This window comes from Thalassolituus maritimus (assembly GCF_900156675.1).
In the GTDB taxonomy this organism is placed as follows: domain Bacteria; phylum Pseudomonadota; class Gammaproteobacteria; order Pseudomonadales; family Oceanobacteraceae; genus Thalassolituus; species Thalassolituus maritimus.
Genome location: NZ_FTOH01000006.1, coordinates 230,686 through 288,356 on the forward strand (window position 1 = coordinate 230,686; position 57,671 = coordinate 288,356).

At 52.1% G+C, this 57,671-nt stretch carries 54 protein-coding genes, 2 tRNA genes, 1 pseudogene and 1 riboswitch (2 of these 58 only partly in view); of the genes and pseudogenes, 35 read left to right on the top strand and 22 right to left on the bottom strand.

Features of this window, described 5'->3' with window-relative positions; genetic code table 11:
* A protein-coding gene (locus BW941_RS11235; RefSeq protein WP_076516122.1) for a hypothetical protein crosses the window boundary here: on the bottom strand, nt 1–511 show its 5' portion. 272 nt of this gene lie to the left of the window's left edge; the window shows 511 of its 783 coding nt (coding positions 1–511); it begins with the start codon at nt 509–511; the stop codon falls past the left edge of the window.
* The gene (locus BW941_RS11240) at nt 511–1,098 is read right to left on the bottom strand and encodes a Pvc16 family protein (protein ID WP_076516124.1); all 588 of its coding nucleotides are present in this window, start codon (nt 1,096–1,098) and stop codon (nt 511–513) included. The genes BW941_RS11235 and BW941_RS11240 overlap by 1 nt, the downstream gene beginning before the upstream one ends.
* 628 nt (nt 1,099–1,726) lie before the next feature.
* Between BW941_RS11240 and nadA the strand changes: the two genes are divergently transcribed.
* Complete coding sequence (gene nadA, locus BW941_RS11245) at nt 1,727–2,764, top strand: quinolinate synthase NadA (RefSeq protein WP_076516126.1); 1,038 nt, start codon at nt 1,727–1,729, stop codon at nt 2,762–2,764.
* Between the two features lie 5 nt (nt 2,765–2,769).
* Here the strand turns inward: nadA and BW941_RS11250 are convergent, their stop codons facing one another.
* Nucleotides 2,770–4,218 (bottom strand): M48 family metalloprotease, encoded by a 1,449-nt coding sequence (locus BW941_RS11250; RefSeq protein WP_175607896.1) that lies wholly within the window; start codon nt 4,216–4,218, stop codon nt 2,770–2,772.
* A gap of 162 nt (nt 4,219–4,380) precedes the next feature.
* Between BW941_RS11250 and BW941_RS11255 the strand changes: the two genes are divergently transcribed.
* The 7 genes from BW941_RS11255 (at nt 4,381) to BW941_RS11285 (ending at nt 9,757) form a co-directional block, all read left to right on the top strand.
* Complete coding sequence (locus BW941_RS11255) at nt 4,381–4,614, top strand: sulfurtransferase TusA family protein (RefSeq protein WP_068435582.1); 234 nt, start codon at nt 4,381–4,383, stop codon at nt 4,612–4,614.
* Between the two features lies 1 nt (nt 4,615).
* The gene (locus BW941_RS11260; RefSeq protein ID WP_076516130.1) at nt 4,616–5,689 is read left to right on the top strand and encodes an AI-2E family transporter; all 1,074 of its coding nucleotides are present in this window, start codon (nt 4,616–4,618) and stop codon (nt 5,687–5,689) included.
* A gap of 124 nt (nt 5,690–5,813) precedes the next feature.
* A complete protein-coding gene (dapA, locus tag BW941_RS11265; protein ID WP_068435579.1) occupies nt 5,814–6,689 on the top strand; it encodes a 4-hydroxy-tetrahydrodipicolinate synthase in 876 nt (291 codons plus the stop codon).
* A 9-nt stretch (nt 6,690–6,698) separates the two neighbouring features.
* A complete protein-coding gene (gene bamC / locus BW941_RS11270; RefSeq protein WP_076516132.1) occupies nt 6,699–7,340 on the top strand; it encodes an NlpB/DapX family lipoprotein in 642 nt (213 codons plus the stop codon).
* Entirely contained in the window at nt 7,337–8,104 is a 768-nt protein-coding gene (locus tag BW941_RS11275) for an MBL fold metallo-hydrolase (RefSeq protein ID WP_076516133.1), read from the top strand. The genes bamC and BW941_RS11275 overlap by 4 nt, the downstream gene beginning before the upstream one ends.
* A gap of 27 nt (nt 8,105–8,131) precedes the next feature.
* Nucleotides 8,132–8,842: a phosphoribosylaminoimidazolesuccinocarboxamide synthase gene (gene purC / locus BW941_RS11280; RefSeq protein WP_076516135.1), complete on the top strand. Its 711-nt coding sequence runs from the start codon at nt 8,132–8,134 to the stop codon at nt 8,840–8,842.
* A gap of 147 nt (nt 8,843–8,989) precedes the next feature.
* On the top strand, nt 8,990–9,757 hold the full coding sequence (locus BW941_RS11285) for a TIGR04219 family outer membrane beta-barrel protein (RefSeq protein WP_076516137.1): 768 nt from the start codon (nt 8,990–8,992) through the stop codon (nt 9,755–9,757).
* Between the two features lie 72 nt (nt 9,758–9,829).
* Here the strand turns inward: BW941_RS11285 and BW941_RS11290 are convergent, their stop codons facing one another.
* The 3 genes and pseudogenes from BW941_RS11290 to BW941_RS11305 form a co-directional block, all read right to left on the bottom strand.
* A complete protein-coding gene (locus BW941_RS11290; protein ID WP_076516139.1) occupies nt 9,830–10,798 on the bottom strand; it encodes a M48 family metallopeptidase in 969 nt (322 codons plus the stop codon).
* A gap of 26 nt (nt 10,799–10,824) precedes the next feature.
* Nucleotides 10,825–11,873: pseudogene (locus BW941_RS11295) on the bottom strand (YjgN family protein).
* Nucleotides 11,874–11,930: 57 nt separating this feature from the next.
* Entirely contained in the window at nt 11,931–12,758 is an 828-nt protein-coding gene (locus BW941_RS11305) for a hypothetical protein (RefSeq protein WP_076516145.1), read from the bottom strand.
* A 441-nt stretch (nt 12,759–13,199) separates the two neighbouring features.
* On the opposite strand from BW941_RS11305, the gene bamJ reads away from it, so the two are divergent.
* Nucleotides 13,200–13,889 carry a BamJ family beta-barrel-assembly machinery protein gene (gene bamJ / locus BW941_RS11310; protein WP_068440860.1) on the top strand — a complete coding sequence of 230 codons (690 nt, stop codon included), beginning with the start codon at nt 13,200–13,202 and terminating at the stop codon, nt 13,887–13,889.
* 439 nt (nt 13,890–14,328) lie between these two features.
* Here the strand turns inward: bamJ and BW941_RS11320 are convergent.
* From BW941_RS11320 to galU, 3 genes are all read right to left on the bottom strand, one after another.
* A tRNA-Pro gene (locus BW941_RS11320) sits at nt 14,329–14,405 on the bottom strand.
* A 10-nt stretch (nt 14,406–14,415) separates the two neighbouring features.
* Nucleotides 14,416–14,491 (bottom strand) — tRNA-Asn (locus tag BW941_RS11325).
* 140 nt (nt 14,492–14,631) lie between these two features.
* Nucleotides 14,632–15,468, bottom strand: coding sequence for a UTP--glucose-1-phosphate uridylyltransferase GalU (gene galU / locus BW941_RS11330; protein ID WP_068440867.1), 837 nt, complete (start codon nt 15,466–15,468; stop codon nt 14,632–14,634).
* A gap of 327 nt (nt 15,469–15,795) precedes the next feature.
* Here galU and zwf point away from each other — a divergent pair, with 327 nt between their 5' ends.
* The 5 genes from zwf to BW941_RS11355 are packed head-to-tail and all read left to right on the top strand — an operon-like array spanning nt 15,796 to nt 22,192.
* Nucleotides 15,796–17,253 carry a glucose-6-phosphate dehydrogenase gene (gene zwf / locus BW941_RS11335; RefSeq protein WP_076516147.1) on the top strand — a complete coding sequence of 486 codons (1,458 nt, stop codon included), beginning with the start codon at nt 15,796–15,798 and terminating at the stop codon, nt 17,251–17,253.
* A gap of 32 nt (nt 17,254–17,285) precedes the next feature.
* Nucleotides 17,286–17,987, top strand: coding sequence for a 6-phosphogluconolactonase (gene pgl / locus BW941_RS11340; RefSeq protein ID WP_068440872.1), 702 nt, complete (start codon nt 17,286–17,288; stop codon nt 17,985–17,987).
* Nucleotides 17,987–19,813: a phosphogluconate dehydratase gene (gene edd / locus BW941_RS11345; protein ID WP_076516149.1), complete on the top strand. Its 1,827-nt coding sequence runs from the start codon at nt 17,987–17,989 to the stop codon at nt 19,811–19,813. The genes pgl and edd overlap by 1 nt, the downstream gene beginning before the upstream one ends.
* Nucleotides 19,814–19,831: 18 nt before the next feature.
* Nucleotides 19,832–20,440 (top strand): bifunctional 4-hydroxy-2-oxoglutarate aldolase/2-dehydro-3-deoxy-phosphogluconate aldolase, encoded by a 609-nt coding sequence (gene eda / locus BW941_RS11350; RefSeq protein ID WP_076516151.1) that lies wholly within the window; start codon nt 19,832–19,834, stop codon nt 20,438–20,440.
* 9 nt (nt 20,441–20,449) lie between these two features.
* A complete protein-coding gene (locus BW941_RS11355; RefSeq protein WP_076516153.1) occupies nt 20,450–22,192 on the top strand; it encodes a sugar phosphorylase in 1,743 nt (580 codons plus the stop codon).
* An 80-nt stretch (nt 22,193–22,272) separates the two neighbouring features.
* Here the strand turns inward: BW941_RS11355 and BW941_RS11360 are convergent, their stop codons facing one another.
* The 3 genes from BW941_RS11360 to BW941_RS11370 are packed head-to-tail and all read right to left on the bottom strand — an operon-like array spanning nt 22,273 to nt 25,242.
* Entirely contained in the window at nt 22,273–23,499 is a 1,227-nt protein-coding gene (locus BW941_RS11360) for a glycosyltransferase family protein (RefSeq protein WP_076516155.1), read from the bottom strand.
* Entirely contained in the window at nt 23,492–24,307 is an 816-nt protein-coding gene (locus BW941_RS11365) for an HAD-IIB family hydrolase (protein WP_076516157.1), read from the bottom strand. Before BW941_RS11365 ends, BW941_RS11360 begins: the two co-directional genes overlap by 8 nt.
* Nucleotides 24,307–25,242, bottom strand: a complete 936-nt coding sequence (locus BW941_RS11370; protein WP_084188890.1) for a P-loop NTPase fold protein — start codon at nt 25,240–25,242, stop codon at nt 24,307–24,309. The genes BW941_RS11365 and BW941_RS11370 overlap by 1 nt, the downstream gene beginning before the upstream one ends.
* A 204-nt stretch (nt 25,243–25,446) precedes the next feature.
* Between BW941_RS11370 and BW941_RS11375 the strand changes: the two genes are divergently transcribed.
* Complete coding sequence (locus BW941_RS11375) at nt 25,447–26,295, top strand: prephenate dehydratase (protein ID WP_068440891.1); 849 nt, start codon at nt 25,447–25,449, stop codon at nt 26,293–26,295.
* Nucleotides 26,296–26,297: 2 nt separating this feature from the next.
* On the opposite strand, the gene BW941_RS11380 is transcribed toward BW941_RS11375, so the two are convergent.
* The 6 genes from BW941_RS11380 to BW941_RS11405 form a co-directional block, all read right to left on the bottom strand.
* A complete protein-coding gene (locus BW941_RS11380) occupies nt 26,298–28,979 on the bottom strand; it encodes a hybrid sensor histidine kinase/response regulator (RefSeq protein ID WP_076516159.1) in 2,682 nt (893 codons plus the stop codon).
* A gap of 73 nt (nt 28,980–29,052) precedes the next feature.
* Nucleotides 29,053–30,015, bottom strand: coding sequence for an AraC family transcriptional regulator (locus BW941_RS11385; RefSeq protein WP_175607897.1), 963 nt, complete (start codon nt 30,013–30,015; stop codon nt 29,053–29,055).
* A gap of 85 nt (nt 30,016–30,100) precedes the next feature.
* Nucleotides 30,101–31,042 carry a GGDEF domain-containing protein gene (locus tag BW941_RS11390; protein WP_076516163.1) on the bottom strand — a complete coding sequence of 314 codons (942 nt, stop codon included), beginning with the start codon at nt 31,040–31,042 and terminating at the stop codon, nt 30,101–30,103.
* A 33-nt stretch (nt 31,043–31,075) separates the two neighbouring features.
* Nucleotides 31,076–31,687 carry a hypothetical protein gene (locus BW941_RS17960; RefSeq protein ID WP_068440904.1) on the bottom strand — a complete coding sequence of 204 codons (612 nt, stop codon included), beginning with the start codon at nt 31,685–31,687 and terminating at the stop codon, nt 31,076–31,078.
* Nucleotide 31,688: 1 nt separating this feature from the next.
* Nucleotides 31,689–32,063, bottom strand: a complete 375-nt coding sequence (locus BW941_RS17965; RefSeq protein ID WP_068440908.1) for a response regulator — start codon at nt 32,061–32,063, stop codon at nt 31,689–31,691.
* 131 nt (nt 32,064–32,194) lie between these two features.
* Entirely contained in the window at nt 32,195–33,013 is an 819-nt protein-coding gene (locus BW941_RS11405; RefSeq protein ID WP_076516165.1) for an acyl-CoA thioesterase, read from the bottom strand.
* A 141-nt stretch (nt 33,014–33,154) separates the two neighbouring features.
* On the opposite strand from BW941_RS11405, the gene BW941_RS11410 reads away from it, so the two are divergent.
* The 12 genes from BW941_RS11410 (at nt 33,155) to BW941_RS11465 (ending at nt 43,921) form a co-directional block, all read left to right on the top strand.
* Nucleotides 33,155–33,592, top strand: a complete 438-nt coding sequence (locus BW941_RS11410; RefSeq protein ID WP_068440913.1) for a PaaI family thioesterase — start codon at nt 33,155–33,157, stop codon at nt 33,590–33,592.
* A 12-nt stretch (nt 33,593–33,604) separates the two neighbouring features.
* Nucleotides 33,605–34,048, top strand: coding sequence for a PaaI family thioesterase (locus BW941_RS11415; protein WP_076516166.1), 444 nt, complete (start codon nt 33,605–33,607; stop codon nt 34,046–34,048).
* 103 nt (nt 34,049–34,151) lie between these two features.
* A riboswitch (TPP riboswitch) is annotated at nt 34,152–34,273 on the top strand.
* 113 nt (nt 34,274–34,386) lie between these two features.
* Nucleotides 34,387–36,204 (top strand): phosphomethylpyrimidine synthase ThiC, encoded by a 1,818-nt coding sequence (gene thiC, locus BW941_RS11420; RefSeq protein ID WP_076516167.1) that lies wholly within the window; start codon nt 34,387–34,389, stop codon nt 36,202–36,204.
* Between the two features lie 3 nt (nt 36,205–36,207).
* Nucleotides 36,208–37,362, top strand: a complete 1,155-nt coding sequence (gene thiO, locus BW941_RS11425) for a glycine oxidase ThiO (protein ID WP_076516168.1) — start codon at nt 36,208–36,210, stop codon at nt 37,360–37,362.
* Entirely contained in the window at nt 37,359–37,571 is a 213-nt protein-coding gene (gene thiS / locus BW941_RS11430) for a sulfur carrier protein ThiS (RefSeq protein WP_076516169.1), read from the top strand. Before thiO ends, thiS begins: the two co-directional genes overlap by 4 nt.
* The gene (locus tag BW941_RS11435; RefSeq protein WP_245820091.1) at nt 37,564–38,394 is read left to right on the top strand and encodes a thiazole synthase; all 831 of its coding nucleotides are present in this window, start codon (nt 37,564–37,566) and stop codon (nt 38,392–38,394) included. Before thiS ends, BW941_RS11435 begins: the two co-directional genes overlap by 8 nt.
* On the top strand, nt 38,387–39,955 hold the full coding sequence (locus tag BW941_RS11440) for a PfkB family carbohydrate kinase (protein WP_076516171.1): 1,569 nt from the start codon (nt 38,387–38,389) through the stop codon (nt 39,953–39,955). The genes BW941_RS11435 and BW941_RS11440 overlap by 8 nt, the downstream gene beginning before the upstream one ends.
* Nucleotides 39,956–40,048: 93 nt before the next feature.
* Nucleotides 40,049–41,950 carry a molecular chaperone HtpG gene (gene htpG / locus BW941_RS11445; protein ID WP_076516172.1) on the top strand — a complete coding sequence of 634 codons (1,902 nt, stop codon included), beginning with the start codon at nt 40,049–40,051 and terminating at the stop codon, nt 41,948–41,950.
* Nucleotides 41,951–42,145: 195 nt separating this feature from the next.
* Nucleotides 42,146–42,724, top strand: a complete 579-nt coding sequence (locus BW941_RS11450) for a YfaZ family outer membrane protein (protein WP_068442861.1) — start codon at nt 42,146–42,148, stop codon at nt 42,722–42,724.
* Entirely contained in the window at nt 42,724–43,188 is a 465-nt protein-coding gene (locus BW941_RS11455; RefSeq protein ID WP_076516173.1) for a DUF6586 family protein, read from the top strand. The genes BW941_RS11450 and BW941_RS11455 overlap by 1 nt, the downstream gene beginning before the upstream one ends.
* 73 nt (nt 43,189–43,261) lie before the next feature.
* Nucleotides 43,262–43,513, top strand: coding sequence for a hypothetical protein (locus tag BW941_RS11460; protein WP_068436843.1), 252 nt, complete (start codon nt 43,262–43,264; stop codon nt 43,511–43,513).
* A gap of 135 nt (nt 43,514–43,648) precedes the next feature.
* Nucleotides 43,649–43,921 carry a hypothetical protein gene (locus tag BW941_RS11465; protein WP_068442867.1) on the top strand — a complete coding sequence of 91 codons (273 nt, stop codon included), beginning with the start codon at nt 43,649–43,651 and terminating at the stop codon, nt 43,919–43,921.
* Nucleotides 43,922–43,959: 38 nt separating this feature from the next.
* On the opposite strand, the gene BW941_RS11470 is transcribed toward BW941_RS11465, so the two are convergent.
* A complete protein-coding gene (locus tag BW941_RS11470; RefSeq protein WP_068436174.1) occupies nt 43,960–44,385 on the bottom strand; it encodes a cell division inhibitor SulA in 426 nt (141 codons plus the stop codon).
* 50 nt (nt 44,386–44,435) lie between these two features.
* Nucleotides 44,436–45,035, bottom strand: a complete 600-nt coding sequence (lexA, locus tag BW941_RS11475; RefSeq protein ID WP_068436172.1) for a transcriptional repressor LexA — start codon at nt 45,033–45,035, stop codon at nt 44,436–44,438.
* A gap of 182 nt (nt 45,036–45,217) precedes the next feature.
* Here lexA and BW941_RS17745 point away from each other — a divergent pair, with 182 nt between their 5' ends.
* From BW941_RS17745 to BW941_RS11495, 4 genes are read left to right on the top strand one after another with little or no spacing between them, the layout of a single operon-like run.
* Nucleotides 45,218–45,859: a TetR/AcrR family transcriptional regulator gene (locus BW941_RS17745; RefSeq protein ID WP_076516174.1), complete on the top strand. Its 642-nt coding sequence runs from the start codon at nt 45,218–45,220 to the stop codon at nt 45,857–45,859.
* Between the two features lie 15 nt (nt 45,860–45,874).
* A complete protein-coding gene (locus BW941_RS17750) occupies nt 45,875–46,393 on the top strand; it encodes a L,D-transpeptidase (RefSeq protein ID WP_076516175.1) in 519 nt (172 codons plus the stop codon).
* A 7-nt stretch (nt 46,394–46,400) separates the two neighbouring features.
* Nucleotides 46,401–47,489, top strand: coding sequence for a beta-N-acetylhexosaminidase (gene nagZ / locus BW941_RS11490; protein WP_175607898.1), 1,089 nt, complete (start codon nt 46,401–46,403; stop codon nt 47,487–47,489).
* Entirely contained in the window at nt 47,486–48,238 is a 753-nt protein-coding gene (locus BW941_RS11495; protein ID WP_084188892.1) for an S-methyl-5'-thioinosine phosphorylase, read from the top strand. Before nagZ ends, BW941_RS11495 begins: the two co-directional genes overlap by 4 nt.
* On the opposite strand, the gene BW941_RS11500 is transcribed toward BW941_RS11495, so the two are convergent.
* Together BW941_RS11500 and mfd are read right to left on the bottom strand one after the other, a co-directional pair.
* Nucleotides 48,224–49,207 (bottom strand): CsiV family protein, encoded by a 984-nt coding sequence (locus BW941_RS11500; RefSeq protein ID WP_076516178.1) that lies wholly within the window; start codon nt 49,205–49,207, stop codon nt 48,224–48,226. The two genes, BW941_RS11495 and BW941_RS11500, sit on opposite strands and share 15 nt — an antisense overlap.
* Nucleotides 49,204–52,665, bottom strand: coding sequence for a transcription-repair coupling factor (gene mfd, locus BW941_RS11505; protein ID WP_076516180.1), 3,462 nt, complete (start codon nt 52,663–52,665; stop codon nt 49,204–49,206). The genes BW941_RS11500 and mfd overlap by 4 nt, the downstream gene beginning before the upstream one ends.
* A gap of 186 nt (nt 52,666–52,851) precedes the next feature.
* Here mfd and BW941_RS11510 point away from each other — a divergent pair, with 186 nt between their 5' ends.
* The 4 genes from BW941_RS11510 to BW941_RS11525 form a co-directional block, all read left to right on the top strand.
* A complete protein-coding gene (locus tag BW941_RS11510; RefSeq protein WP_076516182.1) occupies nt 52,852–54,297 on the top strand; it encodes a glyceraldehyde-3-phosphate dehydrogenase in 1,446 nt (481 codons plus the stop codon).
* 289 nt (nt 54,298–54,586) lie between these two features.
* Entirely contained in the window at nt 54,587–55,921 is a 1,335-nt protein-coding gene (locus BW941_RS11515; protein WP_076516184.1) for a Na(+)-translocating NADH-quinone reductase subunit A, read from the top strand.
* Between the two features lie 2 nt (nt 55,922–55,923).
* On the top strand, nt 55,924–57,135 hold the full coding sequence (locus BW941_RS11520) for an NADH:ubiquinone reductase (Na(+)-transporting) subunit B (protein WP_076516186.1): 1,212 nt from the start codon (nt 55,924–55,926) through the stop codon (nt 57,133–57,135).
* Nucleotides 57,125–57,671, top strand: partial view of a Na(+)-translocating NADH-quinone reductase subunit C gene (locus BW941_RS11525; RefSeq protein ID WP_076516188.1) — the 5' portion only. Its footprint extends 251 nt past the window's final position; the window shows 547 of its 798 coding nt (coding positions 1–547); it begins with the start codon at nt 57,125–57,127; its stop codon lies beyond the right edge, outside the window. The genes BW941_RS11520 and BW941_RS11525 overlap by 11 nt, the downstream gene beginning before the upstream one ends.

A 57,671-nucleotide genomic window follows, 5' to 3' on the forward strand; every position in this document is an offset into this window, starting at 1 on the left:
GCCCCCGGTAGGTTTGTGATCCCAACCCGGGGATGGCGACGGTTACTGTCACAATTGCCCAAGGAAGCGCTGAATCGTCCGCGTCGCGTGCCAGCGTCATACGAAGTCCGCCCGCAGAGTTAAAACGTACGGAAACCGGCGATGGATAGAGCACAATCGCATGCCCGGTCGGAGGGGCATCGCCTACTGTCAGAGACAAGAAACGAGGCAGAAACTGGCCCTTGGGGTCGCGCACTACACCGGCAAATGTGTATGTGCCTGAGGTAGCAAAATCTTTCTCGCCTCCGGTTGGTTTACCTGCGACAAATGAATCAACTGAGTGTCGCCATAGGACAGTCTTTCCGGCGCCCTCACGAATATGAAGGTCGGAAGGCTTTTCAGTAATTTCGGTGCGGATCTGACCGTTGACTCTGCGCATGTCAGACAGGCTTTCAGCAGAGCTGCCATCGAGCCAGAATATCTGGTCACTTCCGTGCAGAATGGTGGATTCGAGTACATTCACCGAGCGCATCAGACCGTTCCCCCTGATATCACCCGCGTAATCAACGGGCTGCCTTCCGTGCGCTGCGGCTGCAATCTCAAGCGAACTGTTTTTGCAACGTACGCCATGGTGGAGGTGTAGGGGGATTCGAAAACATCCCAGATTCTCATCAGGTCTTCGGTCGACGTATCTTCGGGAATGATGGTCAGAATTTCTGACTCTCCCCATTCTGAATCCGCCGTTTGCAGGTGAGAGATATCAAGCTGAGTCTGGTTGGCAAGCTCCACCATCGCCCAGCTCATCAGGTCTGCTTCAATGGCGGCGCTGTTCGCATTGGCAATCAGTAGAAAGTGCAGATTCAAGGGCAGCTCGGCACTGGCATCGGATGTATCGGTGCCCTTCGGTGCAAAGTACCGGCTGCGACCGTGATCATCGATGGTCATTCTGTGGAGATAAATACCCAGCAGGTTGCCGGTCAGCCGGTTAGCAATATCAGCACTACCAAGTACTTCGACTGTGGCATTTGTAGGGCCATCGCTAAGCTCACTGGGCAGGCGGCTTTTAAAAAACGCCTCCAGTGCGGTCAGAACGCCTTGTACTCCCTTGTACGATGCCATGCAGTCTCCTTTGCTGCGTTACCGACCAGTTCAGAAGGTCTGCCTCTATGGTCGGGCAAAGATAGAAACACGGTAAAAAATAAGGGGTCAAGGGCTATTTGGACTATGGCGACATTGCCTTAAAGGCGCAATATGACTAGTTGTTTTAGTGTCTGAATAACCTGAGCAATTGTTTATCAAAACACACTCTTCAGGATTGATTGCTGGTCAGTGTTCTCGGTTAGGAACGTTTTCCCTAAAACAATCAGACGCTTGTCATTAAAGAAATATTCTTTTGGGGTGGCAGTCTTCTCAGACTCATGGAACCTGTGATTCATTCCTTATGCTTGATTCTTGTTTGTTTATTGATCAAAGAATGAGACGGTGTGCGTCATTCATTTGTCGTGAGGGGACGGGAATTTTTTCATTCTGGCGCTCCAGGTCTAGATGTTTTTTCATAATGGGCCAGAGGCCGAACGGCTCTTATCGCATGCGATGGTAGTTGCGTTATCTATCCATTCTTTATCAGAAGTGGTTGAAATTTCGCCAATTGCACCTATTCAAGAAGAGTGTGGTAAAATTTCGCGCTTATTTTTTCTCTGCGCTTTGTGATCCGAGCGCTTTACCGTGATGAACTGATTCGATAGCCATGACTCTGACCCCGGAAAATGTAGTTCGTGAATACTGGGCCCGCAGCCAGGAACCCCGCAGTGACGCAGAAAAGGCGGCGCTGATAGAAGAAATCCGTGCACTCCTTAAACAGGAAGATGCGGCGATCGTGGCTCATTACTACACCGACCCTGAAATTCAGGCATTAGCCGATGCTACAGGAGGCTGTGTTTCAGATTCTCTGGAAATGGCTCGTTTCGGTCATGATCACCCAGCCAGTACTCTATTGGTTGCCGGCGTTCGCTTTATGGGTGAGACAGCGAAAATTCTGAGCCCGGAAAAGCGGATCCTGATGCCGACACTGGAGGCAACCTGTTCACTTGACCTTGGTTGTCCGGCAGAAGAGTTTTCTGCTTTCTGCGATCAGCACCCTGATCGTACCGTCGTTGTTTATGCCAATACCTCGGCCGCTGTGAAGGCGCGTGCAGACTGGGTGATCACTTCAAGTATTGCTTTAGATGTCGTCCAGTACCTCCACGATCAGGGCGAAAAACTGATCTGGGCGCCTGATAAGCATCTGGGGTCCTATATTCAGAAGCAGACCGGCGCAGACATGATCCTCTGGGACAGTGCTTGTATCGTTCATGACGAATTCCGTTCTAAAGGTGTTCAGGACCTTAAGAATGTACACCCGGATGCTGCAGTGCTGGTGCATCCTGAGTCACCAGATGCGGTGGTTGCTCTTGCTGATGTTGTTGGCTCCACGAGTCAGTTGATTGCTGCAGCACGTGACTTGCCAAATGACACTCTTATTGTCGCTACCGACAAAGCCATCTTCTATAAGATGCAACAGGAAGCACCGGGTAAGTTGCTGATTGAGGCACCGACGGCGGGGAATGGTGCGACTTGCCGAAGCTGTGCTCATTGCCCGTGGATGGGAATGAACCAGCTGGAAAATATTCGGGACGTTCTCAAAAATGGTGATCAGGAAATTCTGGTCGACGAAGGCATCCGCCGTAAAGCGGTACGTAGCCTCGACCGTATGCTCAACTTCCGCAAGCCTGTCAGCGCCGCCTGACGGCTTCAGCCTCGTGGTGGACGCAACAGGGCGTCTACCGCTTTTAATCTCTCTTTTAACGCCAGTTCCCGCTGCAGGTCGTTAGCTTTTTCTGCCTGTCTGATGGCATTCCGGAGTTGCTGGGCGGCTTCCTGATTTCTTCCTGTTGTGAAGTAGTATTCGGCGAGCGCTCGGGAGGCGAGGATCAAATCGCCTTGCTTGCTCGCATTCTGACTGAGTGCCTCCCAGAAGGCAGGGACGTCAGGGTACGTCTCCGTCAGCTTCCGCAAGACTCGGGTTGCCTCGCTGTAGTTACCGCTTTCTGCAAGCAAGTCAGCGTAAGCACTTTCAAGAGGAAGGCTGTTGGGATGAAGCTTTCTGAGCGATTCCAGTGCCGCCCGGGCGCGCGCCGGCTCACCTGCGGAGGCCGTGATACGCTGATCTAACACCTTCACCAGAAGATGACTCTGATCTGCCAGAGCTAGTTGCTTTGCAGCTTCCGCGTACTGGCGCTGATCATGATGCAGGACGGCAATCATGTAGTTCAGTGCGTCTGCCTCCGCGCCATTGGCATTTTGGAGGCGCTCTTTCAGCTCGGTCATGGCGCCATCGCCAAGTTGATATCGGGTTTCTGCGTTGAGCTTCAGTATGCGGAAGCGGAAGCTTGCCGAAGGGCTGACATTGCGGAAGGCGCCAGCCCGGCCTGCGGCATCCGCGACCCGGGTTGCTGTCAGTGGGTGAGTCTGAAGAAATTCGGGGGCTTCACCCCGATATCTGGCAGCATCGAGCATATTCTGGAACATGGCGGGCATCGCTTCAGGAGAGAAGCCAGAGCTGACCAGCGTCGACATGCCAAGCCGGTCTGCCTCACGTTCAAACTCTCGGGTATAGGCCAGTTGATCCTGAACTGCGGCAGCCTGCGAGGTCATAATGCCAGCAATGCCTGCTTCGCCATTGCTGGTTGCGATCAGGATCAGACTGGCCAGCAGTGTCGCCAGTGTTACAGGGTCTCGCTTTCGGGCGGCTTCGACCTGGCGCGCGAAATGTCGTTGACTGAGGTGAGCAAGTTCGTGTGCGAGTACAGAAGCGATCTGATCTTCATTGTCAGCGTACAGGAGTAGGCCATAATTAATACCGACGATACCACCGGGTACCGCAAACGCATTGAGTTGAGGGCTGTCGACCGTGACAAGGTGCAGGTCACTGATCTGTAAGTCAGAGTCGGGAACAAGCTGATAAATAAGATCGTGGAACCACTCGAGAAGAACCGGGTCATCCAGTGTCGGTGCCTGGGATCTCAGGTTTCTGAGCCAGCTCTGACCCAGGGCCTTTTCTTCCTGCAGGGAGATCAGCCCAGAGGTAGCATCGCCGAGAGACGGCAGTTGCTGAGTATCCTGTGCTGATACATGTTGCACCGGGCTATAGGTGGCGCAGAGGGTTACGCCCAAAGCAGATAGCCAATTCCTGATGTTCAATGCCCATTCCTGTCTGTTGTCACTGGTTATGTCGCCTCTCAGCACTGCAGTGTTATCGTGAAATGATAAATTTTTCGACTGATTTCAGCGTCTTAGGTTCATTGTCGCGGTTGTTTCCGTATAATCTGAGCATGACAAACCCTGATACAAGTGTCTAACCCCATGACGCCTGACTCGACTCTCGACGCGAGCGGACTCCAGTGTCCTATGCCTCTTCTTAAAACTAAGCTAGCCCTGCGTGATCTGTCACCCGGACAAGTACTTGAGGTGATGGCAACAGATGCAGGTAGCCTGGTCGATATTCCGCGTTACCTTGAGAAGAGCCCTCACACTTTGCTGAGTCAGAGTGAAGCGGACGCCGATCGTTACATTTTTCTGATTTCCTGCGGAGTATGACATGTTAAAGGTCGTAAAAGGGTGGATAGATCGTTACTTTTCAGATGAAGAGGCATTAGGGCTTCTCTTTATTCTGATCGCCCTGATGCTCGTCATCATGTTGCTCGGCAACGTGTTGGCCCCCTTCCTGACAGCGCTTGTGATTGCCTACCTGCTGCAAGGTACGATGAATTATTGTAAGGCGCGTGGTCTCAGTCACCTTACCGCGACCATCGCCGTATTTCTGTTGTTCATGGCTGTGATGCTTACGCTGCTTTTGATTATTCTGCCCGCGACATGGAACCAGCTGATTCAGTTTATATCTGAAGTGCCGCGAATGGCCTCGAAAGGGCAGGAACTTCTTCTTTTGCTGCCTGAACGTTATCCAGAGCTGGTATCCGTTGAGCAGGTAAAAGAATGGACGAAACAAGTGGGAGATGAAGTCGCATCGCTAGGACAGCTGGCGGTTAGCTTCTCTCTGACAGGTATCACAGGTTTGATGGCGGTATTAATCTATTGCGTACTGGTGCCGATTCTCGTGTTCTTCCTGTTGAAAGACTCGACGCAGATTCTCACATGGATTACCGGCTTTCTGCCTGCGAAGCGCAGCCTGCTTAAAAATGTCTGGTCCGAAATGGACGAGCAGATAGCTAACTACATCCGTGGTAAAGCACTTGAGATCGTGATTGTCGGCGGCGTTACCTACATTGCGTTTGTTATTCTGGGCCTCAATTATGCCGCTCTGCTGGCGATAGCCGTTGGCTTCTCAGTGCTCGTGCCGTACATAGGTGCTGCGGTGGTGACCATACCCATTGCGCTTGTCGCTTATTTTCAATGGGGCTTAGGTGATGAGTTCACCTGGGTTCTGGTTGTGTATGCCATTATTCAGGCCCTGGACGGAAACGTTCTGGTTCCATTACTGTTCTCTGAGGTTGTGAACCTTCACCCAGTGGCAATCATTGTTGCGGTGCTGGTCTTTGGTGGATTATGGGGCTTCTGGGGCGTATTCTTCGCTATTCCGCTGGCGACACTGTTTAAGGCGGTATTACGTGCATGGCCGGTTGCTCTGTCAGCTGGTACAGAAGAGGCACAGTGAGCGTGATAAATTGGCTGGCTCTGACCCCCGGGCTGACTTGTCAGAGATACCGGGCACCTTTAGACTTGCGCCCCTTATCACCACGTAATGCCTCGTATAACAATAAATCAGGAGATAGGTAACTATGATTACCGGTAGTATCGTTGCTCTTGTTACTCCAATGAACGCTGATGGCTCAGTAGATTGGGAGAACCTTGATCGATTAGTTGATTTTCACGTCAAGGAAGGGACGGACGCCATCGTCGCGGTCGGTACGACTGGTGAGTCGGCGACTCTTGAAACGGACGAACACGTCGCGGTTATCGAGCGCGTAGTAAAAACAGCAGCAGGGCGTCGTCCGGTGATTGCAGGTACCGGTGCGAACAATACCTCAGAAGCGATTGAGTTGACTCAGGAAGCGAAGCGCGTTGGCGCAGACGCTTGCCTGCTGGTGACACCTTATTACAACAAGCCTCCACAGCGCGGTTTGATTAAGCATCATGAAGCAGTAGCGGCGGCGGTTGATATCCCGCAGTGGTTGTACAATGTGCCGGGCCGTACCGGTATTGATATGCTGCCAGAGACGATTGCTGAGCTTGCCAAAGTGCCGCAGATTACGGCGGTGAAAGAAGCCACCGGCGACATGGATCGTGCGCGCCAGCTGATCGATCTGGTGGGTGACCAGTTAGCCGTTTACTCGGGCGATGACGCAACCGCTTATGAGCTAATACTGCTCGGTGGTAAAGGCAACATCTCTGTGACCGCCAATGTTGCGCCCGCAATGATGCACGAACTCTGTATGCTGGCCCTGGATGGTAAAGCAGACGAAGCTCGTGAACTGAATGAGCGTATGATGCACCTGCATAACGCCATGTTCGTAGAAGCGAACCCAATCCCTGTTAAATGGGCTGTTGAGCGCATGGGGCTGAGTGGCTCAGGTATTCGCCTGCCACTGGTAACCCTTGATGAACGCCTGCAGCCAAAAGTAGAGCTGGCTCTGAAAGACGCTGGCATCATCTGACGGAAAACAATGCGACTAATTCTTCTCTCTGCTCTGGCTGTATTCTCAACAGGATGCAGCTGGATTCTCGGCGACAACCAGGCGCTTTCGTATCTCGATGCTCAGGAAGCTGCTGAAACGCAGGTCCCTGAAGGAATGACCCTGAACACATACGATCGCTTCCCGGTGCCTGACCTGGAAGGCAATCCGGGGCCGGGGGAAGAGTTTAAAATTCCTGTTCCAGCACCCCTGACCGTGGCTCGCGAGGATTCTGAGCCAACGTCGTTGAGTGATTTCAAACGCGAGTTGAACCCACGCTTTGTGCGTGATGGCGCGGGCACTCTGACGTTGCAGATTGATGCGCGCTTTGCTCTCTCCTGGTCGCGCGTCGCTGATGCTCTGGCGGCCACGGATGTTAAGCTGACGGACCTTAACCGCAGTATCGGTACTTACTTCCTTGAGTTGCCAAATCCTGCGGCCGAGGAAGATGACCGCAGCTGGTGGGGACGTCTGTGGGGTGAGAAAATTGAAGAGGTTCTGCCGTACCAGCTGAAGATGGTCGAAGCCGGCGATGGTGTTTATCTGACTCTGCAGGAAGATGCAGAAACGCTTGCGGAAGACAGTCTGACGCGGGACCTTCTGACACAGGTTAAACTCCAGCTCGAAAAGTGAGATTTCGTTCTTTAGGCAGTGGCAGTCGTGGTAATGCCACTCTGGTTGAGTTCAATGCGCAGGCGCTGTTGATTGACAGTGGCTTTGCCAGACGCACCATGCTCCAGCGCCTGACTGAAGCGGGTGTTGAACACGGCGCTCTGAAAGCTGCCTTTGTTACTCATGAGCACAGCGATCATGCCAAAGGCATTCAGTCGCTGTGTGAGCATCTGAATATCCCTTTCTACGCCTCGTTTGGAACTGCACGCCGCATGGAATGGACTGGCCATTCTCTGTGGCGTTGTCTGGTCAGCGATAAACCGGTAGATGTTGCCAGTATGCAGGTGACGCCTGTCGTCGTTCCTCACGATGCACATGAGCCTCTGCAATTTGTTATTCAGAGTGCAGAAGGGCGGCGCCTTGGTATATTATCCGACCTCGGATCACTGACATCGCACGTTGTGAACAGCTATCGTGATTGCCATGCGCTTCAGGTTGAAGCTAATCATGATCCTGTGATGTTGGCGAACGGCCCATACCCACCGAGCTTGCGAGCACGTGTCGCCGGTGCTTATGGTCATCTCAGCAATGAACAGTGCGCTGACTTTATTCGCCGGGTAAAATGGCCCGGATTGAAGCATGTGTCTGCTGGGCACATCAGCGAAAAGAACAATGACCGGAATCTGGTAGCCCAGGTTCTGGCTGAAGCAATTGGTTGCTCCCCTCAGGACGTTCCCCTGCTGTCGCAGGATGAAATGTCAGACTGGGTTGCACTGAACGATTAAAACCGACCCTCATTCCCGGAGAAACCCATGGAAAAACGCGAACTTCTTTATTCAGGCAAAGCCAAGTCTGTTTTCACAACAGATGATCCGGATTACATGGTGCTTGAATTCCGTAATGACACTTCCGCGTTTGATGGTAAAAAAGTAGAACAGCTCGATCGCAAAGGCATGGTAAACAACAAGTTCAATGCCTTCATTATGACCAAGCTGGCTGAAGCTGGTGTGCCGACGCATTTCGAGAAACTCCTGTCAGACAACGAGTCGCTGGTGAAGCGTCTCGATATGATTCCACTGGAGTGCGTAGTCCGTAACGTCGCTGCGGGCAGTCTGGTACGTCGTCTGGGTGTGGAAGAGGGGATGGACTTGAATCCGCCAACGTTTGAACTGTTCCTGAAGAACGATGAACTCGGCGACCCTATGGTGAACGAGTATCACGCTCAGTCGTTCGGTTGGTCAGACGAAGCGACGATCAACAAAATGAAAGAGCTGACGTTCAAGGTCAATGGCGTTCTGAAAGAGCTGTTCCTGAACGGCAACATGCTGCTGGTTGACTACAAGCTTGAGTTTGGTGTCTTCAATGGCGAGGTTGTGCTTGGGGATGAGTTCTCACCAGACGGTTGCCGCCTCTGGGATAAAGACACTCGTGAAAAACTCGATAAAGACCGTTTCCGTCAGGGGCTGGGTGGTGTTGTAGAGGCTTACGAAGAAGTCGGTCGTCGCCTGGGCATGGACTTCTGATCCTGCTTGTTACCTCCTTATGTATCCGACAAGGCTAACCTTGTCGGATATTGCCATAACTATTGGCTTTTCATGATTCTCTGTGCACACTAAGGACGCTGGCGATAAGCCGGTGCTCTGGAACACAATAAATTACGGGAATAATTCATGAAAAAGACAGCACTTGCGGCTTTTCTGGTCGCGATGACTCCGGTCGCCGCTCAGGCTGACCTGCTTTTCACAGTAGGTGCTAAGGCAAACTCCTGGACTGCTGAACCTAGTGGCCAAGTAGATGATGGCCTATCCGCTGACAGCGAAACCAATGGTCTTGGTCTCGACTCTGATTCTGGCACTAACCTTACTGTGTTCTTCGAGCACCCTGTACCGGTTGTTCCTAACCTGCGCATCCGCCAGACGAATCTTGAGCTGGATGGTAGCGGTACCATCGTCACTGAAGAATTCAATGGTATTCAGTATACCGGCGAAGTGGACAGCTCAATGGACCTGAGCCATACAGATGCAACCCTGTACTGGGGCCTGCCTCTGCCAGTGCCGTATGTTGATATTAATCTGGGTCTGACCGCACGTATGTTTGGTGGTGACGTCATCGTTGACGGTGCCACCGTTTCTGGAAATCGTCGCGAAGAAGTCGAACTCGATTTCACCCTGCCAATGGGCTTTGTTGAAGCGCAGGTCGGCACGCCTTTCGGTATCTACGCCGCGGCAGAAATTAACGCGATCGGTTATGACGGTAATTCACTGACCGATACTGTTCTGACGCTGGGCTATGATCTTCCTGTGCCAGTGGTTGATCTGGGTCTTGAAGTCGGTCACCGCGCATTGAGCATGAAGACCAACAAAGACACCACCGATATTGAAACTGACTTTGATGTTTCAGGTATCTTCTACGGTGCGTCATTTGCTGTAGGTTTCTGATCGCATTGTTAATGCCGATCTAAAAAAAGCCGGGCTGAGCCCGGCTTTTTTGTGCGGATGGCCCGTCGGCGATTAATCCGACGCACTTTCGATGCGCTCTGTGCGTGTTTTCCGTTCCGGGTGTGTGCTCAGGTATTCTCGCCAGCTATTGGTTTCGCGCTGGCTGCCGGGCAGTGAATTAAGTGCACTGGCCAGAAGGTCTGGTGACATGCCTGCTGCTTTCAGGTGCTCGACGGCGAAGTCATCTGCATCGGTTTCCATCGTCCGGCTGAAGGCATTTTCGCCGAGCGAAATTCCGGTACCCAGTACGACTTCTGATAAGCCTTCAAGGTCTCCAAGCAAGAGCCCATAAACAATGGCACCGGCACTGGCCTGAACCATCATTTGTGCGCCGTGCCGGCGGTCTACATGGCCTGCCTCATGAAATAGCACAGCTATCAGTTCGTCGCGACTGAGAATATTAACCAGCTCATCAAATACCACGATGGTGCCATCGGGCAGTGCGAAAGCATTGGGAGCGATGGCGCTGCGGAAAAGGATTCGATAGTCATTATCCAACCCCGCTTTTTCTGCGGCTTTATTCCAGTCTTTTATGATCGAAGCCTGCTCATACTGGGCCAGCCTCGAAGGTTCCAGAGAATAGTCGAGCGTCTTCATTGATGAGCGACCAACCCGATTCAGTACTTCTTGCGGCACTAAGGGCGCCGTAGCCTTTGCACCGGCAGGAATAACCTGAGTAAACACAAGCCAGAAGGAAAGAGGAACCATCAATGCGGCGGCCAGAACCATCACCATATGACTTTCGAGGTAAGCCAGAAAGCCACTGCGCGGTGTCCATCTGAGGTCTGGGTCCTCTGGAATAAAATAGTCACCACTGTCAAAGTGCAGCTCAACTGGAATACCGGGGAGGACATCCCCTTGTCTGCATTCTTTCAGTGTTGTCGAGGTCAGCTCGTAATCGAAATCGGTCGCAAGGACGCGGAGCGAGCCGTCGTCCCTGAGAAGAAGAATGGCAGGGCGTATGTCACTGCGGCCTGCCATACAGTATTTGCCAGTGATCCTTTGCATCAGACGATGGAAAGGTCAGTATCGAACATACCGGCAGCTTCTTCACCAAAGGCGCTTTCTTTGCCTTCAACCTGATTGGCCATATGATCGATACGCGGCGTCAGAAACACGGTCGTTTTGGACGCGATGTAGCGCATCTTGATGACTTTAGCAGCCGGGAAGGCAAGGCCGAGAGTAAAAAGAATCAGGACGGCGTTAAGCAGAGTAATACCCAGATAACCAGCAACCGTAATGCGTGACTCGAAGCGAACAAGTTCATCTGCTTTGAGACTTTCAGCAATGTGGTTGCGGATCATGGCATTGAAGACAGACTGGACGAGAAAGCTGAAGAAATACATGACCAGAATGATAGGTAAAAACGACAATGGGTTCGGGGCTTCACTACCCTGCATGGTCGTAAGTGTTCCGGCCATGGATGAGGCAATCAGGATGAACGCAACAATGGAAACCAGGAAAACGACCAGCGCCGCTTTGTAATACTGACCTGTGCTGGTATTCAGTTGCAGTTTTTCACCGCCGTATTCGCAGTTGCCGAACATGAATTGATGAATTTTTTTGATGACCCAAGGTAGAGCAAGATACAGGGTGACAGCAGCTACTAATGGCAAAACGATAAAGTGATACAGAGCCCCCATATAGTCGCCTTTAAAATCAAAGCGAACATTACGGTAAGCGGTATTGCGGTAGGTAAATTTAAGGCCCTGAACTATGAGCCACGGGCTCAATGGGATCAGAGCAAGATACATAATGCCTGCGGCCATGGGTTCGACCATGGAAACGCCCACAAAAATAAGAAATACGCCCAACGCTAACAAGCGACCCAGCAAAATCTGCTTAGGCGTTGCAGGTATTGCAGGCGATTATCCTCGATGCTGGTGTGGCCGTAGAGGTACTGGTTATTTCGTACTTTCGCCCATGCCCCATAAATACCCAGCGTGGCCAGGGTAAGAAGCATATTTACTAACCAGAGCTTAGTGTAACCCCATGGTGTGGCAGTAAATTCAATAGCAGCGCTACGCTCATTTGCGAAGCTTTCAGGCGTCGTCATAATTACGTCCTTGTAGTGATCTGCAGGCTGTTCATTCAGCCATGGTGCAGGTTTGGTTTATTTGTCCTCGCGGACGAATTCGGCCAGAACCCGGCCAGAAGCCCGGCTACCAACCAGAATGCTCATTACGTCGGTGCGGATCGCACTGATCGGGTGTTTGCGATATTCATGCTCCAGGCGGCAGCGCTGAAGCGGACAGAAACGGAATCCAATCTGCATCGTCAGTGCACGTTCACTGGTGTGCTCGTATGCTTTTTCCGGGCTGATGTACCAGCTCATATCTTCGAACATGCCTGGCTCCCAGCGCCAACTGCTTTGCATGGTGGCGAGCACATCGTAGTCTTTGAAATTCAGCGTCGCAGCAACCCAGCGCTGGCCATCTTCACGCTCAACCATCTGACCCAGACGATTTTCAATTTGCTGATTTTTGAGGGTGAATTCCAGAACCGATTTGGCTTTCTGGCCCGGTTGGTAAGCAGCGTTTTTATCTGGAAAGAGTGGGCTATATACAGTGCTGTTCGGGAGGTTCCGCATGCCTACAATAACAAAGCTTTGCTTGCGTTCGCCGTAGTTGTATTTAGCTGCCTGAAGTTCAAGTTCGATATAGTAAGTTTTACCGGCACGGAGATCAGAAGTAAGGTCGCCGCTGAATAAGGTATCGATGTCGGATTCAGAGAGGTACTCAGCGCCGGACCAGGCATCGCGGGCATCATTCAGACGCTCCTGAACCCGTGCGTCTCGCTCAGCGGCGAGTCTTTCGGCTTCAAGACGCGCTTCTTCCAGTCTCTGGGCTTCCAGCAGTTGCTGACGGCGTAGTTCTTCTTTGGATGGCCCACAGGCAGAAATGACAATAGCACAAAGCACCAATACAGCGAGACGGAGCATGTTAATTCCTTACTTATTATACTGACCCGAACTGAGTATTGCTGAGCCCAGCTGGGTAAAAAGCGATTACAGTATACCGTCGACGAATGAAAAAGGGGACTCGTTGAACTCATTCAGTGCCCTGTGGACAAAGAATGGTGACTATGACACTCTTCGGGCTGTTTTCAATGATTGGGGACGTCTGAATTGCGAGCTCTGCTGATATTAGTGATTACGTTTATAACCGGATGCAATCTGGTAGAAAGCCCTTTTGCGGACACGCCCGACAGAGAGCTGAGAGAACGTAATTACCGGTGTCAGATGGCGGGTTCGCTATCGGCAGCGGAAATCCAGGTATGCAAAAATATTCGAAGGGAATGTGATGCGCGTGCCGAGAGAGGGAATTTCGTGTGCTGACCCAAGCTTGGGTACTGAGATCTTAAACTGCCATCAGGAAATACTATGAAATTGAATAAACTGGTTCCAGCGATTGCGTTGGGAACACTGTTATTGGCTGGTTGCGGCCAGGAGGAAAAAGTGAAACTTGAGACCACCGCTCAGAAAGCGAGCTATGGTGCAGGCCTGAACATCGGTCGTCAGATCGAACGTGAAGGTGCAGACATTGATCTTGATGCATTGGTTGCGGGTATCCGTGATTCTGTTTCTAAAGCTGAACAGCAGGTCAGCGACGAAGATATTCAGGCGGCATTCATGTCACTGCGTGAAGATGCTGAGCGCAAGCAGAAAGCTCTGGATGATGAAGCAGCTCAGGCGAGCGAAGAATTCCTGGCGAAGAACGCAGAACGTGAAGAAGTAAAAGTTACTGATTCAGGCCTGCAATATGAAGTTCTGACTTCTGTAGAAGAAGGTGAGTCACCGGCAGCAACCGATACTGTTCGTGTTCACTACCACGGTACGCTGATCGACGGAGAAGTTTTTGACAGCTCTGTTCAGCGCGGTCAGCCTGCCGAATTCCCGGTAAACGGTGTGATCCGTGGTTGGGTCGAAGCACTCCAGATGATGAAGCCAGGTGAGAAGTGGAAGCTGTTCATCCCGGCAGACCTGGCTTACGGTGCTCGTAGCCCAAGCCCTAAAATTCCAGCGAACTCAGCGCTGGTGTTTGAGGTAGAACTGCTCGAGATTGTTAAGTAATAAATACAGCCTCGCAGAAAAGGCCCTCTTCGGAGGGCTTTTTTGTGCCTGCTCATCGAGTGTGCGTATAGAAAACAGAAAGCCCGAATGCGTCAGGTTATTGAGCGACGGCTTCTTCTAGCTCTTCAGATACTTCGTCTTGTTGACCGCCGCGGAGTCCGCAGCCAGACATGTGGGAGAGTGTTCTCTCAAGACTTTCAAGTTGTTGGTCGGTCAATCGAATCGTATTTCCACAGACGCGACATATGGATTTGCGATCTATCCGTAATTTCTCAGCAGGCTGTGATGTGTAATTTTTACACTCAGGACAAGGCAGCGGGTACTGAACAACAGAAGCAACAGAAGACATAAGCAATAATTAAACAAAAACCAGTGTTGAAGCTGATTTATACAGCATTAAAGGTATTGTTTGAAGGGCATTGCGGACGAAGTGTGAGAATGGTCGGGGTAGAGAGATTCGAACTCCCGACATCCTGGTCCCAAACCAGGCGCGCTACCAGACTGCGCTATACCCCGAATGCTGTGTTGGCTCCCCGAGCTGGACTTGAACCAGCGACCAATAGATTAACAGTCTACTGCTCTACCGACTGAGCTATCGGGGAACATCTCAACAGCGGGACGAATATTACGGATTTACCCGGATGTCGTCAACACCTTTGTTTCAAAAAATCATAGAAAACAAAAAGATAGAGGAAACATCAGGGCTGCGCGGCAGCCCTGATGCGTATCCTCAGACGAGGGCTTATTTGCCCTGTTTGAAGATATTCTCGTAGACATAGTTGGTCGCTTCAACGAAACCGTCGATGCTACCGCAGTCGAAGCGGGTACCGCGGAACTTATACGCCAGTACACAGCCTTCCTGAGCCTGCTTCAGCAGGGCATCAGTGATCTGAACCTCACCGTTTTTGCCCGGAGGTGTATCTTCGATCTTGTCGAAGATGTCCGGTGTCAGAATGTAGCGGCCAATAATCGCCAGATTGCTTGGTGCATCTTCTTTGGCTGGCTTCTCAACCATATCGGTTACGCGGAAGAGGCCGTCTTTCATCTCTTCGCCAGCAATCACGCCGTACTTATGCACTTCGTCTTCAGGCACTTCCTGTACTGCAACAATAGAGCAGCGGAACTGAGAGAAGACTTTAACCATCTGAGCCAGTACGCCTTCACCGTCGTCACCAGCAACACATAGGTCATCGGCCAGAACAACGGCAAATGGCTCGTCACCCATCAGGTATTTGCCGGACAGAATCGCGTGGCCCAGACCTTTCATATGGTTCTGGCGTTTGAAGGCAAATTCGTTTTCATCGATGAGGGTGCGGATAGAGGTCAGCAGGCTTTCCTTACCAGAACCTTCGATTTCTTTTTCGAGCTCGTAAGAGATATCGAAATGGTCAGCAATGGCACGTTTACCACGGCCTGTGATGAAACCTATGCGATCAATACCAGCCTCAGTTGCTTCTTCTACGCCATACTGTACTAGCGGCTTGTTAACGATCGGGAGCATCTCTTTAGGCATTGCTTTGGTTGCTGGGAGGAACCGGGTTCCGTATCCGGCGACCGGGAATAGGCATTTGCGAATCATTGACGTCTTTCCTTGTTCAGACATGTAGTTTGTAACCTCTGATTAGGGGGCAGATTATGGCAGATTTGTTACCGTTTTGCGTCACCCTGCAGTATCGCCCTGATTTTTTATCGAGCACGGAAACGCTCGTCCTGAATCAGAATGGTGCAAGTATGATGCCGACGGTATGGAACGTGCTTGTTATCAAGGAGGAGTTAGTCTGAACCTTTGAGGCAATCCGCATGGGGGCTCAGTGGGAACAGCTGGACTTCAACTATTGATTGGAAGGTAAGTGGAAGCCGTGAGAGGATGAAGCTACGCCCCAAAATGAATCACCGGAGGTAATGAATGCACATTGATGCACCGTTTGAACTGGTTCTGTTCGGTGGGCTGGGTGATCTGGCTTTGCGTAAGCTGATGCCAGCACTGTTTTTACTGGAGAGCGACGGACGCCTGCCCGATGGCGCCATCTATGCGGTAACGCGTCGCGACATGAATAGAGACGAGTTCGTGGCCAAAATCGAGAAATCGGTCAAGTCGCATGTGCCCTCTAATTATCTGGAAAAGGAACCTCTCGATCGCTTCCTGAGTAAGGTGCATTGCCTGACGCATGACGTGAACGATCACCAGGGATACAAGAACCTGAGTAAGACCCTGTCTTCCGATGACATCAACCGGTTGTATTACATGGCGACTGGTTCTGATCTTTACACGCCAGTATGTAAGGGACTGCATGACGCCGGCCTGATACAGAGTCAGAGTAAGATTGTTCTTGAGAAGCCGATTGGTCACGACCTTGGTACTGCACAGGCGATCAATGACACCGTAGCTGAGTACTTCAAAGAAAAGCAGATCTACCGTATCGACCACTACCTCGGAAAAGAAACGGTTCAGAACCTGATGGTACTGAGGTTTGCGAATTCGCTGTTCGAATCGCAGTGGAATCAGAATTACATCGACCATATCCAGATTACGATTTCTGAGCAACTTGGTGTTGAGCAGCGCGCAGGCTTCTACGAGCATGTCGGGGCAATGCGGGATATGTTTCAGAATCACTTGCTGCAACTATTATGTATCACCGCAATGGAGCCGCCGGCCAAGCTTGAGCCAGACGCCGTCCGTGACGAGAAAGTAAAAGTACTGAAGGCGCTCAAGCCGATTACAGGCACCGCGATTAATGAGAATGTGGTGAGAGGTCAGTACGATTCTGGTGTTGCGGAGGGGAAACCCGTTCCACGCTACCGTGATGAACCCGGTGTGCATCACAAGTCTCTGACTGAAACCTTTATTTCAGCGAAAGTAGAGATCGACAACTGGCGCTGGGCCGGGGTGCCTTTTTATCTTCGTACCGGTAAGCGCCTGGCTGAGCGTGCCTGCGAAATCGTTGTACAGTTTAAAGAAATTCCACACTCGATTTTTCCACTCCAGCATAAAAATACCATGGCCAACAAGCTGATATTCAGACTGCAGCCAGATGAGGGGGTGCGCCTGATGTTGTGTGAAAAGCGTGTTGGCCCAGGTATGAATGTTCGCCCTATGAATCTCAGCCTGAATCCATCGAATCAGCGGCAGACGCGCGTCCCGGAGGCTTATGAACGACTCCTTTTTGATGCGCTTAGCGGAAACGCTACCTTGTTTTTACGGGATGATGAATTGCTGGAAGCCTGGCGCTGGGTGGACCCGATTATTAAACACTGGGAAGAGCAGGAGCAACGTCCAGAACCTTATACCGCAGGTAGCTGGGGCCCAGCGGCCGCTACTCTGTTACTCGCACGCGATGGTCGCTTGTGGGATGAGAACAGTTGAGTTCGTCGATAATAATAATGGAGATACGATAAATGACAGACAACAGATTTAAATCAGCAGATGCACTGGCTCGCCAGCTGGCTGACGACCTCGCAGGAAAAATGCGTGAAGCGATTGAGGCGCGTGGCCGCGTGTGCATCGCAGTAAGCGGTGGGTCAACGCCGGTACGTTTTCTTGAAGAACTTTCAAAGCGAAAGCTGGACTGGAGTAAAGTACGTATCACTCTCGTTGATGAGCGCTGGGTACCTTTGGATGACGCTGCAAGTAACGCTGCGCTGGTGCGTCGCCACCTGCTGCAGAACGAAGCAGAACAAGCGTATTTTCTGCCATTAAAAAATGCTGCAACTAATCCTGTCGACGGTTTTATGGAGTGTGAAAACAGCCTTCACGAATTAATGGTCAGGCTCGATTTTGCCGTTCTCGGTATGGGCAATGATGGCCATACTGCGTCCTGGTTTCCAGGTTCTGCAGCGCTACCTAAGTGCCTTGATGAAGGAAATGCAGCCTGGTGTTGCCCAGTCACTGATGAACCCGTGGACCTGCCGCGCATGACGCTGACCTGGGGGCTTCTGTCTAATTGCCGTCATCTGTACCTTCATTTTGAGGGGGATGAAAAAAATCGTGTTTATGCCCAGGCTCAGAAAGAGGATGAGCGGCAGAACATCAGCGCGATGCCGATCCGTACCGTGCTGTACCAGTCTCAGGTTCCATTAAGTATTTTCCGGAGCGAGTAATGACGCATCGCATTATTGAAGACGTTACAGAAAAAATTCGTCAGCGAAGTCTCGATACGAGAGCCAGGTATCTGTCTCAGATGGAAGACGCTGCGCAGCAGGGGCCGGTGAGAACAGCTTTAAGCTGTACGAATCTGGCGCATGATTATGCTTCTGCCAGTGACGATGAAAAAATGATTCTGACGAGCAGCAGTCGCGGCGCTAACGTTGCCATCATTAATGCGTACAACGATGTGCTTTCGGCACACGCACCTTATCGCCACTATCCCGAAAAATTGAAAACTTATCTGGCAGAAAAGCATCACGTCGCGCAGGTTGCAGGCGGAGTTCCGGCAATGTGCGATGGTGTCACTCAAGGTCAGACCGGGATGGAAATGTCTTTGTTCAGCCGTGATGTGATCGCCATGAGCACTGCGGTTGCACTGTCACATCAAGTATTTGATGGCAGTCTGATGCTGGGCATCTGTGACAAAATTGTTCCGGGGCTGTTGATGGCGGCACTGCGTTTTGGCCATTTACCCGCGGTATTTGTTCCGTCTGGCCCGATGCACAGTGGTATCAGCAATTCGGATAAAGCCAAGACCCGCCAGGCATACGCCCGGGGGGATGTTGGCGAGGCCGAGCTACTCAAAAGCGAAATGGGGTCCTACCACAGCGAAGGCACCTGTACCTTTTACGGTACCGCGAATTCCAACCAGATGCTGATGGAGATCATGGGGTTGCAGTTACCCGGATCGTCTTTTGTCAGCCCGAACGGCCCATTAAGAGATGCCCTGACCCGGGCCGCAGCGCATCAGTTGGCTGAAATCACCGCCTTGGAACCCGGCTATATGCCGATCGCCAGAATCGTTGATGAGAAAGTCATGGTGAATGCCATGGTGGGTCTGCTGGCGACCGGTGGTTCTACGAATCACAGCATCCATCTCGTCGCCATTGCCCGAATGGCCGGCATTGTTATCGACTGGCAGGACATGGCGGAGCTGTCCGATGTTGTGCCATTACTGACCCGTATGTACCCCAATGGCAGCGCCGACGTGAATGCGTTCGAGGTGGCGGGTGGTATGCCTTTCCTGATCAGAGAACTGCTCGATGCGGGGCTCCTACATGAAGACGTGAATACTATCCTGGGTGAAGGTTTACGCCAGTGGTGCAGAAAGCCTGTGCTTGATGCGTCCGGTGAACTTGCCTGGACGAACGTGGCCGCTGAGTCTGCAGACCTGTCTGTGTTGGCACCTGCGCACGCGCCGTTTCTGCGAGAGGGGGGCATGAAGCTAGTGAGTGGAAACCTTGGGCGCGCCGTCATGAAGGTTTCTGCAGTGCCTGATGACCGCTGGGTCATTGAAGCCCCGGCGCGTGTCTTTCTGGACCAGCAAGAGGTACTGGCGGCGTATCAGGCTGGCGAGCTGAATCAGGACGTGATTGTCGTGGTGAAGGGGCAGGGGCCAAGGGCGAACGGGATGCCAGAACTGCATCAACTGACGCCAGCACTGACTAACCTGCAGGAAGCCGGATATCGGGTTGCACTGGTGACTGACGGTCGGCTTTCTGGTGCATCAGGAAAAGTGCCCGCGGCGATACATCTTAGCCCGGAGGCACTTGCGGATGGTCCCTTACACTATGTTGAAGACGGTGACATCATTCTCCTGGATGGACATGCCGGCACGCTCGAGGTTGCGACAGAAGGATTTGAAAATCGCCTGAAAGAAACAAGAGAGGCGCTTGATGTGAGTGCTTCGTCGCACGGTGTCGGGCGCGAACTATTTGCCGGATTCAGAACGTTGGCAGGGCCAGCGGATGAAGGTGCAATCAGTCTTGGAGGCGTGTGATTATGGAGGGTGATAAGTATGTGGGATGAGTGGCTTACAAAATCAAAGCCTGTAATGCCGGTGATTGTCATTGATGATATTGATACCGCTGTACCTATGGCACAGGCGCTTGTTGCCGGCGGTGTGAAATTGCTTGAAGTAACCTTGCGGACGCCGGCAGCTCTGGCTGCTATTAGTGAAATCAGCCGTAACGTGCCAGAGGCGATTATCGGTGTCGGCACCGTTACGTCGCCAGATCAGTTACACGCTGCACTGAATCGGGGCGCGCAATTCGCTGTAAGTCCGGGGTTTACGCCGAATCTGCTGGCCGCTGCATCGGAGTGGGGTGGGCCTTTCCTACCCGGTGTGGCGACCCCGAGTGAAGTTATGCAGGCACGCGAAGCCGGCTTCACAAAAATGAAATTCTTTCCTGCGGTTCCAAGTGGCGGTCGCTCTATGCTGAAAGCCATAGGAGCCCCCATGCCTGAGGTCAGCTTCTGTCCTACAGGTGGAATCAGCGCTGAGACGTACCACGACTTCCTTGCACTGGATAACGTGTTTGCCGTGGGAGGTAGCTGGTTAACCCCTCCTGATCTGATGTCGGCACGGAACTGGCAAGCGATAAAAGACCTGGCTTCAGATATTTAAGGGAAACGCATGACTCAGGCGGCACTGGATCAATTTACCCAACGTGTTACAGAGATTTATGGTGACGCGCAGAACAACCAACAGATCGCACGGGAAATTCTGACCATCTGTCAGTGTTTTGCAGATAAAACATCCCGGTGCGTGCTCGAAGTACCTACCGCGACCGGGCATAAACGTTGGTCAGAAGAAGACGTCATTCTCATTACCTATGGTAATAGCGTTCAGACCGCCGATGAAATGCCGTTGAAAACGCTCTCCGATTTTCTTAAAGAGCGACTTGCCGACGTTATAAATTCGGTCCACATTCTGCCGTTTTTTCCGTACAGCTCTGACGATGGTTTTTCTGTTATTGATTATCGTCAGGTACATCCAGATTGGGGAACATGGGAGGACGTTGCCTCGATCGCTGATAATTTTGATCTGATGATTGATCTGGTGATCAATCATTGCTCGCGGGAAAACCTGTGGTTTATTGATTACATCGGTAACCGGGAACCCTACACAGATTATTTTATTGAAGTCGACCCGGCCACGGATGTCTCACTGGTAACACGGCCTCGCAACACACCACTGTTGACGCCTGTGCACACGCACCGGGGTGTTCGCCATGTCTGGGCAACATTCTCTGAAGATCAGATTGACCTTAATTTTGCGAACCCCGAGGTCCTTTTCGAGTTTGTGAAAATCTACCTGTTTTATATCGAGCAGGGCGCGCGCTTTATCCGCCTCGATGCCGTGGCATTTTTATGGAAGCAGTTAGGCACGACCTGTCTGCACCTCAGTCAAACGCACGCTGCGGTAAAATTACTGCGTGATATCGTGAATTTCGTTGCACCGGAAGTCGTTGTTATTACAGAAACCAATGTGCCGGTAAAAGAAAACCTGAGCTACTTCGGTAATTCAGACGAAGCTCATATGGTCTACCAGTTTGGATTACCGCCACTGGTGCTGCACGCATTAAACCGCGGCAATGCCTCCTTTCTGAGTGACTGGGCTGATGCGATTCCTCCTCTCCCGGAGGGCTGTAGTTACCTGAATTTTACAGCGTCTCATGATGGTATTGGTGTCCGTCCTGTCGAAGGCTTGCTACCTGAGCGGGAAGTTCAGGATCTGATTGATTCTATGCACCGCTTTGGCGGTTTCGTCAGTATGAAAGCCAACAGTGACGGCTCTGAAAGCCCGTATGAAATTAATATCACCTTGTTCGATGCCTGTATGGGAACCCGTCGTGGCCCGGATCATCATCAAGTACAGCGGTTCCTGTGTTCTCAGGCAATAATGCTGGCCATGCAGGGGATTCCTGCGGTCTATATTCACAGTCTGACGGCGTCTCCGAATGATCTGGAGCATGTTGAACAGACGGGGCGTACACGCTCGATTAATCGCCGCATCTGGGAAGAGCATGAGCTGGAATACCTGCTCTCGAATCCAGTGACGCCTCAGGCCGAAGTCTTTACCGAGCTTACCCGTATGCTGAGAATTCGTCGGGCCCAGCCAGCCTTCAGCCCGGATGCCCGCCAGGACGTGGTCAAAATTAATACCGACCTCTTTATTCTGAAGCGCACCAGCGAAGATAACAGTCAGCGTATATTCGCAATTTCCAACGTGACCGAGCGTATTCTGAAACTACCTCTGGCTACGCTGGGCTTTCTTGAAAATGGCTTGTCTGATTTGCTTGCGCATGAGAAACGTATTGTTGAAGACGAGCTGGTACTGTATCCGTACCAGACGGTGTGGTTATCAAACACCTGAGTTTCAGAGCTTGATAATGACCTGATAAAAAAGCCCCGCAGTGCGCAGTGCGGGGCTTTTTTCTGAAGCTACCTGAGTTATCAGATATCCCCAAATTCGCTGTTGTCAGCTTCTACCGCTTCATAAAGACGGTCGAGAATATCAGGTACTGCAGAAATCACCCGGTTCCAGCTAGGAATAAATGGTGTCTCCATTGGGTTCGCCAGGAAGTGCTCACCGGCATTCATGATATTTTCAGCAAACAACTCAACAGCCTTTTCTTCTGAGTGGCGGTCAAGTTCGAGGCCGTTCATACGTGCATCATTGTGGTAGGTTTCGATAAAATCGAGTGCCACGCGGAAGTAGGTTGCTTTGATCGTACGGAAAGTTTCAGTCGTGAATACTTCTCCCTGTGTCGCCAGCTTACGGAAGATGGCCTTACAGATGTCGGTACTCATTTTCGACAGGCCTGCACTTGCATCCGCTTCTGACAGAGGCTGGTGTTTATGATCATAAACATCAGCAATATCGACCTGACAGATACGATTGGTTGCGTAATTACGCTTCATTTCTGACAAAACACCGATCTCTAGACCCCAGTCGCTCGGGATGCGGATATCGTTAAGCGCATCTGCGCGCATAGAAAATTCACCTGAAAGCGGGTAACGGAAGCTGTCCAGGTACTCAAGAAAATCGAGTGAACCATAGACTTTCTTAAGAGCGCGAAGCAGAGGCGTTACCAGCAACCGGCTGACACGACCATTCATTTTCTGCTCGGCAATACGGGTGTAGTAACCCTTACCAAAGACGTAATTAAAACCAGGGTGAGCAACTGGATAAATCAGGCGTGCCAGCAGGCTACGGTCGTAGGTAACAATATCGCAGTCATGAAGCGCAACAGACTCGGCGCGGCCACTGGCGAGAACGTAGCCGTAGCAGTACCAGACGTTACGACCTTTGCCCATTTCGGTGGGTGACAGGCCTTTTTCCGCCAACATTTCATCCAGCTTGCGCAGACGTGGGCCGTCGTTCCAGAGAATGCGATGGTGCTGCGGCAGCTTCGAAAAGAACTTCTGAGCAAATTCATATTGAGATTGATCTGCGCGGTCGAGGCCAATCACGATCTCATTCAGGTAAGGCACCTGGGCGACTTCATCAATAATGTTGGATAACGCAGGGCCTTCAAGTTCAGAGAACAGGGATGGCAGAACCAGTGACATAGGCCGCAGGCGTGAGAAGCTCATCAGTTCACGTTCAAGGTCTTCCACCGGACGGTCTGTCAGGTTGTGTAGCGTGGTTACAATGCCGTTCTGATAAAAATCAGCCACCGCAATTCTCCTTAAGCAGTTTTTCTAATAATGGTAGTAAGGTGTTATTCCAGCCCTTAGGGCCCTTAAATTCAGCGGTCTGAGCTTCAGGGTTATTCAGCTCAAGAGTACCGGATTCGCCCGGTATCACAACTGGATAGTCAGAGGCCTCCAGCATGGCCCGGTCGTTTTCGCCATCGCCCAGAGCGATCACTTGCGGTGCTTCGTTCAGCCCCCATTGCTGACGATAGTAATCTTTGAAGAAAGTGACGGCAGAGGCTTTATCGGCATCGCCCATCACATGATAGAAACGGCCGCCTTTGAGTAGCCTCAGACCGTGTGCCAGCAATGCTTCGCGGAATGCAGTAATTTCGGATTCTTCGCCGCGCCAGAGCAGAGGTTCGGTGGCTGCTCGCTGGCGTGCGTGGTGCGCATCATCGATCGACAACCCTGTAATGGCTGCGACTTCGGTGTCCGTCATATCGTTGAAACCACGGAAATTAAATCCGTCTTTGCGCAACTGATTGAGCACTTTCAGTATATCTGCGTAACTTGCGCCTGGGAGTTCACAATGCCATTCGTCATCGCTGTCTACGTGGTAAATAGCACCACCGTTCTCGCACACATAGGGAGATGTATTAGCTAGCTGACGGCGTAACTGAATCACTTCTGGCTGCGTTTTACTGGTATTGAATATCAGCGGAATATTATGCTGCTGAAGAAAACTCAAAGCATCACGTGCGGCTGATGTGCTGTAGTCGTGATGGTCGAGGAGAGTTCCGTCGAGATCGGTGAGGACAATCACAGGTAATGTTGGAATAGCGCTCATTACGATGGTTTTCCCGGTTGGACGTCAGCAACCTTGTGCGCGTCGTTAATTACAAGTACCAGATTGGCAACATCCGGGAGCCGGGTCAACGCTTGTTGGGTCAGTCGTTCATAATGTTGGATGAAGCGTCTTATTCCCGCATCGTCTAGGCTCCGGTCGGTTTCTCCTTTCGCCATTTTTTTATTGCCTACTTCCTGTTCAGTGCGCCACCGTTGGACAGCACTCATGTCAGGGACTTTGAGCATCAGCAGGAAATCAATCATGCTGAACCAGGTCTTATAGTCACCAGCGAGTTGCTGGTTTACCCAGCCACGCCAGGTGCCATCCGGATCTTCATTTGCTTCAAGATCATTAATGGGAGCAGTGAGCAGTGCGTCATCAACCGACTGGCAACCCACACACCAGCCTTCGAACAGAATGGCATCAACAGGGCCTTTGACTGTATGCCATTCTGACTCGGGCAGGCGGTCATCACTGGCTTTGTCGAATGCCGGTATCTGGCAGTGTGCTCCTGCATCCAGTGAGCGTAAGGTTTCAAACAAGCTTATGCCGCGCTCGACTTCATGGGTGCCAGGAACGCCACGCGTCTGCAGAAGTGGGTGAATCGTCTTGCTAAGGTTTTTACGGTCGGCATGGCTGAGATAAAGATCGTCAATGGAAACAACCACCACATTCCAGTTGAAGGCCTGTTCATAGATATCTTTCAGGGCGAGAGACAGTGTGCTTTTCCCCGACCCCTGGCCGCCATGAACTCCGATAACCGGTGGGACGCCAGAGGCTTTGATAGTCTTTGCAAGATACGCCGCCAGAGGGGCCCAGATATCTTCCCACTGACTGTGCCAGCCGGAAGGAATTCGTGCATCACGCGGCGGGTACTGCTGTATTGTTCGCAGCGTTTCCCCATCGGGTTGCAGTGAAGCGGGCCATCCGGGCATAGCGAGACTCCGAGGTTATTTTTTTCATTGTCTGAATTGTTTGCACGCACTATGCCACTTACGAGGGCGCTGAGATACACTGGCGCAATCAGGCGTCGTAAGCGGCTCCCGCAGCAAAGCGGGATGACGGTGCTTGGTTCCTGTGCATTGTTTTGGTGCATTCGATAGGTTTGATTTTGGAGTGCACAGTTTTGGGGCGTAGTTATGAGTAGAGTGGCATATCAGGGGACAGCAGGGGCTTATTCTCATCTTGCTTGCACTAAGGTCTTTCCGGATTGGGAGTACCTTGCCTGCGACGATTTTATCGGTGCTCTTGATCTCGTAAGTAATGGATTTGCCGAGCGGGCAATGATTCCGTTAGAAAATTCCACTGCGGGCCGTGTAGAAGAGATATACCGCCTGATTCCGAGAACTCAGCTGTTCGTGATTGCGGAGCATTTCGAACCAGTAAACCATTGTTTGCTGGCACTTCCTGGATCATCACTTGAACAACTCAAGCGCGTTCGCTCACATCCGCAGGCATTGGCTCAGTGTCATCAGCGAATGATCAATCTTGGTCTGAAACAGGAGGCGGCAGTAGATACCGCTATGTCTGCGAAAGGTCTGGCTGAACAAGGCGATCTCAGTGTTGGCGCTATTGCGTCTTCTCTCGCAGCGGAACTCTATGGATTGCACATCCTGCATGAAAATTTTCAGGACGTTATGGGGAATACCACACGCTTTCTTGTGTTTTCCAGGGAAGCCGAGCACCAGCACTACGATGCAGAAAAGAGATATATGACAAGTTTACTCTTTTCCGTGCGCAACATTCCTGCTGCTTTGTACAAGGCACTGGGCGGCTTTGCGACCAATGGCGTGAATATGGTGAAGTTGGAGAGTTATATGGATGGTGGCACGATGGAGGCCAGCCATTTCCACCTGGATATCTACGGGCATCCGGATCAGCTGCCTGTAGCGAATGCTCTTGAAGAGTTACGCTATTTTGCCCGGGATGTTCGCGTGCTGGGCAGTTACCCTATGCATACGTATCGCAAATCGGCAGCGTTTGTATAAGTTTATTCCGTTTCAGGTAGCCAGATACTGAACAGGTTACTGAGCGTACTCTTACGAATCGGTTTAGTGACCAGATCATCCATGCCAGCCTGGCGGGCCATCTGTTCGAACTCACCGCCAAGGTGTGCCGTCAGGGCAATAATTGGGGTGCGGCGGTTAATATTGTTTGCATCGCTGTCCTGCAGACGACGGATTTCGCGGCAGGCGTCATAACCGTCCATGACCGGCATTTCGCAATCCATCAGAATAAGATCCGCTTGCTCAGGACGTTTACCGTAAGCCGCAAGAATCTGGGCTCCGTTAGAGAATACCTCACATTCCATATTCAGATGGCGGAGCATTCCCGAGATTACTTTCTGATTGACGATATTATCTTCTGCCACCCAGATCGTGCCTCTGCGATACCCGGTGACAGCCTCTGTTGACTCTGTCTGGACCTGAATCAGGTTAGATATCTGATGCAGAAGAACATGAGAACGAAGAGGACGCTCGCTCTGGCGTTCAACACCAATACGTGGCCAGTAGTCGTCAACAACACAAATGAGGTTTTCAGGGATGGTTTTATCGGCTGGCAGTGCATCGACGATCATGCAGTCCAGAGGTGTGTGGAAACGACTGGTGACTTCCTCCAGACCAAGGCGGGCAGTGATCATTTTGACGAAGCGTCGCTCGACAGGGTTCGATAATTCGATAAAACATGTGCGGCCAGACAGATCTGGTATTGCTTGAGGTGACCCAGGAGCAACATCGGGCAGTCTGACAGTGAATGTAGAGCCAGCACCCGGGGAGCTGCTCACTGAGATCTCTCCCCCGAGTAAATGAGTCAGTTTCTGGCTGATGGTCAGCCCAAGACCTGTACCGCCATAATAATTGCTCGTGGTTGGTGTCGCTTGTGTGAAGCTGTGAAACAGGCGGCGCCGTTGCTCCTCTGAAATACCAATGCCGGTATCAATGACATGGATCTGAAGTTCGGGCTCCCGCCACTCCAGTCGGATTTCAACGTGTCCCTGCTCGGTAAATTTAACGGCATTATTGATCAGGTTATTGAGCACTTGCCTGAGTCGCATCTCATCCGTTCTGATTGTCGTGTACAGCGGTGTGCCTAAATCAGCGGTTAAGGTCAGTCGTTTATCCAGTGCCTTCTGGCTGTGTAGCATCAGACATTCATTGATTAAGGGGGCCAGCTCAACCTGTCGACGCTCAATGATCATTTTTCCGGATTCAATTTTAGAGAGATCCAACACATCATTGAGAAGCGAAAGAAGATTCTCACCTGAGCTGGCGATGGTACTGATATAGCGTTTTTGTTGGTTGTCGAGACGTGTGTGCTGCAGTAATTCAACCATGCCAAGCACGCCATTCAGCGGTGTCCGGATTTCGTGGCTCATCATGGCCAGAAACGCAGACTTGGCATTCGCTTCCGCATCTTTTTCTGCCAGAGAAGCCTCTGATTGACGCAGTTTTTCTTCACTTTGAAGTGAGCGTTTTCGTGCAGCAATAATGTCTTTGCGTGCACGAATTTGTTCAAGCCGCTGCTCATACAGGCGCAGAACAATCGCCAGGCTATGAATAGCAATCAGGCTTACGCCACCGATGTGTGCGGCATATGCAATGATGTCATTGGTAGGAATAATGCTCTGACGGGCCAGGCTGTGAACAACAATAGCGATTGCGAGCGAATATACTCCCAGGGTATAGACGGCTCTGGATGCCGACGACAGTGGTTGCGACAGGCTCGCAGAAATAATCAGGAATACAGGCGTCAAAAGGGTGACAACCCTCATAATGATTGCCGTGGTGTGGACCTCAGTAAACAGGGCAGAAACAGCCCCAGCGCCCGTGAGTAACACAGCGATTTTGTACACCAGCGTCAGCGCGCGTCGGTTAGGGCCAGCAACTTTCAGAAAACTCATGCTGAACAATATGATTAACAGCATGGCAAAGCAGGACGTCAGGAAACTCGACTGCTCCTCGAAACCTGCCCAGTCTGGCCACAAGTATCGGTAACCCAGCCCCGTATGTGCCCAGAAGAACAGTAGATACGTCGACACGAAGCCACAGAACAGGATCATGTAGCGTTCACGGATAACCAGATAAACCGCCAGGTTGTAAAGCAGCAGTGCGAACAGAAACCCGGTATAGAGCCCGAAATAGAGTTGTTTCTGCTGCTGGGCGTCGCGTAAGCCTGCATCTTTGAAGAGACGTAACGGGAAATTCAGCAGTACATTGTTTTCAACCCGGAGGTACAGTACATATTCGCCCGGCTGATCAAAGGGCAATTCAAAACTGAAAGACAGTTTTGCTCGCTGGGGTGCGTCTGAGTGAACCGGGTTGCCGTCTTCGGAGGAGGCGATAAGGGTTTTACCGCGGAACAGCCGCATATCAATACGTTCTATTCTCGGGTAATCCACGTCGGCGAACCAGCGCTCTCCGGTCTTGCTCACTTTGAGCGGCAGGCGATACCAGTGAGGTGGGCTTGAAACACCGGGGTTGGGCACCATCGCTCTGACCTGAGTCCAAGGCAATGAGTGTGAATGTATATCGTCCGGGCTAATCTGCTCTGATTCAGACCACTCCTGAAGAGAAGTACCCAGCAGACGTCCTTCCAGATCGTCCGTCAGCGTAATGGCGTGGGCGGCACATGGAGTCAGAATGAAAAGAAGCAGAAGTATCCTTACCGCCACAATGTGTCTCTCGTAAATTGTCTGAGTTTAAAGTTTAGTTTCGCTGCTGTCATTGTCACTCAGTGCTTTGGCCTCAACGGCTGCTGTTTCTGCGTCGGAAATTTGCAGGTGAATCTCCGGTCCAGCGGGAGAATGCTCGTGTGAAGGCACTTGTCTCCGAGAATCCTGACGCAACAGCGATATCTGCAATGCTTAACTCTGAGCCAGCCAGTAAACGCTTGGCTTCCATCAGTCGTACGTTGTCTTTAATGGTCTGATACGTTGTTCCTTCCTGACGGAGACGGCGCCTCAGGGTTGCGCCAGACACAGATAGAGCGTCGGCCATGCCGGTAAGGTCGGGCATCTGATCGCTGGCCAGGCTCATCAGTGCGTGTCGAACTTTCGCACTGGTGCTTTCGTGTGGGTTTGGCCGGGCAAGAATATCAGCCGGTGAGTGTCCGAGGAATTCCTCCAGGCTTGTCGCTGATTGCACAACTGGAGCATGAATCGCCTGCAGGGGAATGGTCAGAGACAAACTATCGCAATTGAAGGTGACCGGCGTTGCGAACAAATCATCGTATAAACTAACGTGACCTGGCGCTGCATAAGGACATTCTACTTTCAATAAAGGAATGCCGCGGCCGATCAGCCAGCTACAGAAGCGGTGCCAGATGACCAGCAAAGACTCACTGAGAAAATGATCCGTGTCGAAGCCGGTATCGTGGCTGATGATCAGTCGGGCTCTGTGTTCACTTTTCTCGAGGGTAATCTGTGGGGAGTGAGGTTGCAGCCTGTAAAACGAACTTGCTCTGCGAATCGCGTGTTCGAGTGTGGCACAGGTAATGATTGACCGACCCATCATAGCGAAGGTGCGGAACACAACGGGTTCTGGATTCAGCCCCATCGCCTCATCGTTGGTTTTCCGCCAGATAGTGAGCATCAGTCGGGCGTATGATTCAGGAGCCAGTGATCCATCCGGGTTGAAAGATCCTGCTTCAATACCGGCTTCACTCAGAATTATGTCGCGGGCGAAGCCGTGACGTTCTACACCTTTCAAAGGTGCATCTATGAATGCGGGTGGTATCGAAAAAGAGGCCATAACAGCAAGCAGGATCAGGAAGTCTGCTGCGTATGATAGCAGGTCACCGTTTAAACAGGGATGTGCGGTTGCGGCCGCTTTCCTTTGCGTGGTAAAGCGCTTTGTCTGCGTTACTTAACCATTCACTGGCACTCGGCGTATCGGCAAGGCGTTCTGCAACCCCGATGCTGGCGCTGATCGTATGCTGCGAGTTTTTGCCGAGACTAAAAACTGAGCGACGTAATTTTTCGGCGATCTGCATGGCTTCCTCGGCCTCTTTTTCAGCAAGAATGACCGAGAATATTTCGCCACCGAATCGAGCAGCGTGCTGTTCATCGCCCAGAGTTTTTAAGCCTGCGCCGATCCGCCGTAGAATCTCATCACACTGTTGGTGACTGAGGGCATGGTTCAGATCGCGGAAATGGTCCATATCGAGTAATAAGAGGCAGCCTTGTTTCTGACTGGCGTAATAACTTTCCAGAACAGTCAACCAGGCAGATTTGTTCATCAGGCCCGTCAGCGTGTCGCGAACCTGAATTTCACTCAGGGTCTGGTTTGCCCGGGAAATATCGAGCTTACCAACGGCCGTATCTGTAACGTCGTAAATAATAACGCATAGATGATCAGCCTGGCGGGTAACAGACTCCAGTGGGATGATACTGGTGTTCTGATACATAAACTTGCTGCGGCCAGTAATCGGGCGCGAATTCCTGAAGTGAAAAAGATACGGGCGCTGCTCCCAGATGGTGAAGGTCCGGGTTTTGAGTTGGAATACTGGTTCTGCTTTCTGTTTAAACCAGGCTTCATCAAGGTCTGGAAAAAGCGAAAACAGGTTCTTGCCTTTCGCCAGCTGCGGGCTGACGCCACTGTGCCCCTCCATAAAGGCATTCCAGAGCTGAACCTCGTAATTGCGATCAAGCACGACAAGGCCGACGTCGATATTCTGAAGAATATCCATCAACCAGTGGATGTCTTTAATCGTGTCTGCCTCGCTCTTGTCGCTCATCTGTCTGGTGTCTCTCTCGGTCGGGTGCCGGTGTTAATCAAGAAGGTAATCAATCTTCTTATTCAGTGCTCGTACAGACTCCTCGGTGAATAGCAAGAGGAGCTCACACTCTATATTTACGTGCTCAATCGTATAATGGATTTCTATCGCCAGCGCTTTATCCCAGCCATTGTTGCCATAGGCCACCAGATCAGCCATATCGCAGTGTTGACCGAGTACCACCGGATGCCCCTGATTAAATACGATCTCAAGCTGATCACCGATGCCATGAATACAGGCGCCGATTAATACTGATGCAGTATCCATCAGAAGCTCAAGCTCTGCCGCCTGAGTCAGCGGACCCGAATACTTCATCAGGGACGCGAGACTGGCAAAGGAAGCATCATTGAACATCAGCATAGCTTCGCCGGATATACCTGCGCCGATAAATCCCTGGCAGACAGCGGAGACACTGTTGTCGCTGGTGGCGCCTTGCAGAGCCATATTCAGGTCACTGTTCTCAATGACGCTGATTTTTGGGATAGGAAGCACGACGTATGCATTCAGCAAGCGAGCCAGACGATCAGCCGCCTGACCCATAGCTACGTTGGTAAGTTCCTGATAACAGTCGCGCTGGTCTTCATTAATAATCGCTGCTGCTGACATTTCAGGCCCCCGTCATAATGCCGTATTCGGTCAGCACGGAGCGCGCTTTGTCGGCATCAATCGGTTTTTTGATAAACGCCATCGCTCCCAGCTTTTTGACTCTCTCCTGGGCGTCGGGCTGGATATCGCCAGAGACAACAATAACCATGGCTGGAAGGTCGTCCCGACGGATAGTTTCGAGTACACCATAGCCGTCCATGTTCGGCATAGTCAGGTCGAGAAAAACGACATCACCTTTACCCTCACGGATCGCATCGACGCCTTCCACCCCATCACCAGCAAAGTGGACCTCCACCTGCCACTCTTCAGGCAGTGCTCGCGCCATCTGTTTGCGGGCAAAACTCGAGTCGTCACAAATCAGTACATTAAGGCTCATTCCGGTTCTTCACTTCATGTAAGTCTGGTGAGAGGCTGCTAGTCACATAGAACGACGTCGCTGAATACATCGCCCACGCCTTAAGTAATAGTTGCTCTCAGTGACTACAGCAAGGAAGAACCCTGTAAAGATCAGCTGCGTTTGTCGTAAACCACAACCAGCTGGCGCGACAGCGCAAGAAGGGAGCCATCAGCGCGGAAGATACGTGCGGTTGTGTGGGCGTAGCCACCGTGCGCTTCGGCGATGTCAACTTCGTAATAGAGCCAGTCATTCGCCTGTAAAGCCTCACCACCAGTAGAGGGCGCAGAAGGCGAATCGAGGAGTTCGAGGCTCCAGGTGATACTGGCACAGGGAGCGACTGACTTAAGCTTCTGAAGAGTGGCGGGAGGCCAGGAGTCGATCAATGCAACGAGATGGGCTTCGGTAAGAGGACCAGTACAGTCATTGAAGCGCATCCAACCATGGATGTGGTTGTCTTTGCTGTTGGAGAAGGGCAATCCACCGCTGACATAGCTGAAGTCAATATGACGAACGAACTCCGGAGTCACGCCCTGGATATATCCCAGGCGGGTGCCACTGCCGGGTTCACCCGGTTCGCGCTTGTCTGCATGGACAATTACATCAGATTCCCGAGCCTTGCCATAGCAGGCACTGACTACGGTGGCACAGTCCTCGTTCTGGATGACCTCTGCCTGTAAGTGTGAAACTGAGCGGCCGGCTCTGAGCTCCCGCGTAGCAATATCGTATGGTTGCTCAGTCGTCAGTGCTCCACAGAAATGAATACTCAGAGATCGAAGCGGCGCAGTTTGGGGGTAGTCCCGCTCAAGAGCAGCTAATGCAAGCGCTGCTGACATACCGCCAAAGGTGGTCTTTCCCTGACCCCAGGTGGCATCGACAGCAGGCATCTCGCCATTGAGAAGGGCTTGGTAGTAGTGATCGAAAGAGGTCATTACGAGTCCTGTTTTACTATAAAGATCACCTGCTTCTGCGTGTGATGATCATATATGTCAATTTAATAGCTCGGATACAGCATTGCTCATCGATTGAGTGACAAGTACCTTAACCATTCTGGTTTTTAGGAGCCCTTCATTATGTCAGATCAGCTGACGCAGAGAGCTACCCGGTTTGTATCGGTTCTGCCGCATTGTCGCGTACTCAACATGACGGTGGAATACGCCGACGGTGAAAAAGTGATTCTCAAGTTACCGTACAGTGAGGCCATTATAGGCAACCCTGACAATGGCATCGTTGCGGGTGGCAGTCTCACGACCTTGATGGACACAGCATGCGGCACAGCCGCGTTTAACTGCTTCGAAGACGGGGAAGTCTGTCCAACACTGGATTTACGGATGGACTATCACCGCGCCGCTAAGCCCGGTGAAAACCTGATTGGCGAGGCCAGAGTGGTAAAGCGGGCGAACAGCCTGGTGTTCACACAGGGCGAAGTACGGCAGGAAAGTGACAACGTCGTTGTTGCTACTTGTACCGCTAACTTTATGCGCATTGGTTTGCGTCTTGGTAGTAAGTAAGAGGACGAAAAAATGACTGAAGCCATGCGCAAAATTCTGCAGCAGTGCCGAGACAACGGTGATTTTGATGCTGTGATTGATGCTGTTCCGTATGCCGGGCTGCTGGGTATTAAGCTGCACGCGATGGATCTGCAACCAACATTTATTCTGCCTGCAAATAAAGACAATATCGGTAACCCGATGCTACCAGCCATTCATGGTGGTGTGATTGCGGGGTGCATGGAAACCTCAGCGGCGCTGCACCTGCTGATGACCATGGAAAGTATTGCTCTGCCTAAAATCATCGACTTCTCGATTGATTATCTTCGTGCGGGACGTTTGCAGGATACTTTCGTCAGCTGTCAGGTATGGCGACAGGGCAGCCGGGTTGCTAACGTGGCTATTAATGCCTGGCAAACGGATCCGAGTGAGCCCATTGCGACGGCGCGAGCACATTTCCTGTTGGTTCAGGAGTAAGATTTTACGGCCGCTATGAAAAATCGCACAGGGAAAAGAGTGCGGTTACTAATTGAGGAATGCGCCTTGTAAAGAAAGGGCGAATCACCATACACTGTCAGCGAATTATCTGTCGGGGTGCCTGATCGGTTATCAATGATAACCACACAGGCTGAGATCGCGAATGCGGGTCCCGTTGAACCTGATCTGGTTAGTGCCAGCGTAGGGAACAGAGATGAACTGCCGGGGCTCCCCGTGGTCTGCGTACGCCAATTCTTATGGTCACCTTCGTGTGATTCTGTGTGGTGTTCCCATCTATTCTCGTCGCTGCCTGCCTGATCCTTTCTAAGGAAAAGAGCATGGCTGACAATACAAACACCGAATTTAACCTTACCTACGCGTATCCTGCGTCTGAAAAAATATACCTGAGCGGCAGTCGCGATGACATGCACGTTGGTATGCGTCAGATTAATCTTTCGGATACGACTCAGGCGGACGGCAGCAAAACGCCGAATGCTCCACTGCGCGTTTACGATACGTCAGGCCCGTACACCGATCCTGCAATTTTGGTCGATGTCACAAAAGGGCTGGCACCGGTGCGTGAGCAATGGATTGAAGATCGTGGCGACACTGAGTTCAGCGCCATCACCTCACGAGAATCAAACCGCATAGCGATCAAAGAAGGCCAGCTTTCTCTGCGCCAGAAAGTACGAAAGGCCAAAAGCGGAAAGAACGTCTCCCAGCTCTGGTACGCACGTCAGGGCATAGTTACCCCCGAAATGGAGTACGTTGCCATTCGCGAGAACATCGGCCTGTCACAGGAAGGTATGTCTGCTGAAGTCGCTAAGCAGCATCCCGGCAAGCGTTTCGGTGCGAAGATTCCAGACTATATTACGCCTGAGTTTGTTCGTGATGAGATTGCCTCGGGCCGAGCGGTATTACCCTCCAATATTAACCATCCTGAAAGTGAGCCGATGATTATCGGGCGTAACTTCCGTGTGAAAGTAAATGCCAATATTGGTAATTCTGCGGTGACATCCAGCATCAGTGAAGAGGTCGAAAAAATGGCCTGGGCTACCCGCTGGGGTGCTGACACGATTATGGATCTTTCTACCGGCGATAATATTCACGAGACACGTGAATGGATTCTACGTAATTCACCGGTTCCGGTCGGCACGGTTCCTTTGTATCAGGCGCTTGAAAAAGTCGGTGGGGTTGCAGAAGACCTCACATGGGAGATCTATCGCGATACATTGATTGAGCAGGCAGAGCAGGGCGTCGATTACTTCACTATTCATGCGGGAGTGCGCCTGGAATTTATTCCGATGGCGGCAAACCGTTTAACAGGGATCGTCAGTCGTGGCGGGTCGATTATGGCGAAATGGTGCCTCGCACATCATAAAGAGAGTTTTCTCTATACCCACTTTGAAGATATCTGCGAAATTATGAAAGCGTACGATATCTGCTTTTCATTGGGGGACGGTTTGCGGCCGGGTTCCATTGCGGATGCGAACGACGAAGCACAATTTGCGGAATTACGTACATTGGGCGAGCTGACAAAAATCGCCTGGAAACACGATGTACAAACCTTTATCGAGGGGCCGGGTCATGTGCCAATGCACCTGATTGAAGAAAATATGACAGAACAATTAGAGCACTGTCATGAGGCCCCTTTTTATACGTTAGGCCCACTGACTACAGATATTGCACCGGGGTATGACCACATCACTTCTGGTATAGGAGCAGCTCTGATTGGTTGGTATGGCTGTGCGATGTTGTGTTATGTCACACCGAAAGAGCACCTCGGTCTGCCAGATAAAAAAGATGTTAAGCAGGGTCTGATTACCTACAAAATTGCAGCTCATGCTGCGGACCTTGCGAAAGGGCATCCGGCGGCGCAGATGCATGATAATGCGATGTCTGCGGCGCGATTTGAATTCCGTTGGGAAGATCAGTTCAACCTGGCACTCGACCCCGATACAGCTCGACAGTATCACGACGAAACCATGCCAAAAGACGGCCATAAAGTAGCGCACTTCTGTTCCATGTGTGGACCTAAGTTCTGCTCCATGAAACTGTCTCATGATATTCGCAACCAGCGACAGGGCATGGAGGAAATGTCTGAGAAATTCCGTGCAAACGGATCGGAACTTTACGTCGATGCAGTCGAGCCCTGAGCCATGTCTTCAATAGCCGTGATCGGCGCTGGTTTGATGGGAAAGCTACTCGCATGGCGACTGAGCCGGAGCGGGATGCAGGTCATTGTTTACGAACGCGCCAGTGAAGAAACACCTGAATGTGCGGCATGGACTGCCGCTGCAATGGTTGCCCCTGTTGCTGAAAAACCGTTGTGTCATCCCGAGGTTTTTGATCTCGGTATGAAGTCTCTGGCTCTATGGCCCGGGCTTCTGGAGGATTTATACAAAGACTCTGGTATCCGGGTGCCATACCGACGTCGCGGCACCCTGGTTGTTGCGCACCCGTCGGATCAGGCAGAAATGGATTTGTTTAAGCGTGATATGAGCGCCCCCGATATTCCGGGGGGCTCTTATGCCATTGCGCTTGACGGTGCTGGACTGCGACAGAAAGAACCCGCGCTGTCTGGCGAGTTTAAACAAGGGTTCTGGTTACCCGATGAAGCGCAGGTCGATAACCGTGTCTTACTCAGGACCTTAAAGCTTGATGCAGAAAAGCATGGTACGGATTTTCATTTCGCCTGCGAAGTAAACAGAACGGACGGCCGCTATACGCTTGACGTGCTCAGCTCTGAATTATCCGGCCTGGAAATCGATAAATTAGATAAAAAACTACAGCAGGCAGATCTTGTTATTGACTGTCGTGGAGCCGGAGCCCGAAGTGATGCTGAGCGGATTATTCGCGGAGTGCGTGGCGAAACACTTTGGGTTTCCAGTCCGGGCACCGAATTTCATCGTCCGGTGCGTTTGCTTCACCCCAGGTACCATTTGTATATGGTACCGCGTGGAAACGACTGCTATCAGCTTGGTGCAACAGAACTGGAGAGTGATGATTGCTCTCCGGTGAGTGTCCGTTCTGCAATGGAAATGCTGAGTGCGTTCTGGGTGCTTTCTCCGGATTTTTCGGAAGCTCGGATTTTGTCTATGGAAACGAACCTCCGGCCTGCAACGCAGGACCACAGACCTTGCATAAAATTGCAGAATAATTCTGGGGGGCAGAAAACACTCTTTGTTAATGGACTGTTCAGGCACGGATTCTTAGTGGCACCGGCCTTACTGAAAAAGATCGAGTCACTGTTAACTGATGAAGGGCTGGAGAGTATGAAAATGAGAGTATCTGAACAGGGAGGTGTGGCGTGATTGAGATCATCGTCAACGGTAAATCCATGGCCTGGACCAGTGAAAAAAATGTATACACTCTGATCATCGACACGCTGAACTATCCGGCTGAGAGCAGTCGTTTTGTCGTAGCCCTGAATGGCGAGCTTCTGCCAGCAGAGCAGTGGCCTTCAACCAGAGTAAACAACGGCGACATCATTGATGTGCTGGGAGCAATTACCGGTGGCTGATTCAGACGTATTTACTATTGCACGTGAAGAGATTTCAAGTCGCTTGTGGCTCGGGAGCTCAATGTACCCCTCGCCCGATATAATGGTGTCTGCCTTTGCCAGTGCGCAGCCGGGGTTTGTCACCATGTCGCTGCGCCGACAGACGGCGGGTGATCTTGCTAACAACGATTACCACGAGCGTGTTAATCAATGGTTGGGCGCCAGCCAGTCGCGTCTGTTGCCCAATACTGCCGGATGTCAGTCGGCAAAAGAAGCGATTCAACTTGCCATTCTCGCGCGTGAATTATTCAAAACTTCATGGATTAAGCTTGAAGTTATCGGCGATGAATACAGCCTGCAACCCAATGTTTTCGAGCTTGTGAGTGCTGCCCGGGAGTTGTCTGCTCAAGGGTTTTACGTCTTGCCATATTGCACGGATGATCTGGTGGTGTGCGAGTCATTGTTGCATGCAGGATGCCCAGCGGTTATGCCCTGGGGCGCGCCGATAGGGACAGGTAAAGGCATCATTAATCCATATCAGTTACGTACCCTTCGTGCACGGCTGCCTGATACCACGATTATTGTTGATGCAGGAATCGGTCGGCCATCTCAGGCGATGCAAGCGATGGAAATGGGCGCCGATGGCGTGTTGCTTAATACGGCGGTCGCAAAAGCAGCTAACCCGGTAACAATGGCGGGAGCCTTCGCTGCCGCCGTCGACGCCGGTCGGGCTGCTTTTCATGCGGGTTTTATGACTGAACGTGATATGGCATCGCCGAGTACCCCAGTGGCGGGCCTGCCGTTCTGGCATACGGCCATGCGGGAAGGGCAACATCATGATTAGCGAAACTAAGCCCCGATACTTATTGGCAATCTGCGCCTCTGACAGTCGAGGAGGCGCTGGTTTACAGGCCGCACTGTCGCAGGCGGCTTTATCCGGGTGTGAGTGCCGTAGTGTTGTTCTTGCAGTAACAGCACAGAGTCATCAGGGAGTGGAAGCCGTCAGTCATGTTTCAGCCTCTATGGTTGAAGCTCAGGTTCAGGCCGCGCTCAGAGACGGCCTGCCAGAAGCAGTCCTGATCGGCTGGGTGCCGCCTGAACCAGAAGTGTTGGAGTATCTGCGGACGTTCCTGAACGAGCTTCAGGCCAGCAAACAGGTACCGGTCATCTGGGACCCGGTCGTATCAGCAACCCTGGGAGAATTACCGGCGGCACACTCTGGCCTCACCGATTTAATTCCGAACGTTTCTGTAATGACCCCATCCCTTGATGAGGCCCGCTGGTTACTGGGAGATCAGACATTGAGTGCCGCTGCGGCGGGCGCGGCTCTGCAGCATGCGGGTGCTCATACGGTGGTTATTACCGGTGGCGATGATGAGCAGCAGCAACACTCGGCCTGGGTTACAGACCTGATATTCAGCCGTTCTGATGAGAACTTTCCGGAGTGCGCCGCAAAACCATCCTTTGCTCTTCATCAGCAGCGAGAAGCAGTTCAGGCGCACGGCACGGGAAGTCAGTTCTCGGCGGCCCTTGCGGTTCAGCTCACAAAAGGTACGCGCTTGTACGATGCGATTGTCATTGCCGCCGCTGCCGCACGTCAGGCACTGATTGCCAGCTCGGGAGTCCTTGGTATTGAGTTCGGAGGCACTGACTCCGGAAGCACGAAACCTGAGAGCTCTGTCTACAGAAACTGCATTGCCAGTGCATTGCCGCAAAGCGGAGATGAGTGGCCCTTGATTACTGATGTTGGGACGTATCCTCGTACTGATCGTTTTGAACCCTACCGTCCCGGCGTCTATGTGCTTACAGAGTCGCTGGACCACCTTGAAATGCTGCTTGGTATGGGGGTGGATACCGTGCAATGGCGAATTAAAGTGCCGGGGCCTGATTACAAGGATCAGACTCGGCGGGCGCTGGCAATGTGTCGCAGTCAGGGTGTCAGTTTCTGGCTCAACGATGACTGGCCGTTAGCGCTTGAACTGAAGCCAGATGGTGTGCATCTGGGTCAGGAGGATCTGGTCAGTGCCGATATAGACGCTCTTCACGCCGCAGGCGTATCGTTAGGTATCAGCACTCACACCGAATGGGAAATTGCCCGGGCACGCGCCCAAAAGCCGAGTTATATCGCCTTTGGCCCAGTGTTTACGCCACTGTCCAAGCGCCTGCGCTATCAGCCTCTCGGTATCGATTGTCTGAGTGCCTGGAGTGAAAGGTATCGTTCCTGGCCTCAGACCTGTATCGGCGGCATTGTTCCCGAAAACGCCCGCCTTGTTGCAGAGTCGGGTGTGGGTTCTCTGGCCGTAGTGACCTGTATCGCCGGAGGCCCAGCTGACGAGCCTCTTATACGCAGTAACATCGCCGACCTTCGCGCAGCCCTTGAAATGTTCTCGCCAGCCCCAAAATAGGTCATCAGTACATAGTCGATGGTCAGCCAGTAATGGGTGGCTGGCCATCGGCGATCACAGTAAAAGGGCTGACACGTCTGAAAGGAGAGATGAATGACTGCCGCAAGTAAAGAAACACTGGGATTTAAGACAGAGGTTAAGCAGCTTCTGCACCTGATGATTCACTCTTTGTACTCCAACAAAGAAATTTTCCTGCGTGAGCTGGTATCCAACGCATCGGATGCCTGTGACAAGTTGCGTTTCCAGGCGTTAACAAACAATGACCTGTACGAATCAGAGTCAGACCTGAAAGTCGACATCACGTTTGATAAAGACGCGAAAACCCTGACCATTGCCGATAATGGTATCGGTATGACCCGTGATGATGTTGTGAATCATCTGGGTACCATCGCCAAATCAGGGACTGCTGAATTTCTGAGCCAACTGAGCGGCGATCAGCAGAAAGACTCGCAATTAATTGGTCAGTTCGGTGTGGGTTTCTACTCGGCCTTTATTGTTGCTGACAAGGTGATCGTTGAAACTCGTCGTGCCGGTGAGAGCGCAGAGCAGGGCACGCGTTGGGAATCCGAAGGCGAGGGCGAATTCAGCCTTGAGTCAATTGAGAAAGCTGGCCGCGGTACAAGCATCACCCTGCATCTGAAAGAGGGCGAGGAAGAGTTTGCTGACAGCTTCCGCCTGCAGAACCTGATCAAGAAATATTCGGATCACATTGCGATCCCTGTATTTGTACAGCAGGACAGCAATGATGACGACGGCGAAGGTGAAGATGCCTCCGCTCCAGAAGCTGTGAACCAGGCGCAGGCGATGTGGACCCGCGCTAAGAGCGACATCAGCGACGAAGATTATAAAGAGTTTTATAAGCACGTTTCCCACGACTGGAACGAACCACTGACATGGATGCATAACACGGTCGAAGGCAAGCTGAACTACACCAGCCTGCTGTATATTCCGGCGCAGGCGCCGTTCGATATGTGGAACCGCGAAGCCAGCCGTGGCGTTAAACTGTACGTTCAGCGCGTCTTTATTATGGATGACGCCGAGCAGTTCCTGCCCGCGTATCTCCGCTTTGTTAAAGGTGTTCTGGACTCCAACGACCTGTCTCTGAACGTCTCTCGTGAAATCCTGCAGCAGGATAAGCAAGTCGATAGCCTGCGTTCAGCACTGGTGAAGCGAGTGCTGGATACACTCGAAAAAATGTCGAAAAAAGACGCTGAGAAGTACCAGACCTTCTGGAATCAGTTCGGTGAAGTTCTGAAAGAAGGCCCAGCTGAAGATTTCGCCAACCGTGAAAAAGTGGCAGGTCTTTTCCGCTTCGCGACTACTCAGAGCGAAGGCACGGAGCAGACCGTTTCTCTTGCTGACTACATTGCTCGCATGCGCGAAGGTCAGAAGAAAATTTACTACATCACTGGCGAAAATCACGACGCTGTTGCAGCCAGCCCGCACCTCGAATACTTCCGTAAAAAAGGTATTGAGGTACTGCTGCTGACAGATCGAGTTGATGAGTGGATGGTCGGCCACCTGAGTGACTTTGATGGCAAAGCATTCCAGGATGTTACCAAGGGCGAGCTGGATCTTGATGAGCTGGCTGACGAGTCCGAAAAGGAAGAGCAGAAGCAACTCGAAGAGTCGCACAAAGCACTCATTGAGCGTCTGGAAGCAGCGCTGAAAGACGACGTTAAAGAAGTCCGTGTCAGCTCGCGCTTGTCAGATTCTCCCGCATGCCTCGTGGTTGGCCAGTACGACATGGGTGGTCATATGCGTCGCCTGATGGAAGCTGCTGGTCAGAAGGTGCCAGAGCCTGAAGTTGCACTCGAAGTGAACCCGTCACATCCATTGATTGAGCGCCTTGATCAGGAAGCGGACGAAGATCGCTTCGCCGAACTGGCACAGGTCATTCACGCGCAGGCCCAGCTTGCAGAGGGCAGTCAACTGAAGCAACCCGCTCAGTACGTTACCCGCCTGAACAAGCTGCTGCTTGATCTGATGAAGTAAGCCTTGCCTTAACAAAATGCTCATGCGCTTCTGGTGTGTGAGCATTTTTCCTGACACTCCCGTACACTCCTCAACACCTAGGTCACCATGCCTGTCTCTGGCGTACTTTTCCCAACGACAGACACGCTGGTATCATAGACCGATAAGAATTCTATTACTGAACATCTATTACTAAAAACAGGACGCCGTACCACGATGAACACACTTACGTTGGCCCGTCGCATTTCTCTGGCTGCTATAGCGTCAGTCGCTGCAATTTCTACTTCTGCGATGGCTGGGGGATCTTTAGATATCAGCCTGGCGGACACTACTGCTCGCGTTGGCTGGGATGCCACCCGCATGGATACCGGTATGCACCTGAACCTGGCGGCTCTGCACGAGAGTGACCAGGGCGACATCATCTCGGGTGGCGTTCATGTGGTGGATGTCCGTAATCCGAATTCAGACCTGTATATCGGTGTTGGCGCCAATGCTTACGGCATATTCACTGATGACAATGACGGAGCCGCCATTGGTGTAGGCGGCTTTGCCCGTTACAACTTCCCGTTCAACCGTAACTTTGGTGTGAGTGGTCATGTGTACTACGCGCCGCCGGTTGTGTCATTCAGTGACGTGAATAACTTTGTCGATGCAGATCTGCGTCTGCACTTTAATATTCTGCCGACGGCCCACCTTTACACAGGCTTCCGCATGACCTCGGTTTCTTTTGATGATCAGAGCGGTCGTCATAAGATCGGCGATGGTCTGCACCTCGGCCTGAAGCTGAACTTCTGATGAGTCAGTGGCTGAGCTTCACCAACCAGAAACTCTATCAGGCACGATTGCTGTTGGAGCAGTCGCGTCGCGAAACCGGTAACCCGGCACTTGCTGAAGGGCTTGAGACCTCAGGCCTGTACCTTATGCAGGATGCCTTTATTTCGTATCTGAATGAGCTGGCGACGCTTGCTACTTACCGCGGCGAAGTCAGTTCATTTTCAGATCTTCTGAACAAGACACCTCTGGTGACCGGTGAAATGACCGAGATTCGGATTCTGGCCGAGGACCCTTACTCATGGTTGAGTGCATTTCTGCGTGAGGCAGAAACGCGTTGGCGTCCGGGCCCGGCTGGAAACCCGCAGGCAGCGGGTGCGGTCAATGTCATTGCCGTTGCACAGAGCGATGACATACAGCCACAGTCCTGGTGGCAGCATCTGTCTGACCTGATCGATAGTCAGCGTGAGAATCGGCAGGAAAGCTGATTCTCCCAGTGACTCTCGTATAAAGCGTCACCCCCCTGTGTTATCATCCGCGCTCAGAAACGAAGAGGCACTTATGGCTGGTTTTTTCGAAATTGTAGAGTTATCCAATGGTGACATTGCCCTGCGTCGTGCCGACGAACAGGACAGCGATGCGCTGGTTCGTATCTGTTTCTCTGAAGATGCGAAAGCAAGTCTCCAGGAGCACCATATGGATGTGGCCAGAGTAATGCTCGAGGCTGGCGTGCGCCTCGTGGGCGATCTGTCTGGGATGGAAGTCGAGAGTGACGACTTTGAGGTGCCGCAGAGCAGTCAGCACCTGCATTGATTTGTCCCTGGCAGACAAATTCATAAAAAAATCCGGTATCGGGCAACTGATACCGGATTTTTTTTTGAATTTCAGTATCCTAACTAAAGCCCTGTTAACGGGTGTACTTGTGAAAATTGATTTCTGAGGATGAGAATGAAAAAGCTAGTAGCACTCTCGACTGTAGTACTTTCCGCTTCACTGATCACCGCGTGCAGCGATGAGCCAGAAAGTTCTGAACTCGTTCAGGCATACACTGAAGCCCGTGAGCAGACGCGCACCGCGCTCGAAGAAACAAAAGATGCCATTAAAGCGATGGAGAACAACCAGGACGCGCTGGAAAAAGCCCTTGAGCGACTGGATCGTGTTGTTGAGTTGCACGAAAAAGGTGCCGTTGTGCACGTTCCTGCGGCTACTACTGCTCAGTAATTCGGGCGGATCAACTACCAGCTCCGGCTGGTAGTGTCTTATTCTCCACGCACAATGAACAGGTGTGATCCGTTTTCTTCTGCGACACGGCGTAGCAGTTGACGGGTATCTGCCGCGAGTTCGCCTGACCACTCAACAATCAAATGGCTTTTACCTGATCTCAGCGCCTTGATACACAAGTCAAACTGAGTAGCGACTTGAGTATTCAGGTGAAGTACCGGAGAGTCGCTGATGCCCGCTTTTGCCAGCCATTGTTTGTTCAGATTCTGGCTTGGGCTCAGCCACATCAACCAACGTTTCTGGTCGCTGCACAGAGCCAGCACAGGCAACAGCTGGAAGGGTTGTAATGCACTGCCTTCAGACACAATGACTTCCGTCATACTGCCTTTAGGCACGCTTCTGACGGGTGCCGCAGAGCTGAGTGGTGCTGCTTCTGGACATACTTCGAAAGATAACTGACGCATAACAATCTCTCCTGTCGTGTACCGTTTACCTGTTACTCTGGTCGGTCGCGTTACTGGCGACGAATAACACCTACGTATTTACCTTCAATCGCAAATTCCTGCTCTTTCAGGTTGACCTCAATCGGGGCGTAATTTTCGTTCTCAGCAAACAGAGTTACCTGATTGCGGCTCTTGTGGTATCGCTTAACGGTTACTTCTTCACCGACGCGGGCAACCACGATGTCACCATTGCGTGCGGTCTCTGCTTTATGCACTGCGATGTAATCGCCATCCATGATGCCGATGTCGATCATGCTGTCGCCATGCACCTCGAGCAGGAAGTTCGCTTCCGGCTTAAAGAACGACGGCGGAATTTCGCAGTAATCTTCAATATGCTCCTGAGCCAGGATAGGCTCACCGGCTGCAACGCGACCGATTACCGGCAGCCCCGGAGAGTCTTCACCGACGATGCGAATGCCACGGCTGGCGCCAGGCATCATCTCAATGGCACCTTTGCGTGCCAGTGCTTTCAGGTGTTCTTCTGCTGCATTCGGTGAGCGGAAGCCAAGTTCTGCGGCAATTTCTGCTCTCGTCGGCGGGTAGCCTGTTTCGTCAATGGCTGAGCGAATCAGGTCAAGAACTTCCTGCTGGCGAGCCGTGAGCTTTTCCATGACATTTATCCAGTCTGTTGATTTATACAGTGTGTGTAAATATATACAGTACCTTCTACTGTGTAAATACCCAGTGCCGTCTAATTTCAGATCTGACGGAATTTTCCCCGAATTGCTGCAATTGTTGCGTGTTAAGTGTTTTAAACGTATGTTTGAAACACTTGTTAGTTGGATAAGGCACTATGGCGCAGAAAGATACCGCGCGCAGCATTCTCGATGCTGCAGAAGAGTTGTTTTCAGAACGGGGTTTCGCGGAGACTTCGTTGCGTAATATTACGACTAAGGCTGATGTGAATCTGGCTGCCGTGAATTATCACTTTGGCTCTAAAAAGTCTCTGATACAGGCTGTCTTTGCCCGCTTTCTGACGCCCTTTGTCGCTGAACTCGATAAGGCGCTCAATACCTGCGATGCAGAGCAGGGCGAACAACCCGCTGACCTGATGTCTTTATTGCGGCTCTTATCTGACACCGCATTACGTTCGGGGGCAGACCGGCCTGAACGTCTGCGTATCTTTATGCGTTTATTGGGGCTTGCCTACAGTCAGGGTCAGGGCCATGTACGTCGTTTTCTGCGCGTGGAGTATGGTCATGTATTTCGCCGCTATTCGGATCTTCTTACCCGGGCGACGCCGGAGCTCTCCGACGAAGACCGCTTCTGGCGGGTTCATTTCATGCTGGGTGCGACTATGTTCACACTGAACGGGGTTGATTCTCTGACCGCGATGGCGGAGCATGATTTCGGTAAACCCACTACTACGCCGGATGTTATTGATCAGCTGCTGCCATTCCTCGCCAGCGGGCTGAAGTCACCTGCGGGTAACTAAGGAACGCGTCAGCAGATGTCAGATCTTCCGTTTATTGAGATCTCAGTCGAGGATCAACTCCTGCGGCTGACTGAGCGCGATGGCATTACCGAGTATTCAGTGTCAACGGCATTGAATGGCGCGGGTGAAGAAGAGGGCAGTGGCTGCACACCGAGAGGTTGGCATCGCATCTGCGCTGTTATTGGCCGTGATCAGCCAGAGAACGCCGTATTCCGTGGGCGTCGCTCAACGGGTGAAATCTATTCTTCAGAGCTTGCCGAAGAGCATCCGGATCGGGACTGGATACTTTCCCGCATCCTTTGGTTACAGGGGCTGGAGAGTGGGCTCAACCGCTTTGGTAACGTCGACTCCCAGCGTCGTTTTATCTATATCCACGGCACGCCGGATACTGAACCTATGGGCAGGCCTTTGTCTCATGGTTGTGTTCGCATGCGCAACAGCGATGTGATTGACCTTGCTGAACGGATTCAGGCCGGTACCCGGGTGTGGATTCAGGTGGCCAGCTTTCAGCGAATTTCCTGCATCAATTTGTGAGATGACCATGACCGAGTCTTCAGTTTCTTCCACTGATTCATACGCTGTGTCGGATGCGTTAGCTCAGGATGTCGGCGTGATTACCGATATTGAAGGAACGGCGTTGACGGATGAGGATCGTGATTTCTTAACTCAGCCGGAAATCGCCGGACTTATTTTTTTCGCGCGCAATTACGAATCTCCCGAGCAGCTGAAAGCTCTTACGGGCGAGTTAAACGCGTTGAGACCAGACCTCCTGCTTACCGTAGATCAGGAAGGTGGTCGTGTGCAGCGCTTTCGCTCCGGCTTTACGCTGTTTGAGCCGATGATGCGTTATGAAGCAATCTATGCGGAATCCCCAGAGGAAGCGCTCGAGCTTGCCCGTTTGGGTGGCCAGCTTCTGGCTTCTGAGTTAATCGCGCATGGCGTTGATCTGACGTTTGCCCCGGTTCTGGATATTGAGCGAGATCTTTCGCGGGTGATTGGCGATCGTGCCTTCGGTCATAGTGCAGACACTGTGACGGCATTAGCCAGAGCCTGGTGTGAAGGACTTTCTTCTGCGGGCATGTTGTCCGTTGGTAAACACTTTCCGGGGCATGGCGCCGTTGAAGCGGACTCACATCTGGAGTTACCGGTCGACCCGCGTGATGCCGAAGCCTTAGAAGCCGAGTCGGTACCTTTTAAAACGCTGATCAGCGAAGGCGTGATACAGGGCATTATGCCTGCTCACGTCGTCTATCCTGCCATTGATGCAAACCATACCGCCGGTTTTTCTTCTGTCTGGTTGCAGGACATTCTGCGTAAGCAGCTCGGCTTCAGCGGCATCATTTTCAGCGATGACCTGTCCATGGAAGGCGCTGCCAGTGGCGGCGACTTTTATCAGCGGTCGATCGCTGCGGCTCAGGCGGGAGCTAACGCACTGGTGGTCTGCAATAACCGACAGGCCGCCAGAGATGTTGTCAGTGCCGTTGCCGATTTGTACCGTGCAGGCACTGGCGCTTTAAAGCTTGAATCACTAAAACCCGATAGCAAGGCTAATGCCCTTGATGAAAAGGGCATGGCCGAGGCCCGTAAAATACTGGGCTCGTATCAACTGATCAGAGACGACAACCTGTGAGTGCAACTTCTCGTAAAATCGCTGTTATTGGCGGCACCGGCTTAACCGAGCTTGATGGGCCGGAGATCAGCCAGACATTGGCTGTAACGACTGACCTTGGACAGCCATCTTCACCGCTGTCAGTCGGGCGCTGGCGGGAGCAGGAGGTCGTGTTTCTAGCGCGGCATGGGCATCCTCACAAAGTCCCTCCTCATAAGATTAACTACCGCGCTAACCTGCTGGCATTAGAGGCGCAGGGTGTTACTCATATCATTGCTGTGAATGCTGTGGGCGGTATTCACCCGGACATGGGTTCAGGCAAAATTGTGATTCCTCATCAGGTGGTTGATTACACCTGGGGGCGCGAAAGTACTTTTTTTGATGGTGAGTACCGTCCGCTTGAACATATTGATCTCACGCATCCGTATGACGAGACATTGCGCTATGCGCTTGTTAAAGCGTCATCAGAATGTTCAGTCGACGCGCTTGATTTCGGGGTCTATGCGGCGACACAGGGGCCAAGATTAGAAACTATCGCTGAGATTAATCGTCTCGAAAGAGACGGCTGTGATCTGGTCGGTATGACGGGCATGCCTGAAGCAGCGCTGGCGAGGGAGCTGGGTATTCCTTACGCGAGTATCTGTCTGGTAGTGAATCCGGCCGCCGGAAAGAGCGACGACCTGATTACCATGGATGAGATACGCGCCGTGATCGACTCAGGAATGAGTGAAGTCCGCGATATTATCGCAGCTTCATTATCCCTGATCTGAAGCTTCGCTCTCTGGGGCTTCTTCTGAGGCCTCTTCTGGCACCTCATAAGGCGTTACCTTAACGACCATACCTACCAGAGGGTGATCAAGGTAGTGGACCTCACCGCTGCGCATGCGGCGGCTACGCTCAATTTTTGCTGCGCGCAGCGGAATCCATTCTGGCTCAGGTTCAGCCACAGGCTCATTGGTGATCCCTTGATCCGAGGGAAGGATCGTCATCTGACCTTCAACCCCAGGAAGGGCTTCCGAATTACTAATGCTGTCAGAGGTGACGGCCATGGTCATGGCGCCTTCATCGGTATTGTCATTAGTCTCGCCAGACAGTGGTGCATCATCCGGAATGGTGAAGATCAGCTGGTCTACTTCAAGATCCGGGCGGATGTGAATGTAACGGCTACGGTACAGGTTGAAGCTACCGCTGATATCGATACGGAAGTTCTCTTCTTCGTAACTGGCGGTTACTTCGTGATCGTAGGCGTTGGCTGAATCCTGAAGTTCTTCGATCCAGGCCTGGTGCCACACGACTTTCATATCGCTGCGGTAGCCAAAGCGATTAACGGCGTTGGCGAATTCGAGGTCGTCGAGCAGCGTTACCGGAGGCGTGCTGTCAGTATCTTCTTCGGCGGAGTTCATCTCGTCTGAAGCGTCGGGATTAAGCTCTGACGATTCTTCAGCGGATACCTGCAGAACACCTGGATTGGCGTCGCCCGCCATACCTTCCTCTGACTTCACAATGCCTGGCTCTGATTCGGCCATCGCTGAAGTGTCTTCTTCTAATGCCGCCGCAATTGCAGCTTCTTCCGCCTCTGCGCGCTCCTTAAGGAGTGGCCAGTGTTCCTCGCGGGCACTGTTTTCGTCCAGATAAGTGAACAGCATAACTTCGACACGATAATGTTCTGTCGCGTTTACAACGCTGGGCAGCATGCTCAGTGTCAGGCCCGCAGAGAGCAGGGCGGAAAGGGTCTTCACGAATTCGGGTCCTTCTGTAAATCTGTCAGAAGTTGATCAATAGTGCGGAAACGCTGGTCGAGTGTTTCCATGTTCGCGTAGAAACGCAGCGAGTTTCCGTCGTCCAGTTTATAGGCATCCGGTCGCGTCTGCACCAGCTTGATCAGAGTGAATGGATTTATCTCGGTATCACGGCTGAATTCAATTTTGCCCGTACTGTCGTTGGCATCGAGTCGGGCGATACCCAGCGGTTGCAGTTTGAATTTGAGTGACGCAATACGGAAAAGGTTCTTAACCTGTTCAGGTAACAGGCCGAAGCGGTCGATCATTTCTACCTGAAGCTCTTTCAGCTGGTGATCGTCTTTGGCGCTGGCAATGCGCTTGTAGAGCGTCAGGCGGCTGTTCACGTCTGGCAGATAGTCGTCCGGAATCAAGGCCGGAATATGCAGGTTTACATCGACACCGTGCGTTGCGGCAAGGTCAACTGAAGGCTCTTTACCGGCGCGAATCGCATTAACGGCCTGCTCAAGCATTTCCATATAGAGGGTGAAACCAATCGTTTCAATCTGACCCGACTGTTCATCGCCTAACAGTTCACCAGCGCCACGAATCTCAAGGTCGTGCGTCGCAAGCATAAAGCCCGCTCCCAGGTCCTGGGAGGCACCGATAGCATCCAGACGCTTTTCTGCATCTTTGGTGAGCTGCTTCGGTGGTGGTGTCAGGAGATACGCATACGCCTGGTGATGTGAGCGACCGACGCGGCCTCGGAGCTGGTGAAGCTGCGCCAGACCAAACTTATCAGCACGCTCAATGATGATAGTGTTTGCCGATGGGATATCGATACCTGTTTCGATGATGGTGGTACACACCAGCATGTTGAAGCGCTTGTGGTAGAAGTCGCTCATCACGCTTTCCAGTTCGCGCTCTGACATCTGTCCGTGGGCCACACCGATACGCGCCTCAGGAATGGCTTCGCTCAATTCACGCGCGGTCTTCTCAATGCTCTTCACTTCGTTGTGCAGGTAATACACCTGACCACCACGCAGAATTTCCCGCAGAACCGCTTCTTTGGTGACAGTATCGTCCTGCTGGCGGATAAAGGTTTTTACACTTAAGCGCTTGGCCGGTGGCGTCGCGATAATCGACAGATCCCGGATGCTCGCCATTGCCATATTCAGCGTTCGTGGAATCGGCGTGGCCGTTAAGGTGAGAATATCGACCTCTGCCCTTAAAGCTTTGATTTTCTCTTTCTGAGCGACACCAAACCGGTGTTCTTCGTCGATGATCAGCAGACCAAGATGATCAAATTTCACGTCTTTCTGCAGGAGCTTGTGGGTGCCGACCACAATGTCGGTTTTACCTTCAAGCATCCGATCGAGTGCGGCCTGAGTTTCTTTCGCGGACTTAAAACGCGACAGTACATCAACTTTGACCGGCCACTCGGCAAAGCGGTCGGCAAAGTTCTGATAATGCTGTTGTGCGAGCAGGGTAGTCGGTACGAGTACGGCGACCTGTTTACCACTCTGAACGGCCATGAAAGCGGCGCGCATGGCAACTTCGGTTTTACCAAAGCCAACATCACCACACACCAGGCGGTCCATTGGGCGCGGTGAGCACATATCACCAATCACAGCTTCGATGGCTGCTTGCTGATCCGGTGTTTCTTCGTAAGGGAAGCCTGCTGCAAAACGCTCGTAATCGGTATCTGGTTCGTCAAAAGCAAAGCCTTTACGCGCCTGACGGCGGGCATAGATATCAAGCAATTCTGCGGCGGTGTCCCGGATTTTCTCAGCGGCTTTGCGCTTTGCTGCTGACCACTTATCGGTGCCGAGTTTGTTCATTGGCGCGGTTTCTTCGGCGCCACCACCGTAGCGGGAAATCAGGTGCAGGCTCGATACGGGTACGTAGAGCTTGTCGTTACCAGAGTATTCCAGCACAACGAACTCATTCACCTGGCCGCCTGCATCCAGTGTCTGAAGCCCCGTGTAGCGCCCGACACCATGATCGAGGTGAACCACCGGAGAGCCTTCCTTCAGCTCTGACAGGTCGCGGATCACCATATCGCTGTCAGTTTTCTGCTTCTGGCGACGGCGGGCCTGGCGGATACGCTGACCGAATAATTCGTTCTCAGTGATCAGGTGAATCTGTCGACCCCTATCGGTCATCGATGCACCGGCCTCAAGTGGGCCAGTCAGTATCAGAATGCGCTTCTCTGATACCAGGGCATCGGGCCAGCGTTCAAATTCATCCGGCAGGACTTTAATGCGTTGCAGTAACTCTTTCAGGGCCTCACGGCGACCGGCGGACTCAGCGCAGAAGAAGACCTGACCTTCGGCGTCTGACAGCCATGCTTGCAAGCGCTGTAGTGGTTGATCCAGTCGCGAATCGACGGTGAGATCAGGAAGAGGCTGAGTTTCGAATGCCACGGCGCCCGCGCGTTCCGGAAGCTCTTTATCGTGCAATTGAACACGAGGGTAGTTGTTCAGCGCGCTGAATAACTCGTCGTGCGCCAGAAATAGCTGCGCAGGTGGCACGATAGGGCGCTGAATATCGTAGCGACGACTTTCATAGCGGGCCTCAACATCGTCACGGAAATGTTTGGCAGCGTCTTCGATCCCCGCATCATGGATGACCAGCGTATTGGCTGGCAGGTGTTCAAACAGGTTGCCGAGATCATCACTGAAGAACAGTGGCAGATAGTATTCAACACCCGCCGGAGCAATGCCCTGAGCAACATCGGTATACACACTACAGGCTTTCGGGTCCTGTTCGAAGAAGTCGAACCAGCGGGCCTTAAAGGTGCGGATGGCCGTGGTATCTAACGGGAACTCACGCGCTGGTAAAATCCTGACCCGCTCAATTTTATCCAGCGTGCGCTGGTTGTCTGGGTCGAAGGTACGTAGTGATTCAATTTCGTCGTCGAACAGCTCTATGCGGAACGGCAGTGGCTGCCCCATAGGAAAAATGTCGACGATTGAGCCGCGCACTGCGTATTCCCCGTGCTCATACACCGTATCAACGCAATGATAACCGGCGTTCTCAAGTTGACTTCGGGTGTTGTCGACATCAAAAGTACTGCCGATATCCAGAACAAAAGTCTGGCCCTGATAGAAACTTGCAGGTGGAAGTCGCTGCTGCAGGGTTGAAACCGGAATGATCAGCACACCCTTGCGGACATCATGCAGCTGGCTCAGAGTCGCAATACGCTGGGAAATGATGTCTTGGTGGGGCGAGAAGATGTCGTACGCCAGAATCTCCCAGTCCGGGAAGTGCATGACCTCAAGATCCGGCGCGAAGTAACGGATCTCTTCTTCGAGGCGCAGCGCCGAGCTGGTATCCGTGGTGACAACCAATGTCAGCCCCGTGTGTTCAGTCGCAGCACTGGCCAGTGCCATGGCCTGGGTAGAACCCGTCAGCTGGCCCCAGAAACGGCGTTCACCTGCACGTTGGGGGAGGTCAGGGTGTAAAGGGCTGGACATTCGCGCTCCTGAGCGGTGTGATCGATGCAAATAAGGCCGGCTAGTTTACCCAAAGCACCGGGCACTGTTAACCGAATGAAATCGCGGCGGCACGGCGCCTGCGAAAGATTTGTCGGCAGCCTCGAAAATCGGCATAATACCGCCCCGATTTTTCCTCTTAAATTAACTTCTTTGTAAGGTGACCCCGTGAGCAAAGACCAGCGCGACGCCTGTTTACAGGACTGGATGGACCGTGAAGCCATCGCCGAGTCAATGATTCCTCTGATTGGTACCCTGTACCGCCAGAAAAGCATCGTTTCTTCTATCTACGGCCGTCCGGTCATTAATCGCTCAGTCATTGAGCTTCTGAAAGCGCACCGTTTTGTCCGTCACATGGAAAACGAAGAACTGTCAGTTCAGGATACCTATCCTCTGCTGCAGGCTCTGACCGAGATGGATGTTGCTCAGGCACACATCGACCTGGGTAAGCTGGCGGTTAAATATCGCACCGAAGGTAACGGCAAAGACGTTAAAGAATTCCTGGCTGAAGAACTGGCTAGCCTGAACGGCGAAGCGGGTGACAGCGAAAACCGTGACGTTGTCCTGTACGGTTTCGGTCGTATCGGTCGTCTGCTGGCTCGTATCCTGATCGAGAAAGAAGGTGGCGGTAACGGCCTGCGTCTGCGCGCGATCGTTGTTCGTCGTGGTAAAGGTGATGACCTGGTTAAGCGTGCATCACTGCTGCGTCGTGACTCTGTACACGGTACTTTCCGTGGTTCTATCAGCATCGACCACGAAAACGAAGCCATCATCGCGAACGGCACTTACATCAAAATCATCTACGCCAACAACCCGGCTGAGATTGATTACACCGAATTCGGTATCGAGAACGCTCTGGTTATCGATAACACTGGTGTATGGCGTGACGAAGCTGGCCTTGCTCAGCACCTTGAAGCAAAAGGCACCGCGCGCGTACTGCTGACTGCTCCGGGCAAAGGCGACCTGAAAAACATCGTTTACGGTATCAACAATAAAGACATCGATGCATCTGACAAGATCCTGTCTGCAGCATCATGTACTACCAACGCGATTACGCCTGTACTGAAAGTGATGAACGATCAGTACGGCATCGAGAACGGTCACGTTGAAACTGTTCACTCCTACACCAACGACCAGAACCTGATCGACAACTACCACAAAGGTGACCGTCGTGGCCGTTCTGCTCCGCTGAACATGGTAATCACTGAAACAGGCGCAGCGAGCGCAGTAGCGAAAGCACTGCCAGAACTGAAAGGTCTGCTGAGCGGTAACGCGATCCGTGTACCAACGCCAAACGTTTCTATGGCGATCCTGTCTCTGAACCTGAAGAAAGAAACCAGCGCTGAAGAAGTTAACGACTTCCTGCGTGATCAGGCGCTGCACTCATCTGTGCAGAAGCAGATCGACTGGGTTAACTCTCCAGAGGTTGTATCAACTGACTTCGTTGGCAACAGCCACGCAGGTATCGTTGATGCCAAAGCGACTATTGTTAACGGCAATCGTGTAAACCTCTACGTTTGGTACGATAACGAGTACGGCTACAGCCGTCAGGTGGTTCGCATCGCGCAGCAGGTATGCGGCGTTGAGTACCCGACTTACCCGTCTCGCGGTTAAGCCGGAAAAGAAAAAAGCCGTTGTCGTCTGACAGCGGCTTTTTTTTGTCTAGAATTTATACAAAACCAGTACGGGCGTGGCTGGCATTATCCATTAGTGTGAGATTGACCGTAACGTCAGTGGATAAAAGTCAGTTGCGTCATTATACTTAGCGCGATTTTTTACTTGGGAAATGGGTAGTCTCCGCACAGGTCCGTGCGTGAATCTACGCTTTGTGGTACCCGATACCTCAAAGTGTATTTCTGTACGCCTGAGGAAGACAGAATCCAAACGTGATTAGGCGAGGCATATGATCAACATTAAAAAAGGTCTCGACTTACCAATCACCGGTAGCCCTGAACAGAAAATTTCGGACGGTCCTAAGGTTACTCAGGTAGCCGTAGTCGGTCCGGACTTCGTTGGTATGAAGCCAACGATGGCTGTTCAGGAAGGTGATCGAGTCAAGAAAGGCCAGGTGGTATTTACTGACAAGAAGACCGATGGCGTTCAGTACGTCGCCCCGGCCTCTGGTGTGGTAAAAGCCATCAACCGCGGCGAACGCCGTGTACTCCTCTCCGTCGTTATAGAGATTGATGGCAACGACGAAGAAACCTTCGACAGTTATCCAGCTGACAAACTTGCGACTCTGAGTGCAGGCGACATCGAGAAGAATCTGGTGGCATCGGGTCTGTGGACCACGTTGCGTACCCGTCCTTTCTCTAAGGTGCCAGAACTGGGTAGCCGCCCAGAGGCCATCTTTATCAATGCGATGGATACCAATCCTCTGGCCGCTGATCCTCAGGTTGTGATCAGTGCCGATGCCGAAGCCTACAAACAAGGTGTTACGATCATCAGTCGCCTCACTGATGGTAAAACCTACGTGTGTAAAGCACCAGGCGCGTCTGTACCAAGCGCGGGTGTTGAGCAGGCTGAAGAATTTGGTGGTCCGCACCCAGCGGGCCTGACGGGTACGCATGTTCACTTCCTGCATCCAGTGAGTGAAAGCCGTACCGTGTGGAGTATTGGCTATCAGGACGTGATTGCGATCGGTAAGTTGTTTACTACGGGTAAGCTGAACACGGATTGCGTTATCGCGTTGGCTGGCCCTCAGGTGAAGAACCCACGTCTGGTTCGCACTCAGGTCGGTGCTTCTCTTGCCGAGCTGACTAAAGGTGAGCTGAAAGACGGCGAGAACCGTATTATTTCTGGTTCTGTATTCGGTGGCCGTAACGCTGCCGGTGATCTTGCCTTCCTTGGTCGTTACCACACCCAGGTATCCGTGCTGGAAGAGGGCCGTGAGCGTCCGATGCTGCACTATCTGCGTCCAGGTTTTGATCGCTTCTCTGCGATGCCGATCTACGTTACCAAACTGATGAAGAAGATGTTCGACTTCACCACGACCACGAATGGCTCTGAGCGGGCTATGGTGCCGATCGGTACGTACGAACGCATTATGCCACTTGATGTTCTGCCAACTCAGCTGCTGCGCGCGCTGATCGTTGAGGACATGGAAAGTGCCATTGCTCTGGGGGCACTGGAGCTGGATGAAGAGGACCTCGCACTGTGCAGTTTCGTCTGCCCAGGTAAGTACGAATACGGTCCAATTCTGCGTAAGAACCTCACCAGAATTGAAGCGGAGGGTTAATTATGGGCCTGCGTAGTATGCTCGACAGCCTCGAGCCTCACTTTTTGAAAGGTGGCAAGCTTGAGAAGATGTATCCGCTTTATGAGGCAATTGATACAGGTCTGTATTCGCCTCCAAGCGTGACCAATAACACTGCTCATGTGCGTGATGGTATCGACCTTAAGCGCATCATGATTACCGTTTGGGTATGTACCTTCCCGGCGATGTTCTTCGGTATGTACAACATTGGCCTGCAGGCGAACGACGCCATCGCAGCCGGTGCTGGAACGCCGCTTGAAGGCTGGCGTGAAATGCTCATCGCTATGCTTGGCGGTGGAGCACATGACGCTTCCAGCCTCTGGGATAATATGGTCTTTGGTGCGGCTTACTTCCTGCCGGTTTATGCCGTTACCTTTATCGTAGGTGGCTTCTGGGAAGTCCTGTTCGCGACTATCCGCAAACACGAAGTGAACGAAGGCTTCTTCGTAACCTCGGTGCTGTTTGCTCTGACCTTACCGCCAACGATTCCGCTTTGGCAGGTTGCTCTGGGTATTTCCTTCGGTGTTGTGATCGGTAAAGAGATCTTCGGTGGTACAGGTAAAAACTTCCTGAACCCAGCACTGACGGGTCGTGCTTTCCTGTTCTTCGCATACCCGGCTCAGATGTCAGGTAACGCGGTATGGACTGCGGCCGATGGCTACACAGGTGCAACTGCACTGGGTCTGGCGGCTGAGGGCGGCGTTCAGAACGTTGTTGAATCTGGCATCACCTGGATGGACGCTTTCCTTGGTTTCGTACCGGGCTCCATGGGTGAAGTAAGCACACTGGCCATTATGATCGGTGGTGCAGTGCTCCTGGTGATGAACATTGCTTCATGGCGTATTGTCGCCGGTGTGATGATCGGTATGGTGGCAATGACGCTGCTGCTGAATGCCGTTGGTTCTGACACCAACCCACTGTTTGCGATGCCTTGGTACTGGCATCTGGTTGTTGGTGGTTTCGCGTTCGGTATGTTCTTTATGGCAACCGACCCGGTATCCGCCTCAATGACCAATAAAGGTAAGTGGTTCTTCGGTGCACTGATCGGTGTGATGGTAGTGATGATCCGTGTGATCAACCCAGCCTACCCAGAGGGTATGATGCTGGCGATTCTGTTCGCTAACCTGTTCTCACCACTGATTGATCATTTTGTGGTTCAGGCAAACGTTAAACGGAGGGTGGCACGTGTCAGCTAATAACGACAGCATCCAGAAGACACTCATCGTTGCAGTTCTGCTGTGTCTGGTGTGTGCAATCATTGTTGCAGGTGCGGCGGTTTCACTGAAACCACTGCAGGTTGCGAACAAAGTTGAAGACAAAAAGAAAAACGTTCTGGCAGCTGCAGGTATGTTGCAGCCAGGCGTGAGCGTTGAAGAGCAGTTCAAGAAAATCACGACCCGTATCGTGAATCTTGAAGAAGGTCGTTTTGCGACGGAAGCCGAGCTGGCTGAAATTAAGGCCGCCGGTCTTGATCCGCAGAAGTACGATCAGCGTAAAGCTTCTAAAACGCCTGAATTGTCCAAGCCTCTGTCTGGTGATGAAGATCCGGCCAGCATTAAGCGCATGGAAAAGTACGCTGAAATCTACATGATCGAAAACAACGGTGAAATCGAGAAGATCATTCTTCCGATTCACGGCTACGGTCTGTGGTCGACGCTGTACGGCTTTATCGCACTGAAAGGCGACATGGATACCATCGTTGGTCTGGGTTTCTACTCTCACGCAGAAACAC

What these genes read in the sequence shown, in the direction of transcription:
- BW941_RS11240 (WP_076516124.1), bottom strand. Translation starts at nt 1,098, where the DNA reads ATGGCATCGTACAAGGGAGTACAAGGCGTTCTGACCGCACTGGAGGCG.
- nadA (WP_076516126.1), top strand. Translation starts at nt 1,727, where the DNA reads ATGACTCTGACCCCGGAAAATGTAGTTCGTGAATACTGGGCCCGCAGC.
- BW941_RS11255 (WP_068435582.1), top strand. Translation starts at nt 4,381, where the DNA reads ATGACGCCTGACTCGACTCTCGACGCGAGCGGACTCCAGTGTCCTATG.
- BW941_RS11260 (WP_076516130.1), top strand. Translation starts at nt 4,616, where the DNA reads ATGTTAAAGGTCGTAAAAGGGTGGATAGATCGTTACTTTTCAGATGAA.
- dapA (WP_068435579.1), top strand. Translation starts at nt 5,814, where the DNA reads ATGATTACCGGTAGTATCGTTGCTCTTGTTACTCCAATGAACGCTGAT.
- bamC (WP_076516132.1), top strand. Translation starts at nt 6,699, where the DNA reads ATGCGACTAATTCTTCTCTCTGCTCTGGCTGTATTCTCAACAGGATGC.
- purC (WP_076516135.1), top strand. Translation starts at nt 8,132, where the DNA reads ATGGAAAAACGCGAACTTCTTTATTCAGGCAAAGCCAAGTCTGTTTTC.
- BW941_RS11285 (WP_076516137.1), top strand. Translation starts at nt 8,990, where the DNA reads ATGAAAAAGACAGCACTTGCGGCTTTTCTGGTCGCGATGACTCCGGTC.
- BW941_RS11290 (WP_076516139.1), bottom strand. Translation starts at nt 10,798, where the DNA reads ATGGCAGGCCGCAGTGACATACGCCCTGCCATTCTTCTTCTCAGGGAC.
- BW941_RS11305 (WP_076516145.1), bottom strand. Translation starts at nt 12,758, where the DNA reads ATGCTCCGTCTCGCTGTATTGGTGCTTTGTGCTATTGTCATTTCTGCC.
- bamJ (WP_068440860.1), top strand. Translation starts at nt 13,200, where the DNA reads ATGAAATTGAATAAACTGGTTCCAGCGATTGCGTTGGGAACACTGTTA.
- galU (WP_068440867.1), bottom strand. Translation starts at nt 15,468, where the DNA reads ATGATTCGCAAATGCCTATTCCCGGTCGCCGGATACGGAACCCGGTTC.
- zwf (WP_076516147.1), top strand. Translation starts at nt 15,796, where the DNA reads ATGCACATTGATGCACCGTTTGAACTGGTTCTGTTCGGTGGGCTGGGT.
- pgl (WP_068440872.1), top strand. Translation starts at nt 17,286, where the DNA reads ATGACAGACAACAGATTTAAATCAGCAGATGCACTGGCTCGCCAGCTG.
- edd (WP_076516149.1), top strand. Translation starts at nt 17,987, where the DNA reads ATGACGCATCGCATTATTGAAGACGTTACAGAAAAAATTCGTCAGCGA.
- eda (WP_076516151.1), top strand. Translation starts at nt 19,832, where the DNA reads ATGTGGGATGAGTGGCTTACAAAATCAAAGCCTGTAATGCCGGTGATT.
- BW941_RS11355 (WP_076516153.1), top strand. Translation starts at nt 20,450, where the DNA reads ATGACTCAGGCGGCACTGGATCAATTTACCCAACGTGTTACAGAGATT.
- BW941_RS11365 (WP_076516157.1), bottom strand. Translation starts at nt 24,307, where the DNA reads ATGAGCGCTATTCCAACATTACCTGTGATTGTCCTCACCGATCTCGAC.
- BW941_RS11370 (WP_084188890.1), bottom strand. Translation starts at nt 25,242, where the DNA reads ATGCCCGGATGGCCCGCTTCACTGCAACCCGATGGGGAAACGCTGCGA.
- BW941_RS11375 (WP_068440891.1), top strand. Translation starts at nt 25,447, where the DNA reads ATGAGTAGAGTGGCATATCAGGGGACAGCAGGGGCTTATTCTCATCTT.
- BW941_RS11390 (WP_076516163.1), bottom strand. Translation starts at nt 31,042, where the DNA reads ATGAGCGACAAGAGCGAGGCAGACACGATTAAAGACATCCACTGGTTG.
- BW941_RS17960 (WP_068440904.1), bottom strand. Translation starts at nt 31,687, where the DNA reads ATGTCAGCAGCAGCGATTATTAATGAAGACCAGCGCGACTGTTATCAG.
- BW941_RS17965 (WP_068440908.1), bottom strand. Translation starts at nt 32,063, where the DNA reads ATGAGCCTTAATGTACTGATTTGTGACGACTCGAGTTTTGCCCGCAAA.
- BW941_RS11405 (WP_076516165.1), bottom strand. Translation starts at nt 33,013, where the DNA reads ATGACCTCTTTCGATCACTACTACCAAGCCCTTCTCAATGGCGAGATG.
- BW941_RS11410 (WP_068440913.1), top strand. Translation starts at nt 33,155, where the DNA reads ATGTCAGATCAGCTGACGCAGAGAGCTACCCGGTTTGTATCGGTTCTG.
- BW941_RS11415 (WP_076516166.1), top strand. Translation starts at nt 33,605, where the DNA reads ATGACTGAAGCCATGCGCAAAATTCTGCAGCAGTGCCGAGACAACGGT.
- thiC (WP_076516167.1), top strand. Translation starts at nt 34,387, where the DNA reads ATGGCTGACAATACAAACACCGAATTTAACCTTACCTACGCGTATCCT.
- thiO (WP_076516168.1), top strand. Translation starts at nt 36,208, where the DNA reads ATGTCTTCAATAGCCGTGATCGGCGCTGGTTTGATGGGAAAGCTACTC.
- BW941_RS11440 (WP_076516171.1), top strand. Translation starts at nt 38,387, where the DNA reads ATGATTAGCGAAACTAAGCCCCGATACTTATTGGCAATCTGCGCCTCT.
- htpG (WP_076516172.1), top strand. Translation starts at nt 40,049, where the DNA reads ATGACTGCCGCAAGTAAAGAAACACTGGGATTTAAGACAGAGGTTAAG.
- BW941_RS11450 (WP_068442861.1), top strand. Translation starts at nt 42,146, where the DNA reads ATGAACACACTTACGTTGGCCCGTCGCATTTCTCTGGCTGCTATAGCG.
- BW941_RS11455 (WP_076516173.1), top strand. Translation starts at nt 42,724, where the DNA reads ATGAGTCAGTGGCTGAGCTTCACCAACCAGAAACTCTATCAGGCACGA.
- BW941_RS11460 (WP_068436843.1), top strand. Translation starts at nt 43,262, where the DNA reads ATGGCTGGTTTTTTCGAAATTGTAGAGTTATCCAATGGTGACATTGCC.
- BW941_RS11465 (WP_068442867.1), top strand. Translation starts at nt 43,649, where the DNA reads ATGAAAAAGCTAGTAGCACTCTCGACTGTAGTACTTTCCGCTTCACTG.
- BW941_RS11470 (WP_068436174.1), bottom strand. Translation starts at nt 44,385, where the DNA reads ATGCGTCAGTTATCTTTCGAAGTATGTCCAGAAGCAGCACCACTCAGC.
- lexA (WP_068436172.1), bottom strand. Translation starts at nt 45,035, where the DNA reads ATGGAAAAGCTCACGGCTCGCCAGCAGGAAGTTCTTGACCTGATTCGC.
- BW941_RS17745 (WP_076516174.1), top strand. Translation starts at nt 45,218, where the DNA reads ATGGCGCAGAAAGATACCGCGCGCAGCATTCTCGATGCTGCAGAAGAG.
- BW941_RS17750 (WP_076516175.1), top strand. Translation starts at nt 45,875, where the DNA reads ATGTCAGATCTTCCGTTTATTGAGATCTCAGTCGAGGATCAACTCCTG.
- nagZ (WP_175607898.1), top strand. Translation starts at nt 46,401, where the DNA reads ATGACCGAGTCTTCAGTTTCTTCCACTGATTCATACGCTGTGTCGGAT.
- mfd (WP_076516180.1), bottom strand. Translation starts at nt 52,665, where the DNA reads ATGTCCAGCCCTTTACACCCTGACCTCCCCCAACGTGCAGGTGAACGC.
- BW941_RS11515 (WP_076516184.1), top strand. Translation starts at nt 54,587, where the DNA reads ATGATCAACATTAAAAAAGGTCTCGACTTACCAATCACCGGTAGCCCT.
- BW941_RS11520 (WP_076516186.1), top strand. Translation starts at nt 55,924, where the DNA reads ATGGGCCTGCGTAGTATGCTCGACAGCCTCGAGCCTCACTTTTTGAAA.